The organism is Aminobacter sp. AP02, assembly GCF_003148805.1.
Taxonomy (GTDB): domain Bacteria; phylum Pseudomonadota; class Alphaproteobacteria; order Rhizobiales; family Rhizobiaceae; genus Aminobacter.
The window spans coordinates 1-54,539 of sequence record NZ_QGGX01000018.1 but is presented as its reverse complement, the minus strand read 5'-3'; the positions used below and the strand labels follow the sequence as shown (position 1 = coordinate 54,539).

General features: G+C 62.5%; 57 protein-coding genes, 1 tRNA gene and 1 pseudogene (1 of these 59 running past the window's edge). 22 read left to right on the top strand and 37 right to left on the bottom strand.

From position 1 onward, the window contains the following. Positions 1 to 394 carry the 5' portion of a response regulator transcription factor gene (locus C8K44_RS21055; RefSeq protein ID WP_109577732.1) on the bottom strand. 329 nt of this gene lie to the left of the window's left edge, so 394 of the gene's 723 nt are visible here — the first part of the coding sequence; it begins with the start codon at positions 392 to 394; its stop codon lies off the left edge, out of view. 199 nt (positions 395 to 593) lie between these two features. Here C8K44_RS21055 and C8K44_RS21050 point away from each other — a divergent pair, with 199 nt between their 5' ends. Beyond that, the gene (locus C8K44_RS21050; RefSeq protein ID WP_199227158.1) at positions 594 to 1,373 is read left to right on the top strand and encodes a response regulator transcription factor; all 780 of its coding nucleotides are present in this window, start codon (positions 594 to 596) and stop codon (positions 1,371 to 1,373) included. Positions 1,374 to 1,399: 26 nt separating this feature from the next. Then, the gene (locus C8K44_RS21045) at positions 1,400 to 3,484 is read left to right on the top strand and encodes an ATP-binding protein (protein ID WP_109577730.1); all 2,085 of its coding nucleotides are present in this window, start codon (positions 1,400 to 1,402) and stop codon (positions 3,482 to 3,484) included. Positions 3,485 to 3,489: 5 nt separating this feature from the next. Here the strand turns inward: C8K44_RS21045 and C8K44_RS21040 are convergent, their stop codons facing one another. The 5 genes from C8K44_RS21040 to C8K44_RS21020 form a co-directional block, all read right to left on the bottom strand. Continuing rightward, entirely contained in the window at positions 3,490 to 4,263 is a 774-nt protein-coding gene (locus tag C8K44_RS21040; protein WP_109577729.1) for a glucose 1-dehydrogenase, read from the bottom strand. Positions 4,264 to 4,423: 160 nt separating this feature from the next. Then, positions 4,424 to 4,834, bottom strand: coding sequence for a hypothetical protein (locus C8K44_RS21035; protein ID WP_109577728.1), 411 nt, complete (start codon positions 4,832 to 4,834; stop codon positions 4,424 to 4,426). Between the two features lie 335 nt (positions 4,835 to 5,169). Then, positions 5,170 to 5,469, bottom strand: a complete 300-nt coding sequence (locus tag C8K44_RS21030; protein WP_109577727.1) for a GNAT family N-acetyltransferase — start codon at positions 5,467 to 5,469, stop codon at positions 5,170 to 5,172. After that, positions 5,466 to 6,092 carry an alpha/beta hydrolase gene (locus C8K44_RS21025; RefSeq protein WP_109577726.1) on the bottom strand — a complete coding sequence of 209 codons (627 nt, stop codon included), beginning with the start codon at positions 6,090 to 6,092 and terminating at the stop codon, positions 5,466 to 5,468. The genes C8K44_RS21030 and C8K44_RS21025 overlap by 4 nt, the downstream gene beginning before the upstream one ends. A gap of 10 nt (positions 6,093 to 6,102) precedes the next feature. Next, positions 6,103 to 7,035 (bottom strand): VOC family protein, encoded by a 933-nt coding sequence (locus C8K44_RS21020; protein WP_109577725.1) that lies wholly within the window; start codon positions 7,033 to 7,035, stop codon positions 6,103 to 6,105. A 218-nt stretch (positions 7,036 to 7,253) separates the two neighbouring features. Here C8K44_RS21020 and C8K44_RS21015 point away from each other — a divergent pair, with 218 nt between their 5' ends. Further along, on the top strand, positions 7,254 to 8,810 hold the full coding sequence (locus tag C8K44_RS21015; protein WP_109577724.1) for an alkaline phosphatase family protein: 1,557 nt from the start codon (positions 7,254 to 7,256) through the stop codon (positions 8,808 to 8,810). 53 nt (positions 8,811 to 8,863) lie between these two features. Here the strand turns inward: C8K44_RS21015 and C8K44_RS21010 are convergent, their stop codons facing one another. Together C8K44_RS21010 and C8K44_RS27755 are read right to left on the bottom strand one after the other, a co-directional pair. Beyond that, positions 8,864 to 9,763 (bottom strand): PRC-barrel domain-containing protein, encoded by a 900-nt coding sequence (locus C8K44_RS21010; RefSeq protein WP_109577723.1) that lies wholly within the window; start codon positions 9,761 to 9,763, stop codon positions 8,864 to 8,866. 199 nt (positions 9,764 to 9,962) lie between these two features. Further along, positions 9,963 to 10,133, bottom strand: a complete 171-nt coding sequence (locus C8K44_RS27755; protein ID WP_199227157.1) for a hypothetical protein — start codon at positions 10,131 to 10,133, stop codon at positions 9,963 to 9,965. A 125-nt stretch (positions 10,134 to 10,258) separates the two neighbouring features. On the opposite strand from C8K44_RS27755, the gene C8K44_RS21005 reads away from it, so the two are divergent. After that, on the top strand, positions 10,259 to 11,737 hold the full coding sequence (locus C8K44_RS21005; RefSeq protein ID WP_348626347.1) for an HWE histidine kinase domain-containing protein: 1,479 nt from the start codon (positions 10,259 to 10,261) through the stop codon (positions 11,735 to 11,737). A gap of 10 nt (positions 11,738 to 11,747) precedes the next feature. Here C8K44_RS21005 and C8K44_RS21000 read toward each other — a convergent pair whose 3' ends face one another. Together C8K44_RS21000 and C8K44_RS20995 are read right to left on the bottom strand one after the other, a co-directional pair. Further along, positions 11,748 to 12,200 carry a hypothetical protein gene (locus tag C8K44_RS21000; RefSeq protein WP_109577722.1) on the bottom strand — a complete coding sequence of 151 codons (453 nt, stop codon included), beginning with the start codon at positions 12,198 to 12,200 and terminating at the stop codon, positions 11,748 to 11,750. An 18-nt stretch (positions 12,201 to 12,218) separates the two neighbouring features. Then, positions 12,219 to 12,545 carry a DUF883 family protein gene (locus C8K44_RS20995; RefSeq protein ID WP_109577721.1) on the bottom strand — a complete coding sequence of 109 codons (327 nt, stop codon included), beginning with the start codon at positions 12,543 to 12,545 and terminating at the stop codon, positions 12,219 to 12,221. A 120-nt stretch (positions 12,546 to 12,665) separates the two neighbouring features. Between C8K44_RS20995 and C8K44_RS20990 the strand changes: the two genes are divergently transcribed. Then, a complete protein-coding gene (locus C8K44_RS20990; protein WP_245417577.1) occupies positions 12,666 to 13,799 on the top strand; it encodes an AI-2E family transporter in 1,134 nt (377 codons plus the stop codon). Between the two features lie 4 nt (positions 13,800 to 13,803). Here C8K44_RS20990 and C8K44_RS20985 read toward each other — a convergent pair whose 3' ends face one another. Continuing rightward, the gene (locus C8K44_RS20985; RefSeq protein WP_109577719.1) at positions 13,804 to 14,565 is read right to left on the bottom strand and encodes a Crp/Fnr family transcriptional regulator; all 762 of its coding nucleotides are present in this window, start codon (positions 14,563 to 14,565) and stop codon (positions 13,804 to 13,806) included. Positions 14,566 to 14,713: 148 nt separating this feature from the next. Between C8K44_RS20985 and C8K44_RS20980 the strand changes: the two genes are divergently transcribed. Next, positions 14,714 to 15,106, top strand: a complete 393-nt coding sequence (locus C8K44_RS20980) for a response regulator (RefSeq protein ID WP_348626346.1) — start codon at positions 14,714 to 14,716, stop codon at positions 15,104 to 15,106. Here the strand turns inward: C8K44_RS20980 and C8K44_RS20975 are convergent. Continuing rightward, on the bottom strand, positions 15,095 to 15,640 hold the full coding sequence (locus tag C8K44_RS20975) for a sigma-70 family RNA polymerase sigma factor (RefSeq protein WP_109577717.1): 546 nt from the start codon (positions 15,638 to 15,640) through the stop codon (positions 15,095 to 15,097). The two genes, C8K44_RS20980 and C8K44_RS20975, sit on opposite strands and share 12 nt — an antisense overlap. A gap of 5 nt (positions 15,641 to 15,645) precedes the next feature. Continuing rightward, positions 15,646 to 15,843 carry a NepR family anti-sigma factor gene (locus C8K44_RS20970; protein ID WP_109577774.1) on the bottom strand — a complete coding sequence of 66 codons (198 nt, stop codon included), beginning with the start codon at positions 15,841 to 15,843 and terminating at the stop codon, positions 15,646 to 15,648. Positions 15,844 to 16,045: 202 nt separating this feature from the next. Here C8K44_RS20970 and C8K44_RS20965 point away from each other — a divergent pair, with 202 nt between their 5' ends. The 5 genes from C8K44_RS20965 to C8K44_RS20945 all read left to right on the top strand — a co-directional run bounded on the left by C8K44_RS20965 (position 16,046) and on the right by C8K44_RS20945 (position 19,071). Then, positions 16,046 to 16,840, top strand: a complete 795-nt coding sequence (locus C8K44_RS20965) for a response regulator (RefSeq protein ID WP_109577716.1) — start codon at positions 16,046 to 16,048, stop codon at positions 16,838 to 16,840. A gap of 76 nt (positions 16,841 to 16,916) precedes the next feature. Further along, positions 16,917 to 17,081 carry a DUF1328 domain-containing protein gene (locus C8K44_RS20960; RefSeq protein WP_018429836.1) on the top strand — a complete coding sequence of 55 codons (165 nt, stop codon included), beginning with the start codon at positions 16,917 to 16,919 and terminating at the stop codon, positions 17,079 to 17,081. Between the two features lie 218 nt (positions 17,082 to 17,299). After that, entirely contained in the window at positions 17,300 to 18,268 is a 969-nt protein-coding gene (locus C8K44_RS20955) for a sensor histidine kinase (RefSeq protein WP_348626345.1), read from the top strand. A 119-nt stretch (positions 18,269 to 18,387) separates the two neighbouring features. Next, positions 18,388 to 18,708: a hypothetical protein gene (locus C8K44_RS20950; protein WP_109577714.1), complete on the top strand. Its 321-nt coding sequence runs from the start codon at positions 18,388 to 18,390 to the stop codon at positions 18,706 to 18,708. 117 nt (positions 18,709 to 18,825) lie between these two features. Next, a complete protein-coding gene (locus C8K44_RS20945; RefSeq protein WP_109577713.1) occupies positions 18,826 to 19,071 on the top strand; it encodes a YMGG-like glycine zipper-containing protein in 246 nt (81 codons plus the stop codon). Positions 19,072 to 19,140: 69 nt separating this feature from the next. Here the strand turns inward: C8K44_RS20945 and C8K44_RS20940 are convergent, their stop codons facing one another. From C8K44_RS20940 to xylF, 4 genes are all read right to left on the bottom strand, one after another. Further along, positions 19,141 to 20,748, bottom strand: coding sequence for a CHASE domain-containing protein (locus C8K44_RS20940; protein WP_109577712.1), 1,608 nt, complete (start codon positions 20,746 to 20,748; stop codon positions 19,141 to 19,143). A 116-nt stretch (positions 20,749 to 20,864) separates the two neighbouring features. After that, positions 20,865 to 21,653 (bottom strand): ATP-binding cassette domain-containing protein, encoded by a 789-nt coding sequence (locus tag C8K44_RS20935; protein WP_109577711.1) that lies wholly within the window; start codon positions 21,651 to 21,653, stop codon positions 20,865 to 20,867. Positions 21,654 to 21,673: 20 nt separating this feature from the next. Beyond that, positions 21,674 to 22,990, bottom strand: a complete 1,317-nt coding sequence (locus tag C8K44_RS20930; protein ID WP_109577710.1) for a sugar ABC transporter permease — start codon at positions 22,988 to 22,990, stop codon at positions 21,674 to 21,676. A gap of 139 nt (positions 22,991 to 23,129) precedes the next feature. Further along, positions 23,130 to 24,170, bottom strand: a complete 1,041-nt coding sequence (gene xylF / locus C8K44_RS20925) for a D-xylose ABC transporter substrate-binding protein (protein WP_109577709.1) — start codon at positions 24,168 to 24,170, stop codon at positions 23,130 to 23,132. A gap of 250 nt (positions 24,171 to 24,420) precedes the next feature. On the opposite strand from xylF, the gene C8K44_RS20920 reads away from it, so the two are divergent. Beyond that, complete coding sequence (locus tag C8K44_RS20920) at positions 24,421 to 25,662, top strand: ROK family protein (RefSeq protein WP_109577708.1); 1,242 nt, start codon at positions 24,421 to 24,423, stop codon at positions 25,660 to 25,662. On the opposite strand, the gene phoB is transcribed toward C8K44_RS20920, so the two are convergent. The 8 genes from phoB to C8K44_RS20880 form a co-directional block, all read right to left on the bottom strand. Further along, entirely contained in the window at positions 25,659 to 26,348 is a 690-nt protein-coding gene (gene phoB / locus C8K44_RS20915; protein WP_109577707.1) for a phosphate regulon transcriptional regulator PhoB, read from the bottom strand. The genes C8K44_RS20920 and phoB overlap by 4 nt on opposite strands. Positions 26,349 to 26,446: 98 nt before the next feature. Then, the gene (gene phoU / locus C8K44_RS20910; protein ID WP_109577706.1) at positions 26,447 to 27,151 is read right to left on the bottom strand and encodes a phosphate signaling complex protein PhoU; all 705 of its coding nucleotides are present in this window, start codon (positions 27,149 to 27,151) and stop codon (positions 26,447 to 26,449) included. A 41-nt stretch (positions 27,152 to 27,192) separates the two neighbouring features. Then, positions 27,193 to 28,014, bottom strand: coding sequence for a phosphate ABC transporter ATP-binding protein PstB (gene pstB / locus C8K44_RS20905; protein ID WP_109577705.1), 822 nt, complete (start codon positions 28,012 to 28,014; stop codon positions 27,193 to 27,195). Between the two features lie 24 nt (positions 28,015 to 28,038). Then, positions 28,039 to 29,355 carry a phosphate ABC transporter permease PstA gene (gene pstA / locus C8K44_RS20900; protein WP_109577704.1) on the bottom strand — a complete coding sequence of 439 codons (1,317 nt, stop codon included), beginning with the start codon at positions 29,353 to 29,355 and terminating at the stop codon, positions 28,039 to 28,041. Further along, on the bottom strand, positions 29,352 to 30,818 hold the full coding sequence (pstC, locus tag C8K44_RS20895; RefSeq protein ID WP_109577703.1) for a phosphate ABC transporter permease subunit PstC: 1,467 nt from the start codon (positions 30,816 to 30,818) through the stop codon (positions 29,352 to 29,354). The genes pstA and pstC overlap by 4 nt, the downstream gene beginning before the upstream one ends. Positions 30,819 to 30,917: 99 nt before the next feature. Beyond that, complete coding sequence (locus C8K44_RS20890; RefSeq protein WP_109577702.1) at positions 30,918 to 31,955, bottom strand: substrate-binding domain-containing protein; 1,038 nt, start codon at positions 31,953 to 31,955, stop codon at positions 30,918 to 30,920. A gap of 268 nt (positions 31,956 to 32,223) precedes the next feature. After that, the gene (locus tag C8K44_RS20885; RefSeq protein WP_109577701.1) at positions 32,224 to 35,169 is read right to left on the bottom strand and encodes a response regulator; all 2,946 of its coding nucleotides are present in this window, start codon (positions 35,167 to 35,169) and stop codon (positions 32,224 to 32,226) included. A 107-nt stretch (positions 35,170 to 35,276) separates the two neighbouring features. Beyond that, positions 35,277 to 35,633: a putative quinol monooxygenase gene (locus C8K44_RS20880; RefSeq protein ID WP_109577700.1), complete on the bottom strand. Its 357-nt coding sequence runs from the start codon at positions 35,631 to 35,633 to the stop codon at positions 35,277 to 35,279. Positions 35,634 to 36,352: 719 nt separating this feature from the next. Between C8K44_RS20880 and C8K44_RS20875 the strand changes: the two genes are divergently transcribed. Next, positions 36,353 to 36,580: a hypothetical protein gene (locus C8K44_RS20875; RefSeq protein ID WP_109577699.1), complete on the top strand. Its 228-nt coding sequence runs from the start codon at positions 36,353 to 36,355 to the stop codon at positions 36,578 to 36,580. A 241-nt stretch (positions 36,581 to 36,821) separates the two neighbouring features. Beyond that, positions 36,822 to 37,364, top strand: a complete 543-nt coding sequence (locus tag C8K44_RS20870; protein ID WP_109577698.1) for a hypothetical protein — start codon at positions 36,822 to 36,824, stop codon at positions 37,362 to 37,364. Between the two features lie 13 nt (positions 37,365 to 37,377). On the opposite strand, the gene C8K44_RS20865 is transcribed toward C8K44_RS20870, so the two are convergent. The 3 genes from C8K44_RS20865 to C8K44_RS20855 form a co-directional block, all read right to left on the bottom strand. After that, a complete protein-coding gene (locus tag C8K44_RS20865) occupies positions 37,378 to 37,680 on the bottom strand; it encodes a hypothetical protein (protein WP_109577697.1) in 303 nt (100 codons plus the stop codon). Between the two features lie 143 nt (positions 37,681 to 37,823). Further along, entirely contained in the window at positions 37,824 to 38,702 is an 879-nt protein-coding gene (locus C8K44_RS20860; RefSeq protein WP_109577696.1) for an MBL fold metallo-hydrolase, read from the bottom strand. A 3-nt stretch (positions 38,703 to 38,705) separates the two neighbouring features. Next, entirely contained in the window at positions 38,706 to 40,187 is a 1,482-nt protein-coding gene (locus C8K44_RS20855) for an aminotransferase class V-fold PLP-dependent enzyme (protein WP_109577695.1), read from the bottom strand. A gap of 97 nt (positions 40,188 to 40,284) precedes the next feature. Here C8K44_RS20855 and C8K44_RS20850 point away from each other — a divergent pair, with 97 nt between their 5' ends. Continuing rightward, complete coding sequence (locus tag C8K44_RS20850) at positions 40,285 to 40,767, top strand: Lrp/AsnC family transcriptional regulator (protein ID WP_109577694.1); 483 nt, start codon at positions 40,285 to 40,287, stop codon at positions 40,765 to 40,767. 44 nt (positions 40,768 to 40,811) lie between these two features. On the opposite strand, the gene C8K44_RS28240 is transcribed toward C8K44_RS20850, so the two are convergent. From C8K44_RS28240 to C8K44_RS20830, 5 genes are all read right to left on the bottom strand, one after another. Then, entirely contained in the window at positions 40,812 to 41,120 is a 309-nt protein-coding gene (locus C8K44_RS28240) for a hypothetical protein (RefSeq protein ID WP_348626348.1), read from the bottom strand. Continuing rightward, positions 41,026 to 41,547, bottom strand: a complete 522-nt coding sequence (locus C8K44_RS20845; protein WP_348626344.1) for a DJ-1/PfpI family protein — start codon at positions 41,545 to 41,547, stop codon at positions 41,026 to 41,028. The genes C8K44_RS28240 and C8K44_RS20845 overlap by 95 nt, the downstream gene beginning before the upstream one ends. Before the next feature lie 313 nt (positions 41,548 to 41,860). Continuing rightward, positions 41,861 to 41,935, bottom strand: a tRNA-Glu gene (locus C8K44_RS20840). A 76-nt stretch (positions 41,936 to 42,011) separates the two neighbouring features. Beyond that, positions 42,012 to 42,416 carry a VOC family protein gene (locus C8K44_RS20835; protein ID WP_109577693.1) on the bottom strand — a complete coding sequence of 135 codons (405 nt, stop codon included), beginning with the start codon at positions 42,414 to 42,416 and terminating at the stop codon, positions 42,012 to 42,014. Further along, positions 42,413 to 42,793, bottom strand: a complete 381-nt coding sequence (locus C8K44_RS20830; protein ID WP_109577692.1) for a fimbrial protein — start codon at positions 42,791 to 42,793, stop codon at positions 42,413 to 42,415. The genes C8K44_RS20835 and C8K44_RS20830 overlap by 4 nt, the downstream gene beginning before the upstream one ends. Before the next feature lie 24 nt (positions 42,794 to 42,817). On the opposite strand from C8K44_RS20830, the gene C8K44_RS20825 reads away from it, so the two are divergent. Continuing rightward, on the top strand, positions 42,818 to 43,846 hold the full coding sequence (locus tag C8K44_RS20825) for an RluA family pseudouridine synthase (protein ID WP_109577691.1): 1,029 nt from the start codon (positions 42,818 to 42,820) through the stop codon (positions 43,844 to 43,846). A gap of 186 nt (positions 43,847 to 44,032) precedes the next feature. Next, the gene (gene rpoH / locus C8K44_RS20820; RefSeq protein ID WP_109577690.1) at positions 44,033 to 44,932 is read left to right on the top strand and encodes an RNA polymerase sigma factor RpoH; all 900 of its coding nucleotides are present in this window, start codon (positions 44,033 to 44,035) and stop codon (positions 44,930 to 44,932) included. A 93-nt stretch (positions 44,933 to 45,025) separates the two neighbouring features. Here the strand turns inward: rpoH and C8K44_RS20815 are convergent, their stop codons facing one another. Both C8K44_RS20815 and C8K44_RS20810 read right to left on the bottom strand, forming a co-directional pair. Continuing rightward, a complete protein-coding gene (locus C8K44_RS20815; protein ID WP_109577773.1) occupies positions 45,026 to 45,388 on the bottom strand; it encodes a cell division protein ZapA in 363 nt (120 codons plus the stop codon). A gap of 7 nt (positions 45,389 to 45,395) precedes the next feature. After that, positions 45,396 to 45,668 (bottom strand): DUF4164 domain-containing protein, encoded by a 273-nt coding sequence (locus C8K44_RS20810; protein ID WP_109577689.1) that lies wholly within the window; start codon positions 45,666 to 45,668, stop codon positions 45,396 to 45,398. 282 nt (positions 45,669 to 45,950) lie between these two features. Between C8K44_RS20810 and tkt the strand changes: the two genes are divergently transcribed. The 3 genes from tkt to C8K44_RS20795 all read left to right on the top strand — a co-directional run bounded on the left by tkt (position 45,951) and on the right by C8K44_RS20795 (position 51,008). Further along, positions 45,951 to 47,933, top strand: a complete 1,983-nt coding sequence (tkt, locus tag C8K44_RS20805) for a transketolase (RefSeq protein ID WP_109577688.1) — start codon at positions 45,951 to 45,953, stop codon at positions 47,931 to 47,933. Positions 47,934 to 47,957: 24 nt separating this feature from the next. Continuing rightward, the gene (gap, locus tag C8K44_RS20800) at positions 47,958 to 48,968 is read left to right on the top strand and encodes a type I glyceraldehyde-3-phosphate dehydrogenase (protein ID WP_109577687.1); all 1,011 of its coding nucleotides are present in this window, start codon (positions 47,958 to 47,960) and stop codon (positions 48,966 to 48,968) included. 177 nt (positions 48,969 to 49,145) lie between these two features. Further along, complete coding sequence (locus C8K44_RS20795; RefSeq protein ID WP_109577686.1) at positions 49,146 to 51,008, top strand: potassium/proton antiporter; 1,863 nt, start codon at positions 49,146 to 49,148, stop codon at positions 51,006 to 51,008. Between the two features lie 105 nt (positions 51,009 to 51,113). Here the strand turns inward: C8K44_RS20795 and C8K44_RS27980 are convergent. Continuing rightward, positions 51,114 to 51,191, bottom strand: a pseudogene (locus C8K44_RS27980) (VOC family protein); the annotation flags it as partial. A 275-nt stretch (positions 51,192 to 51,466) separates the two neighbouring features. On the opposite strand from C8K44_RS27980, the gene C8K44_RS20785 reads away from it, so the two are divergent. Continuing rightward, positions 51,467 to 52,663 carry a phosphoglycerate kinase gene (locus C8K44_RS20785; RefSeq protein WP_109577685.1) on the top strand — a complete coding sequence of 399 codons (1,197 nt, stop codon included), beginning with the start codon at positions 51,467 to 51,469 and terminating at the stop codon, positions 52,661 to 52,663. A gap of 104 nt (positions 52,664 to 52,767) precedes the next feature. Here the strand turns inward: C8K44_RS20785 and C8K44_RS20780 are convergent, their stop codons facing one another. Continuing rightward, a complete protein-coding gene (locus C8K44_RS20780; protein ID WP_109577684.1) occupies positions 52,768 to 53,148 on the bottom strand; it encodes a cupin domain-containing protein in 381 nt (126 codons plus the stop codon). 208 nt (positions 53,149 to 53,356) lie between these two features. Between C8K44_RS20780 and C8K44_RS20775 the strand changes: the two genes are divergently transcribed. Then, entirely contained in the window at positions 53,357 to 54,382 is a 1,026-nt protein-coding gene (locus tag C8K44_RS20775; RefSeq protein ID WP_109577683.1) for a class I fructose-bisphosphate aldolase, read from the top strand. Positions 54,383 to 54,539: the final 157 nt, after the last annotated feature.

The following is a 54,539-nucleotide window of genomic DNA, read 5'->3' as shown; positions in this document are numbered from 1 at the left end:
GCACAACCAATTCCTGCGTGCCGCGTCCCCGGCGAGCGAGGAGGCCGCCAATGCGCGCGGCGAGTTCCCGCACGTTGAGAGGGCTCTCCACGACATCGGCGGCGCCCAGTTCCAGCGCCAGCACCTTGTCGACAAGCTCGCCCGAGCGGCAGATCAACACGAAGTCCGGCCCGCTGTCTCCACCGAACCTGCGCAACAGGTCGCGCCCTTCGGCCGGCGTCACCCCGTCACCGACCACCACCACATCTATGCCTTTGGCGGAAAGCAGCGACTCGGCTTCCCACAACCGTTTGGCCGCGCGCACGTAATGGCCGCGCCGGTCGAGATGATCGATGAGGTCGGAGGATATGACCTCCGCTATGGCGACAAGTGCTACGACCGATCTTCCAGCCATGCTTCACCTCGCAGCAACAGTATCATTGCGATCATTGCCTGCCGCAGCGGCCGCATCGGCGCCTACCGGGGCAAGAAGATGCCGCGAGACGCGCTCGGCCGGGGATGGGTCCCCAGTCTAGGCTGCCCGAAGCCTCTTTCGCCCCTAATGAGGCACGACACCCTTAGCAACTGCCCACGCGAAATGATCACTGGACATTATGTTTATACCCAATCTACTTTCCGCCGGTAGCGGAGGCGAGACCAAACTGCGCGCTCGGATTGTCATCGTCGAAGATGAACCCGACCTGAGGGATGCCGTTGCCGAGTATCTCGGTGCGAACGGCTTCGACGTGACCGCCGTCGAGAGCGCCTCGGCATTGCGTACCCGCATCGAAAGCGAACAGTACCAGCTTGCCATTCTCGACATTGCCATGCCCGGCGAAGACGGGCTTTCGCTCGGTCGCTGGCTGCGCTCGCGCATGCCCATCGGCATCATCTACGCCACCGCGGCAGGCACCGCCCTCGACCGCATCGTCGGCCTCGAAATCGGCGCCGACGACTACATGGTCAAGCCTTACGAGTTGCGCGAGCTTCTGGCGCGCGTGCGCAGCGTCATCCGCCGCGTACCCCAGCCCGATAGCTTCCGGCAATCCCTGCTTGCAGCTCAGCCGCCACGCCGCACCATCGCATTCGGTCCCTTCCTGGCCGACCTCGACGGCCGCATCGTCACCGGCGGCGGCGGCACCATCATCGATCTGGCCAAGAGCGAATTCGACATGCTCGAGGTCTTCCTGACACGGCCCAACCGGCTTCTCAGCCGCAGCACCATCTCGGAGGCGATCGGCTTTGCCGAAGACCCCGAATCCTCGCGTGCCGTCGACATCCGCATCATGCGGCTCAGGAAGAAAATCGAGGATGATCCGGCGAATCCGAAATTTCTGCGCACCGTGCGCGGAGAAGGCTATATCTTCTCCTTGCCCGGCAGCGAGGGCTACTGAAGCCTCCGGCCCCGCCAGGAACCGCGATGACCGTGTCGACCGTCTCACGCACCGACAACTCGTCGGGCACGCAGAGCCCCACCGTTGTGGCGGGGCAGATCGTGCGCCGCCTGCGTCAGGCCCAGGATTGGCAGATCGAAATCGACCATATCCTTGAAAGCTTTGCGCAGGGCTTCGGCGGTCATCGCACTATCCTGTTCCGACTGCGCGACCTGCCTGGCCAGGGTTTCGCGCAGTCGGTCGCCGCCTATTGGGTCGATCCCAAGATCGACGCGTTTGCAGCTCCGCCTACGACGATCAACCAGGCAATGGTCGAAGCCGACCCCTTGCTCGAGCGCCTTGCCGAAGAGGGTCGCCAGGGCAAGATCTTTGCTGGGCTGACACGCGACCTGACAGGTTTCCTGCGTACCGATTTCGACCAGCAGCACATCAAGTCGTTCCTGTCGGTGGCGGTTTCGGCGCACGGCCATCTCTGGGGTACGCTCGCCGTCAACGATTGCCTCGTCGAACGCAACTGGACCGAAGACGAGATCGCCGCGCTCGAAATCATCGCCGCCGCCCTTGGCGATGCGATCGAACGCTCGCTGTCGGAGTATCATGTCAGCGAAATCATCCGCCGCACCATGCTGCAGTCCTCGCTCGACGCAATCATGGTGGTCGACGAGACCGGCTCGATCATCGAGTTCAATCCCGCGGCGGAAAAGATGTACGGCTGGACCCGCGACGAGATCCTCGGCAAGGACCTGCTCGACACGGTCATCCCTTTTTACTACCGCAAGGGCTTCAACAACGGCGCCGAATACATGGTTGGCCGCGGCGCGCCGATGGTCGGCCAGCGCATGGAGACGGTAACGCAGAACGCCGCCGGCGAAATCATCCCGATCGAGCTTACGGCCAACGAGATGCGGCTTGCCGACCGCCGTCTCATCTTCGGGTCGATCCGCGACCTGCGTGAAAAGCATCGCGCCGAAGAAGAGATCAACCGCCAGCGCGAAAAGCTCCACCAGAACGAGAAGATGGCGGCAATGGGCTCGCTGCTCGCCGGCGTTTCACACGAGCTCAACAACCCGCTTGCCGTGGTCGTCGCCCAGTCGACGCTGCTGCATGAATTCGCCCCGGACGCCCAGACCAAGGTGCGTGCGGAAAAGGTACGAGCCGCCGCCGAACGCTGCGGCCGTATCGTCAAGAGCTTCCTTGGCATGGTGCGCCTGCATCCGACAGCAAGGGCCGAGACCGACCTGAACCAGGTGATCCGCTCGGCACTCGAAGTCACTGCCTATGGCGCACGATCAAGCGGCATCAGCATCGACGCCAATCTTGCCGAGGGCACACTCAGCGTGATGGCGGACGCCGATCACATGACCCAGGTGGCCGCGAACTTCCTGGTCAACAGCCAGCATGCGCTCGCCGCCGCGAGTGGCGAGCGCATCATTCGGGTCAAGACATTTCGCGGAGCCGATGGCAGCGCCGGCTTTTCGGTTGAAGACACAGGCCCCGGCATTGCCGAGGCGATCCGCGACCGCATCTTCGAATCCTATTTCACCACCAAGCCGGTCGGCGTCGGCACGGGCATAGGCCTATCGATCTCGAAAGCCATTGTCGACCGTCACAACGGCAAGGTCTGGTTCGAGCCGGTGGAGCCGACCGGTGCGCGCTTCGTCGTGGAACTGCCGCCATTGGGCATCGGCCACAGCGCGGTGCTGGAAACCATCCCCAAGTCGAGCGGCTTGCGCCATGCCGTCATTATTGACGACGAGCCCGATGTCGCAGGCTCGCTGTCCGATATTCTCGAGCTCATGGGCGTCAAGTCGCACATCATCTCGACTTGGGTTTCGGTCGCCGAAGCGCTGGCGGAGCAACCCGACATCATCTTTTCCGACCTTCGCATGCCCGAGCGCAGCGGCATCACCATCTTCCGCGAGATCGTCGCCGAGCAGCCCGACATGGCCCGACGCTTCGTACTCGTCACCGGCGACCTGATCGGCGCCAAGGCCGAGCTCGAGCAGCTGCCGCCAAACCTCAAGCCGCACATACTGGAAAAACCCTTCAGCACCTTCGACGTGCGCAGCGCCCTCAGCGCAGTCTCAGACCAGGTAGCGGACGGCGCCTGACCGCCTCATTGCGCCGTGTATCCACCGTCGATGACCAGCTCAGTGCCCGTGACGAAACCAGATTCGTCCGAAGCGAGATAGAGCACGCCATAGGCCACATCGTCGGGCTCGCCGACCCGGCCGAGCGGCGTCAGCTCGAGCGCCTTGTTGCCGGCCCCGCTTTCCGCAAGCTTGTCGAGTGCCGCCGACGACATCGGCGTGCGGATCCAGCCCGGATGCACGGAATTGACGCGGATTCCGTAGCGTTCTTTTGCGCAATGAAGCGCAGCCGACTTGGTGAACAGCCGCACGCCACCCTTGCTCGCCACATAGGCTGCCGTCGAGGGGCTGCCCACGATGCCCATGGTCGAGGAGAAATTGACGATCGAACCGCCCTTGCCGGTCTTGCGCATCGTCTCGATGCCATACTTGGTACCGAGGAACACCCCTTCCATGTTGACGGCCATCACCTTGCGCCAGTCGTCGAGGCTCAGATCCTCTACGTTGCCGAACGGAGCGCCGACACCCGCATTGTTGACCAGGATGTGCAGACCGCCGAATGCCTGGAGTGTCAGCGCCATTGCAGTCTTCCATGCGTCTTCGGAAGTGACGTCATGTTCGACATAGCGGCTGCGCCCGCCGGCCGCCTGGATGGCATCTGCCACCTGCCGGCCCTTGTCCGCCTGCAGATCGCAAACCAAGACCGCAGCTCCCTCGCGTGCCAGAAGCCGCGCCGTCGCCGCGCCCATGCCCGATGCACCGCCGGTAACGATCGCAACTTTTCCCTCGACGCGTCCCATCGCTGATCCCCTGTTGAGGGGGCGATGGTCGCGCGACAACGGTCGCGGTTGCATCGTCCCTAGGGACTAAGGGTGTCGGCAGGACAAAAAAAGCCCCCGCAGCGGAAGCCGCGGGGGAGGTACGCGCTGGAGGATTTGAGAGCGCGGCAGGCCCCTACGCTTAGAAGATGTTGGGTGTGGTCCGAACAGGCTCCGCACTGGCGATCAGCCGCACTTTGCGGGCATCGTGTGCTCCGGATTCCTTGGCAATGGCCTCGACACAGATTTCGTTTTCCGCGCCCCAGGCCTGCCCACGGCAGGCGATGTCGGCCTGCGACGCCGGCAACCGGCCGGTCTTGGCGGTGGTGTGTACACCTTCGATCATCCGCGGCGCTGAGCCCATCGAGGCGAAAGCGGGACCGCTTGTCGGCGCAAGTGCCATCGACGACAGGGATGCAATCACCAGAACTGAAAACATGGCCATCGGGTGCTCATTGGCACGCTGGCGAATGGCGAGACGCGGACGGCGATAAATACGCGAGCGCGGCTGGAATTGACGGTCGAATTCGGAAGCCTGCCTGGAACCGGACATTGGATTACCTTTTCGGTAAATTTCATTCCCCTGTTGATATGAATGTAACCGCACTTTGTATCTCGTCGATGCCGATCAGCGGCATCTAATGAAACATTCGTAACACATCAAAAACGGTCAGCAATATTGCCAAATCGGGCGCAATTTGCCCATAAACCAGTCATTTGGATCAGACCGCCGACGCCACCCAAGAGCGTCGTCGAACTTCGCTTTGTAACAGCATCCCCTGTCATGTCGGAAAAATCGAAAATAACGAAAGGGCCGACGCGGTCGCCCGCATCGGCCCTTCATGTTGGTTTGAATGTTCGGGATCAGCAGGCCACCCGGACGGCGCGTTAGCTTTTGAGGATGTCGGCCCATTCCGGGTGCCGGCGGAACTGGGCTGCCGCGAACGGGCAGAGCGGGATGATTTTCTTTCCCGCAGCTCGCGCGTCGTCCACCGCCCGCGTTACCAGTCTCAACCCCGCACCCTGGCCTCGAAACGAATCCGGCACGCCAGTATGGTCGATGATCAGCAGGTCTTCGCCGACTTTGGTGAAGGTCATCTCGGCTTCGTCGCCACCAGGGGCACGAATGACGTAGCGGCCCTTGGTGCCACGGTCTTCGAGTTCGATCGCCGCCAGTTCTTCAGTCATTGGCCCGCTCCTTTGGTTGCTGTCGTGAAAAGGCTTTTCACCGCTTCGATTTCGTTGGGGCGCACTTCATGACCGCCCTCGTGCCACTCAAGCCTGACGTCCGCCCCTGCCGCTCGCAAATAGGCATCCAGCCGGCTGGTGACATCGGGCGGGCAGATCGGATCGCGCCGGCCAGCGGTGATCAGCACGTGCTGGTTGGCGAGACTGCCTTTCACCTCGGGCTCGAACGGGATCAACGGGTGCATCAACGCCACCGCATCGAACAGGCCGGGTTCGGCAAACAGCACCGAGGCCAGAATGTTCGCGCCATTGGAGTAACCGAGCGCCAAAACCCGCGAGGGCTTGGCCGCTTCGACATGGGCTTTGACGAAGCTCGCCATCTTGCCGGTCGCGCGGGCAAAATCGTCCATGTCGTAGACGCCTTCGCCGGTGCGGCGGAAGAAGCGGGCCGCACCCATTTCGGAAACGTCGCCACGCGGCGAAACGATCGTCGCACCGGGCACCAGCTCCCTGGCAAAGCCCAGCAACTGGTTTTCGTCACCGCCAGTACCATGGAAGGCAAAGACCATCGGGCTGCCCGGCTCCCCGGGCAGAAGTTTGTGGATGTAGCTTTCCTTGCTCATCGTCTCCTCCTCAGTCGCCCAGCGGCTGCAGGTTCTTTTCGAGATAATCGCGCAAATGCGCATGCTGTGTCGGCAGCTTCAGCGCTTCACCGAGATGAGCGGTATCCTCGTCGCGGTCGAAGCCGGGCTCATTTGTCGCCACCTCGAACAACACGCCACCTGGCGTGCGGAAATAGATCGCCCAGAAATAGTCGCGGTCGATCACCGGGGTCACCTGGTAACCCGTATCCATCAGCGCCTTGCGCACCTCGAGCTGCTTGGCCCTGTTCTCCACTGCAAAGGCGATGTGATGCACCGAACCTGCGCCGAGACCGGCAAAGGACGCGCCTGGCAGCGTCTCGATGTCGATGAAATCGGCACCATTGCCATCCTTCACCGCAAGCCGCTTGATGCTGCCGGACGTATCGACGTCCTCGTAGCCCATGAACCTCAACAACTCTTCAGTGGCGCCACCGTCGCGCAGCCTGAGCGTCGCTGAATGGAAACCACGGATCGCCTCGTCTGCGGCAACACCACCCCTGACCCAGGGCGCGCGATTGTCGCCCTTGGCCTCGACAAGCGCAAAACCGTCGCCGTCGGGACCGGCAAAGCCGAGACGCTTTTCGCCGAACTTCTCGTCGCGGACGAGCCCACTCACGCCCTCGTCGGCGAAACGCTTTTCCCAGAAAGATAGCGTGCCCTCGGGAACCGAAAACACCGTGGTTCCAACCTCGCCGACACCCGGCCGGCCCTGGCCGATATTGGGGAACGGAAAATAGGTCATCACAGAACCAGGCGTACCAAGCTCGTCGGCATAATAGAGATGGTAGACATCTGGCGCGTCGAAATTGACTGTCTTCTTGACCCGGCGCAGCCCGAGCTTGTGGGTGAAGAACTGGTTGTTTTCAGCCGCATCCCTGGCCATCGAGGTGACGTGATGCAGGCCCTTGATCTGGTCGAGCATGGTTTTGCTCCCTTTGCGTGCGGCCCCTGCCGCGTTGGCAGGAATATGGGCGCATCGATTGTCAGGGCATAGTGGCTGGTCGCAGAATGCACTGTGCTCAATAAGTGAACAATACAAGCGAATGCGTTCACCTATTGTGGCAGGATTTATCGCGACCGAGGCGCTTGCAAGACATTGTGAATCCGGCTTCCTTGGCGCGGTCAATTTTGGGGGCAAGCGTGGCGAACACCGGCGGACGGAAAAACATCCTACTCATCACCTGCGACCAGTGGCGCGGCGACTCCCTCTCGGCTGTCGGCCATCCCCAGGTGAAAACCCCCAATGCCGATGCGCTGGCCCGCGAAGGTGTCCTTTTCAGGCGTCATTATGCCGGAGCCGCACCTTGCTCGCCGGCGCGCGCGTGCCTCTACACCGGCCTCTACCAGATGAACAATCGTGTCTGCCGCAACGGCACACCGCTCGACGACCGCCACGACAACATCGCCCGTGCCGCGCGACGTGTCGGCTACGATCCGACGTTGTTCGGATACACCGATGTTTCGCCCGACCCACGCAATCGCGCGCCCGGCGATCCGTTCCTGCGCAGCTATGAGGGCGTGCTGCCTGGCTTCACCACGCGCCAGCTCCTGCCCGAGCATCAGAAGGCCTGGCTGTCATGGCTCGCGGCGCGCGGCATCGATTCGAGCCCCGGCTTTCCGGACATCCACCGCCCGGTGGACACATCCGCGCCACAGGTAAGTGCAGCCGTGCCGGTCTATTCCAAGGACGAGACGCCAACAGCCTTCCTGACAGGCGAGTTCCTGCGCTGGCTAGGCGAACAGGACGATGGCCAGCCGTGGTTCGCACATGTCTCCTTCCTAAGCCCGCATCCGCCCTTCATCGTGCCCGAGCCGTTCAACACCATGTACGACCCCGCGGAGGGGCCAGCTTATGCCGGCGCTGAAAACTGGCAGGCAGAAGTGGCAAGCCATCCCTTCCTCGCCTATCACCTGGCCCATCATCAGAAGAAATCGAGCTTTATCCCCGGCGCATCGGGCAATGTCGGCGAATGGAGCGAGGACGCGTTTCGCAAGATCCGCGCGCTTTACTACGGCATGATCTCGGAAGTTGATTCCCAGCTCGGCCGTATCTGGCAAGGCATCAAGGCGGCAGGCAGCTGGGACGACACCATTATTATCCTGACCTCCGACCATGCCGAGATGATGGGCGACCATTTCATGCTCGGAAAAGGCGGCTGGTTCGACGGCAGCTACCACATCCCGCTGATCGTCAAGGCGCCCGGCCACGAGCAGGCGGCAGGTACGACTGTCGACCGCTTCACCGCCGCCGTGGACGTCATGCCGACGCTGCTCGACCTCATCGGCGGGGCAGCGCAACCGCATCTCGACGGCCAGTCGTTGGCACCGTTCCTCAAGGGCAGCGAGCCGGCAGCCTGGCGCGATGCCGCCCATTGGGAATACGACTTCCGCTCGGTCGCGGACGGAAAGACAGAAGCCTATTTCGGCATCGGCTCGCGTTCGCTCAACCTGGCGGTCATCCGCACAGAAACTGTCAAATACGTGCATTTCGGCGGCGGGCTGCCGCCGCTGCTCTACGACCTCGCTACCGATCCCGGCGAAACCCGCAACCTCGCCGAGGACCCGAAGTGGCTGCCGGTACGGCTCGAATTCGCCGAAAGGCTTCTTGCCTGGCGTGCCCGACATCTCGACCAGTCGCTCGCCTTGTCGGAGCTCGCGGAAGTTGGAGCTGTGGGCCACTTCGCAAGCTTGCCATAGACGCAAAAAAGCCCGCGCCGAAGCGCGGGCTTTTCTGCTCAGTTCCGCCGCATCTACTGAACGATGATCAGGCGCTGTTCGTCGCGCTTGGCGGCCCAGCTGCCCGCATCATAGGCCGGCTGCGCTTCGAGCTGCTCCTTGGTGAAGGTAGTGTAGAGGTACTTCTTGCCCTGCGTGTCGACCATGAAGGCAAGGTTGTCGCTGCCAACGGCAACTTTCTTCTCACCCATGCCGAGGAAGCCGCCGACGTCGATCACATAGGCATCGATCTTGCCGTCGGCGGTCATCAGGATGTCGCCGATCTCGCCAATGCTGGCGTCATCGGCCCCGTAAACCGTGGTGCCCATCAGCTCTTCGGCACGCAGATCGGCACTCGGCAGCTCCTTGAGCGTCGACTTGTCGATGGCAGAGGTCGTGGTCTTGTCGGTAGTCGTCACGTCGGGCGCGGTCGGTGCCACCGGGGCTTGCGCCGTCTGGTCAACCGCCGGGCTTGCCGGATCCGTCGCCGCTACGGGTGCGGGAGCCGGATCATAAGCGCGGCGGTCGAAATCGGGCAGTGCCTGCAACTGTTCCTTGGTCGTTGCCATCACCAGCCAGCGGTCGCCATTCTTCTCGGCCCAGTCGAACTTGTCGAAGCCGACGGCGACATTCTTCTCACCGATGCCGAGGAAACCGCCGACGCCGATCACCAGCTGGTCGGCCTTGCCGTCGGCGGTCATCACGATGTCTTTGACGTTGCCGATGTTCTCGGCGTCCTCGGCGGTGCCATTGTAGACTTTTTCGCCGATGACGTTGGCGGCAAGGAAGCCTTCAGCATGCGGGATCACTTCCGGCGTCGCCGGTACGGCCTGGGCCGGTGCAGGCGCCGGAGCCGGCGCGGTGGTGTCCTGGGCGTAAGCGCCCGTCGCGATAAGCGTTGCGAAGGCGGTCGTGGCCAAAAGGTTGCGGATCATGATATTCTCTCCTCGTGCGTGTTTTCATGCATGCCGCGCCTCGACCAGTCTTTTGCGGGAAGGGTCCGGCGCGGCCCCTTTACGGGTTCACAACGTCGTGACCCGATCATGGTTCCGAATTTTCGCCAGGGATGTTTTTGCGTGGACCGATGTTCTGCGTTCCAATGCGCATTCTGAAATCTCCTTTCCGCAAGGGCACTTAGCCCGGTGCGGCGGTGGTCTGGTTGACGTTCTTGTCGATCATCTCGCCATAGAATTCAGCTCCGCCCCAAGCAGCCAAGGCAAGAAACAAGCCGGCCACGAGCATGAGCAAAAGGTGACGGCCAGACGTTCCCTGACGCGCCTTTCGAGCTGGAATGATCTTGGTCATGTGCAATCTCCCGTATGGTTCCAGGAGGCTAACGACGCGTCCTCAGCATGGTTCCAAGTGTCCGCCAAGGCTTTTCAAGCTGCGCTGGCCCGTCTAGTTTCCTCAAAGCCAAGAGGGATGGCCGGGTGCAGGACAAAGAAATCATCGCAACGGAGATGACTGGCGACAGCGTCCACGGCGTTGCAGGAAGTGAGACCGCGGCGCCGTTGAAAGCTGCCGCGGACCCCGATTTCGACCGGCTCGTCGGCATTGCTGGAGCGCTCATGCAGACCCCTGCTGCGTTGCTCACGCTGACCGGCCTGGACGGACGGCAAGTCGTCCAGTCTCACTGCGGCATCGATCCCGCGCAGCTTGACGCGGCTGCCCGCCTGGCTGAACGCGTCCTCACCGCCACCGACGTAGCCGACACCACGCATGATCCGGTATTTCCGGTCCACATTGGCGTGCCGATTGTCGTACTAGGTTCCCCGGTGGGCGCCCTGCTGGTGCTAGACAGGAGCGAGCGCCCCAGACCTGAACCGGCCAGGCTCGAACAGCTTGAGGCGCTGGCGGCGCTCGCCGCAAGCCTGATCGCGTTGCGCGACAGCTCCAAGGCCGGCGCGCGGGCCGAGGCTGCCCTGGTGCATGCCGAGAGCCGTCGCGCGGTCGCCCTTGAAGCTGCGGCGCTCGCAAGCTGGGTGTGGAACCCGCGTAGCGGCGTCGTTGAATGCGACACGCTTCTGCCCGAGCTCTTCAACATGCCACCGGCAGCAAAAATACGGGCGCGCGACATCGTCGTCGCCATCGACCGCCGCGACATCGGCAAGACCCGCAAGATGTTTCAGGAAGCGCTCGAAGGCAGCGACGACTATTCCGGAGAGTATCGGATCAGGGGCTTTGAACCGCCGCGCTGGCTCGCCGCGCGCGGCCGCGTCGTCGAGCGCGATGCCAATGGCAGGCCGACGCTGGTCTTTGGCGTCAACTACGACATCACCGAGCGCCGCAGTGCTGAAGAGCGACAACGCCTTTTGCTGCGCGAGATCAACCACCGGGTCAAGAACACGCTCGCGACCGTACAAGCGCTTGCCACCCAGACCGTGCGGCACGCCCGCGAACCGCGCGAATTCCTGGAGGCATTCAGTCAGCGCCTGCGAGCGCTTGGGCTCGCCCATGGCCTTTTGTCGGAATATGAATGGCGCGGCATCGGCATCCGCGATCTGGCCCAAACCGAGCTCAGTCCTTTTGATGACACACAGGCGCCTCGCATCTCGATCGTCGGTCAGGATGCCTTGCTGACGCCAGACCAGGCTCTCGGCCTCGCCCTCATCCTCCACGAACTCGCCAGCAACGCCCTCAAATATGGCTCGCTGTCGGTTCTGAGCGGCAAGGTAGCCCTCACCTGGACGATCCGGGGCGCAAGGAGCGAAAAGCGGTTGCAGATAGAATGGGTGGAGAGCGGCGGACCCAAGGTCACCCCGCCTACGCGTCATGGCTTCGGCTCGATCCTCATTCGCCGCAGCCTGGCGAAAGTCATCTCGAGCGAAGTCAAGCACGAATATCTGCCCGAAGGTGTTCGAGCTCATATCTCGATGCCGCTCGGCGAGCCAGCCGAGGCCAGGACTTAGGCACGCTGAACTATTCGCCGGCTACCCCGTCGCTATCGTCAACTTTGTGATTCTCGCGGTAGATCGCATAGGCAGCGAGCGCCACCACCGGTCCAAGCAGGGCGCCGATGCCGCCCTTGGAGCGAAGCAATGTCGGCAAAACGGCCATCGCCGCTGTTGTGCCAAGCGCGGCAACGTCGGCACGTCGCCGCCTTTGGTCTTCGCGGGCGCGCGAACCGGCCATCAGGCGGTGAAACAGCAGGATCAGCCCCGCCAGCACCAGGAAGCCAAGGCCAAAGCCGACAGACGCCTCGATGTGGCCAAACCTTTGCGCCGCCCAGACAAAGGCAGCGCCGACGAGAAAGCCGACCCCGCAGAGCCCTGCAATTGCGGCGGCCACATAAGCCACCGCCGCGCGGCGTGTGCGCCTGAGCGCAAGTGTGGTCTCGCCGGTGGCGAAACTCGCAATCAACGATGCCAGCATGTGTCCCCCGGCCAGTTTCTAGCGCCGCGCCAGAAGGGCGATGAGGAAGCCGACGCCGGCAGCGATGGCAAGCGACGTGACCGGCTTTTCGCGCACGGTCGCCATGAATTGTTCCTCGATGTCCTTGGCGTTGGCGCGCAATGCCTCAACCGCGGCATCGCTTTGCGCCTTCAAATGATCAGCACCTTGCGACGCGGCCCTGCGAGCAGCGCCATAGCTGTGTTCGCCGGTTGCGGCCAGTTGCTTGGCGAGCATTTCGATATCGGCCTTCAATTGCTTGATGTCGGCCTCGAGGTCCGGTGTTGTCTTGGTCCCATTGCCGGTCTTGCCTGCGGTTGTCGCCATGTCATTGCTCCTTGCATTCGATGGGGCCGAAACGCCTCATAGGCTTGTCGGTTCCGTCGTCGGAGGAACCATCGCTGACCGCCGGACGTTTTGCCAGCCTCATTCAGCTGGAAATTGTCGATGCCCACTCGCACCTTGAAGATGCCCACCCGCACCATGAACAAGGCGCCAACAGTACGCCTGCCGCCAAAATCCAATTTCGAGCTTCTGCTGGTTCGCGGCTCTCAGGTGGCGATGATTTTTGTCGGCATCATCGCCACCGTCTTTGCCCTGCATGCGGGCGAGTTCATCCTCACGCCGATCGGCCTTGGCATCGTCATCGGCCTGATGCTCGGTCCGATCGCCACCAGGCTCGAGCGTTTCAACGTGCCCTCTGCACTGTCAGCGGCCATCGTCGTTTTGCTCTTCATCTTGTCTGTTTGCCTGTTTGCCATGCTGGTCGCATCGCCGCTCAGCTTCTGGCTTCAACGCTTGCCCCAGATTTGGGCGCAGCTCGCCACTCAGTTGTCGGACCTCAAGGGCCCGCTCGAAACATTCAAGAGCATGCGCGACCAATTGCGCCAGGTGACCGGCGGCGAAGGCCTATCGGTTTCGGTCGACGAGGGCACGGGCGTCGAAACCATGGCGACGCTGGCGCCCGCCGTCATAGCCCGGGTGCTGCTGTTTTTCGCCAGCCTCTATTTCTTCGTAGCTACACGCTACCAGACGCGAACCGCCATCCTGAGAGTCTGCTTCAACCGACGCTTGCGCTGGCGTGTCGCCCATATTTTCCGGGATGTCGAACAGCTGGTTTCGCAATATCTTCTGTCGATCACCGTCATCAATGTTGCCGAAGGGCTGACGGTAGGCATCGGCCTATACCTGCTCGGCGTGCCCTCCGCGCCGCTCTGGGGCGCGCTTGCGATCGTCACGAATTTCGTGCCCTTCGTCGGCCCGCTGGTCATGGTCGCGATCTTGTTTGCGGTCGGATTGACCGAGTTCGACACGCTCGGCATGAGCCTGCTTCCAGTGATCTTGTATCTGGGTGTCAACACGGTCGAAGGTCAGTTCGTCACGCCCTACGTCATCGGCAAGACGATGACGCTCAACCCCTTCGTCGTCTTGCTGGCGCTTGCCTTCTGGATCTGGCTTTGGGGCGCGGTCGGCGGTTTCATCGCCATCCCTGCACTGCTGGTTGGCTATGCCATAATCCGCAATGTGCTGCCGGGCGTAAATTGGGGCGTCGACGAACTCGACCGGCGCTACAGCCGCTAGGCACTCACAGCAGTGGGCGTGTGCTTTCGTCGAGGCCGGTCCAGTCGGCAAGGGCCATCAGCCCGTCAATGTCGAGCACCTTGCAGCCACCATCGCGCCACTGCACCAGCTTTCGATCCAACAGCTTCCTAATCGTCTTGTTGGTATGGACGAGCGAAAGACCAAGCGTGTCGGCCACATGCTGCTGGGTGATGGGGATTTCGACCTTGCCGGAACCGCCCATGCCGACCTTTCGTGCCCGGCTGGCGACGAAGGCGAGCAGATAGGCCGCGCGCTCGAGCGCCGATCGGCGTCCAACGCTCAGCAGGTTCTCGTCGAGCATGCGCTCCTCGCGCGACGCGATCCAGGTGATGTCATAGGCGAGACCGGGATAGCCTCGGTAGAGCTCCATCAGGCGGTCGCGTTCGAACATGCACAACAGCATCGGCGAGAGTGCTTCCACAGAATGCTGCATCTTTCCCATCAGGCTGCCTTGCAATCCGATCATGTCGCCGGGCAGCACATAGTTCAGAATCTGGCGGCGGCCGTCCTCAAGCAGCTTGTAGCGAAAGCCCCATCCTCCAAGGACGGTGAAAAGATGCGCGCTGTTGCTGCCTTCCGACAGCAGCGTCGCGCCTTTGTCGACGGAAAGTTCTCCGCGCTTGAAACTGCTGACGAAAGCCAGCTCCTCGTCGTCGAATGCCCTGAACGTCGGCAACGCCCGCAGCGGGCAGTTCGCGCACGACACCTGCCGCGCCATGTCGGTCGGACTGCTCTGCACGGACATGGAACCCTCCAGCTAAGTGAGTGGCAACGCCTTCACGGCGCGAAAAGTTCCTCGCCAATGAACTCAAGGCTTGCTTCCTTGCGAGGTCATGTCTTTTTTAAATGACAGCGGGCTCGACTACCGCCATGTTCGATCTGGAATTCATGGAGTGCCCCTCGACGTGCCAACCCCGCTTTCAGGACTGCGTATCCTTGTGCTCGAAGACGAGGCGCTGATCGCTCTCGACGTCGAGCAGCTGTGCCGGGACAATGGCGCGGGAGAGGTCGCCATAGCCAGCAACCTGCGCGAGGCTCAGCAAGCTTCACAACCCTATGACGCCGCCATCATCGATGTCATGCTCGATGGCGAGCCGACATTCGATTTCGCGCGTTCCCTGGAAGCGGCAGGCGTGCCGTTCGTCTTTGCCTCCGGCTACGATCAGCTGGACGAAATTTTCAAAGGGTTCCCCGACGTCACCTTGGTAAGCAAACCCTATGCTGGCGACGACCTCGTCGAGGCCGTTGCCCAAAGCATCCGCAAGCTTGCCCGCTCAGCCGGTTGATCCCATGACCTGGGCCGCGATAGCATCCGGCCCATAGTCGGCCTCGCCCGAGATATCGAGTATCTCTTGCAGCCTGTTGCGGGCACGGCTGACGCGGCTCTTGATGGTGCCAACGGCGCAGCCGCAGATTTCCGCAGCCTCCTCGTAGGAAAAGCCGGAAGCGCCGATCAGGATGATCGCCTCGCGCTGGTCTTCGGGCAGTTGCTCGAGCGCCTTGCGGAAATCGTCGAGATCAAGCCGGCCGGGCTGGCTTGGGTGGACAGCCAGGCGTGCCGTCAAAAGACCGTCGCTGTCTTGTACTTCGCGGCCGCGCTTGCGCATTTGGGAGTAAAACTCGTTGCGCAGGATGGTGAACAGCCAAGCCTTCAGATTGGTACCGGGCTGAAAGCTGGCCTGTTTGTCCCACGCCTTGACCAACGTTTCCTGGACCAGGTCGTCGGCCCTGTCAGCGTTTTGCGAAAGTGACATGGCGAAGGCGCGCAGGCCCGGAATTGTCGCGAGCAGGTCGCCCTTGAAACCGAGGGAAGCTGCCATGCGCGTCAGTCCTTCTGCTGCGCGGGTTCAGCTTCTTCCAACTGGCTGAGCAGCTGCGCGAAGCGATCCGGAACTTCGTCGGACACCAGCTCATCGTAATATTGTTTGAGTTTTCGGCCTATTTCGGAGTTTGCCCCTAAAGGTTCTCCATCGCGGCGGCGGTTCACCCCGGCGTTGCCTGCGCCACTGGTCTGCTTGGTCATATGCTCGCTTTGCCCTTTTGCACCGTCAGACGTCCCGCTTCCGAATTGACGGCGCGCAACAACCTCGTCCGGTTTCCCGAATTTTGCACCCAACTCCCCAAATGCAGATAGGTTCCACAAAAGAGGAACTTTTGCACAGACAATGCGTTGTGTGCTCGCTTCAACGCAGATTTGACAACGTCACATGAGGGAGACGTCGACTATGACTTTATCCACGAGAATCGCCCCCCACCTGCCCTATCTCCGCCGTTTCTCGCGCGCGGTCTCAGGTTCCCAGGAGAGCGGCGATGCGCTGGTAGCCGCGATGCTCGAAGCGCTCATCGATGACATCGATGTCTTCCCGTCCGCATCAAGCGACCGCATCGCGCTCTACAAGGTATTTGCCCGCCTGTTCACTTCGGTATCTATTCGCGTGCCGCAGGAATCGTCTCCTCTCGCCTGGGAGAAGCGCGCCGCGGCCAATCTTTCCGCGCTCTCGCCGCGCCCGCGTCAGGCGTTCCTGCTCGTCGCTGTCGAAGGGTTCAACGATGTCGAAGCCGCCGAGGTGCTCGACGCCGACCACGAGGAATTCGCCCAGCTGCTGCAGGAAGCAAGCGGGGAAATATCGCGCCAGGTGGCAACAGACATCCTGATCATCGAGGACGAGCCACTGATTGCCATGGATATCGAGGAAATGGTGGAAAGCCTCGGCCATCGGGTCGTGGGCACCGCACGCACCCATGCGGAAGCCACTGCCATGTTCAAGAAGACGCGGCCCAAGATGATTCTGGCAGACATCCAGCTCGCCGACGGCAGCTCCGGCATCGAAGCCGTCAACGAGATGCTGTCTTCGGCTCCGCTGCCGGTGATCTTCATCACCGCCTTCCCCGAACGCCTTCTCACCGGCGAACGCCCGGAGCCAGCGTTCCTCGTCACCAAGCCCTTCAACCCCGACATGGTCAAGGCGCTGATAAGTCAGGCTTTGTTCTTTGACAGACAGGCGAAAGCTGCGGCATAGCCCTTTTTTGGTGCCGCCACAGGGAACCAACCTTGTGGCGATACGTTTTTCATTTGTCATTTGAAGGAGATAGACCATGCTTTATTGGGCGCTCGTATTTCTCGTCGTCGCGATCATCGCCGGCGCCCTCGGCTTCGGCGGCATCGCCGGAACATCCGCTGGCATCGCGCAGATTCTGTTCTTCATCTTCCTGGCGTTCCTGGTCATTTCGTTGATCGCGGGCCTTTTCAGGCGCGCATGACGGCGTTGGCAAAATGAAGACAAACCCGAGACTGGAAGCCGGCCCCCTCAGTCGGAATCCAGCGCCGCCGGGTAGCGCTGCAATTCTGTGGCGTTGCCCGGCGGTCCCATTTCGGCACCGGCTTGTTCTTTGGCCAGTCCGAACAATACGCTGAGTAGAGCAAAGGCTCTCGTCGCATGGCCAATCCATCCCCCTCCCCAACGGGACAAAGTTCACGGGTGGACGCAGCCCTCCTCCACGCTTCCCGCAATGCCGGCATCGCAGTGCTGTACCAGGACCGCAAGCTGCGCACCGTTTGGTCGCACAACCTGCAGCCGCCTTGGGCGGAAGCGCTTGAGGAAAAGCCCGGCGACGGCAGTCTTCTGCCGCAGCAGCAGGCCGACCGCCTCGCGGCAGCCAAAAAGAACGTTATTGCGACCGGCCATCCGGACGGGCTTGAGATCAGCGTCGCCGACAGCACCTCGGGCATGCGCTGGTTCGAGGTCTGCATCGATGCCGATGTCTCGGATCGCGGCCAAATCCAGGGCGTGGTCGTTACCGTCATCGAAACGACGGAGCAGAAGCGCCGCGAGCAGACGCTGAAGGCGCTATTGCGCGAGGTCAGCCACCGCTCCAAGAACCTGCTTGCCATCATCCAGAGCATCGCCAGCCAGACCGGCCACTATTCCGGCTCCATTGACGGTTTTTTGGAGCGTTTCCGTGGTCGCCTCCAGTCCATCGCCTCGTCGCAGGACCTCGTCACCTCGTCCAACTGGCGAGGCGCGGGCTTCCGCGAGCTGGTCGTAGGACAGGTTGGCCGCTACAGCATCGATACGGACAACAGCGTGCGCTTTTCCGGCGACGACCCCTACCTCAATCCCAACGCCGCCCTCCATATCGGCCTTGCCGTGCATGAATTGGCGGTCAATTCGGTGAGCTACGGCGCGCTTTCCCGTGCCGACGGTTATGTCGAGGTTGCTGCGGCCAGGACGTCGGCTGGGCCGGACGGCGTGGAAAATATGACCGTGCATTGGTCCGAGGGGATTGGCCCGGTGACTGACAGCGCGATGCGCAAGAAGCGTTTCGGCAGCGTGGCGCTGGAACGTGTGGTGCCGACCGCACTCAACGGGTCCGCCCAACTCGATTTTGGCACCGATACGCTGGAATACAGGCTGGTCATGCCCAGGGCCAATTTCGAATTGGAATAAGGCTGCCGGACTGCCGGGCCGGCAGCCTCTATAGCCCAAAAGTTCTAGGCATTTTGAGTCACGAGTATCATGGAACTTTTCGCCGTAGATGGCCGTTTCATGGGCAAGGTGGTTTGGCCATGGAACACATCGCAGCACTTTTGTTGGTCGTTTCCTGCTCGCAGGATTTGTCTGGCTGCCGAGAGGTTCGGCCGCCAACGGCGGTTTTCGAAGCCTTCGAGGACTGCCAAAGCGAGTTACCCAATGCCTTGAGCACCCTTGCGCCCGGGTATCCGCGGCTCTTCGCAAAATGCCTGCAGGTCGACCCGGCACTTGAGGACGACTACGATCAGCTGACCTGGAATGTCCTGCCCAACGGCACGCTCGATGCGTCCCTTTCGGTTTCCAAAGTCGTCGTCGCTTCCGGTACGGCCAGCGCCAAGCCGGCCTATGTTCACTGATGCCCCAAATACGACGATACACCGGTACATGGACGCGCAGCTGAAAATGATTCCGATTCTTGAGCCGATGCGCTAAGTACCGGAAGGGACGATTTTGAAGCGAGAGGACTGAACCATATGAAGAAGATGATTATTGCCCTTGCAGCGCTCGTTGCGATTTCAGGCTGCACGACCACCGAGCGCGACCTCGCCGTTGGCACGGGCGTAGGAGCGGTGGCCGGCGGGCTTATCGGCGGTGGCAAGGGTGCTTTGATTGGCGGCGCCGTTGGCGCGGCGTCGGGCCTTCTCGTCCGCAACCTCCGCAATGGCTACTGCGAATATCGCGATAGCCGCGGCCAGCTCTACACCGCACGCTGCCGCTAAGCGCAAGCATTCCATCGCCCGGCGTCGACCGATGTCGCCGCCGGGTTTTGCTTGTCCGGCAAAAGCCTGTCAGTCGTGAAACGGTATGTCGATCTCGACCCTGAGCCCGTCCTGCGCATAGTGCCGCACAATGCGGCCTTCCAGCTCGCGGGTAATGTTCATGTCGATCAGCTTGGTACCAAAGCCTATCTTTTCTGGCGCTGAGACGCCCTTGCCGTTGCGCTCCGCCCAGTTCAGCACCAGTCGCCGCCCCTTGCCGTGGCCATTGAGGTGCCATTCCACCTTCAGCCCGCCAACGGAGTTGTCGCCATCGCCATACTTCAAGGCGTTGGTCGCCAGTTCGTGGAACGTCAGGCCGAGCGCCTGCGTGGTCGTTTCGTCGAGCTCGACCGAGGGACCCGACGTCATGCCCTCGGGTAGTTCTTTGCCGAACACCTGGCCGAGTTCGATGCGCAGGAGTTCGCTGAGATCGGCTTTCTGCCAACGCGAGCGCGTCAGCATATCCTGCGACGCGGCCATGGCCTGCAGCCGTGCTGAAAACGATCCCGAGAATTCGTCGACATCCTTGGAGCCTGCAGCCGTCTGCCGCGCCATCGCCAGAACGCGTGCGATCAGGTTCTTGATGCGGTGCTTCATCTCCTGGAGCATCAGATCCTTCTCGAGGAGGCTCTTTTCGGTCGTCTCGTGCAGCAGGCTCGCCGCCTCGTAGGCACGCTGCTGGTAGCGGGCAACAAGGGCGATGGACCCTGCCAGCACGAGCCCGAACAGGCCCAGCATCAAGGGTGCCGTCCGAGGCGATGGCGGCACGAAGACGGTGCTCGGTCGAAAATTGATCGTCCACTTGCGGCCGGCGACACTGGTCTCGCGCACCACCGAGAAACTGTCGCCAAAACCGGGGTCGGGCGGCGCCTCCGAACGAAACAGCAGCGTGTCTTCGCCTCTCGTCCCGTCGAACACTTCCACCGACACCGGCAGCAACGGCGCCTTGCCGAGCGCGGCCTGAAACAGCTCGGCAGTGCGGAATGCGACATACAGGAACCCGGCGGGTGCCGACCCTTCGCCATCCGGCCTGTCGACACGCGAGAACACCAAGATACCCGGCTGGCGTGCTGCATCGTCGTTGGCTTGGCCGAGCAGCACGCGCCCGGTTGCTCTGGATTCACCATGGCTGGCCATCGCCGCCTCGATGGCGGCTTTCCGCAACGGGTCGGTCGCCATGTCGAAGCCCATCGCATCGAGGCTTGCCTTGCTCATCGGCTCAAACAGCACGATCGGCGCCCGCCATTGCAGAGTTGTGTCCGGAAAAAGCTGACGGTCGATGCCGTAGCTGTCCTTCAGCTCGCGCGTGACTATGTCTTCCTTGCCGGTTTCGATGAACCTCAGGAAACCTATGCCGCGCAGGCCGGAGAAATTCCTGGCGACATCGAGCGAACCGAAAAAGGAACGGAACTGGTCGCGCGAGATTTCGCCCTTCTGGGCGGCGAACATCGCCTGCGTGGCATGCAGCAGGGCAAGGTCGAACTCCACCTTGCCCTCGATGCGGTTAAGCGCATCGTCCGCCACCGCCTGGAACTTGATGCGGGCTGCCTCGACCGTCGCCAGATAGACAAGCGCTGCCATCGTCAGGCTGACCAGCGTGACTGCAGCAAAGATCAGACTGGGAAAGTATTTTCTCAATTCTGGCTGGCTCGCATTTCCCCTCGTTCATTACAGCATGATCGCGAAAAGTGGGAACAGCTTTTCGCGATATGCTTGGAACCGGGATTGCCAGTTTGATCAATTCGAGGCGGACTTCAGGCCGCGATCTGCATCGCTCCCGGCCCCGGGATGGCCCCGGGCGGGCATTTGCCGAGAATGATCATGCCGAGCACCTCGTCCTTGGTGACGTCCTGGGTGCGCGCCGTGCCGACGACCTGGCCGTTCTTCATCACGCAGACGCGGTCGGCGAGATCGAAGACGTCATGGATGTCGTGGCTGATCAGGAAGATGCCGATGCCGTCGGCCTTGAGCTGCTTGACCAGTTCGCCGACTTGCGCCGTCTCCTGCGGTCCAAGTGCCGCCGTCGGCTCGTCCATGATCAGGATGCGGGCGTTGAACAGGATCGCGCGCGCGATCGCCACCGACTGGCGCTGGCCGCCCGACAGCTTGCTCACCGGCTCCTTGAAACGCTGGAACCGCGGGTTGAGCCGGCCCATCACCTTGCGTGCCTCGGCTTCCATGGCGACGTCGTCCAGCGTGCCGTAGGCGGTCATGATCTCGCGCCCGAGGAAAAGGTTCGCCGCCGCGTCGACATTGTCGGCCAAGGCGAGTGTCTGGTAGATCGTCTCGATGCCGTATTTCTTGGCATCGCGCGGATTGGCGATTTGCGCCTCGCTGCCGTTGACGAAGATCGTGCCACTGTCACGCTTGTAAGCCCCCGACAGGATCTTGATCAGTGTCGACTTGCCAGCGCCATTGTGGCCGAGCAGGGCCACGACTTCGCCGGGAAAGAGGTCGACCGAAGCGTCGTCGACGGCGCGGATGCCGCCGAAGGCGATCGAGATGTTCTTCAGGTCGACGAGCGGGATACGGGTCTGTTCCATGATCTTGGCTCCCGATTTCGTTAGACGCGCTTGCGGTAGAGTGTGTCGAGCCAGACGGCCACGACCAGCACCATGCCGACGACGATGTTTTGCAGCGGGGTGTCGAGGCCGAGCAGCACCATGCCCGACTGCAGCGACTGCATCAAAAGCGCACCGAGCATGGCACCTGCCACCGTTCCGGAGCCGCCCGCCAACGACGTGCCGCCAATGACCGCGGCAGCGATGACCAACAGCTCGTCTAGCGTGCCCATGACGTTGGTCGAGGCGTTCTGGCGCGCCGACGAAATCGCGGCGCTGATCGCCGTCAGGAGCCCCATGATCATGAAGATCTTCATCGTCACCCAGCGGGTGTTGATGCCGGCGAGTTCAGCTGCTTCCGGATTGCCACCGATTGCGAAGACATAGCGGCCGAAGCGCGTGCGCGTCGTGATGAAGGTCATAATCACGCCGATCGCTACCGCGATCAGCACCGGGATGGCGATACCATGGGCGATGAACAGGCCGCCCTCGGGAATGGTGATACCATTGGCCTCGGCATATTTGCGCACGATGCCGATCGGCCAGGGGTAGGAATTAGCAACCTTGACGGCGCCCAGGATCGCACCGCAGGTGACGATGCCGAGGAATACCTCCGCCCAAACCGGGCGCAGCGGGAACTTGAAGCGCTTGCGCTGCCTGCGTCCGTTTATCAGCATCAAAACGACAGCCACGCAGGCGATCACGGCGATGACCCAGCTTGCCGTTGCTCCTATGGAGCCCGCGGGACCGCCACCCATCAGCTGGAACGTCGGGTCGAGCGGGGCAACGGTGCGGCCGCTGGTGACCCACCAGGCGGCACCGCGCCAGACCAGCAGGCCGCCCAGCGTCACGATGAAGGCGGGGATCGCGAGATAGGCGATCAGGAACCCTTGGAAGGCGCCGATGACAAGGCCCATGGCCAGGCCGACGCAAAGGGCTATGACCCATATCCATGGATCACCAAGCGGCAGGCCGATGACGCGCGGCAAGAACTCCGCCTGGGTGACGCCCATCACCATTCCGATGAAGCCCTGCACCGAGCCGACGGACAGGTCGATGTTGCGGGTGACGATCACCAGCACCATGCCGGTCGCCATGATCGCCACGGAAGCGGACTGCACCGACAGGTTCCACAGGTTGCGAGGCGTCAGGAACAACCCGCCCGAGAGGATATGCAGTCCCACCCAGATCAGCAGCAGAGCTCCGATCATGCCAAGCATGCGCGTATCGATCTCGGTGTCGCGAAGAAAGCGTCCGACCAGACTGAGTTCGGTCGTTCGCGCTCGGTCGGCCGGCGCGTTGGAAGTCGTTTCTGTCATTGTTACCTCCCAACCGGGTGGCCGTCTCCGCGGCAGCCGGTGTGCGCATGATAGGGGCAATCCGCCATGTCATGAAGCGGGCGCTTTTGAAAAACGCCGCGGACAAGCCGCGGCGTTCTGCGATCGGATCTATCCGGTCTTAGTTGCAGGCAGCAACCGAACCGGCAGCCACGCCCTGGCAGACCACGTCCTTGCCAACCCAGCCGGCGTCGATGACGACGTTGAGGTTGTCCTTGGTGATCGGAACCGGGGTCAGGAAGACCGAGTTCAGTTCGAGGCCGCCAGGTGTCTTGAACTTGGTGACGTTGGCGATCTCTTCCATCTTCTTGCCGTCGGCGAGCTGCGAGGCGATCTCGGCCGCGTTCTTGCCCAGTTCGCGCGCGTCCTTCCACACCGATACGGTCTGGGTGCCAAGCGCGATGCGGTTGAGCGCGGCATGGTCGCCGTCCTGGCCCGATACCGGCACCGAGCCGGCAAGGCCCTGCGCCTGGAGCGCTGCGATCGCACCGCCAGCGGTGCCGTCGTTGGAAGCCACGACCGCATCGATCTTGTTGTCGTTGGCGGTCAGGAACTGCTCCATGTTCTTCTGGGCGTTGGCCGGCAGCCAGCCGTCGGTGTAGGCCTCGCCGACATTCTTGATCTTGCCGGCGTCGACGGCTTCCTTGAGCACTTCCATCTGGCCCGCAAACAGGAAGTCGGCGTTCGGATCGGCACCGCTGCCCTTGATGAAGACGTAGTTGCCTTCAGGCTTGGCGGCGAACACGCCCTTGGCCTGCATGCGACCGACTTCCTTGTTGTCGAAGGTGAGGTAGAAGGCGTCCTTGTTTTCGATCAGGCGGTCATAGCCGACGACCGGGATGCCCTCGGCGACAGCCTTGTCGACAGCCGGTCCGATGGCCGATGCGTCCTGCGCCAGGATGATCAGGGCGTTGGCGCCCTGCGAGATCAGGCTCTCGACGTCGGTCAACTGCTTAGCCGGCGACGACTGTGCGTCAGCCGAGATGTACTTGTCGCCGGCGGCTTCAATGGCAGCCTTCATCGCGGCTTCGTCGGTCTTCCAGCGTTCTTCCTGGAAGTTCGACCACGACACGCCGATGACCTTGTCCTTCGCCGAAGCCACTGCCGAAAGCGACAGAGTCATGGCGACACCCGCCAGGATGGCGGTGGTAAACTTTTTCATGATTTCCTCCCTGCGCCCAATGGGCGCGCCTACTTCGCGATAGCCCTTGGAGAAGCTCTTTTTTTCGAGCCTCGAAAAAATACTGACTCAACGACCAGCCGCTGTCAACATGCTTTCGCGCGGTCTCTGCTATTTTTTCGGAGCTCGAAATAAATAAAGACATTTGGCTTCGGCTCTGTCACTATTACTTGGCGCGCTAAGGGACTGCCGCATAAGAAGGGCAGCGCTTCGCCGGGAGGAAGACGAGCACATGTCGGTCGGCATACGTCACGACGATCTGAGACGGCGCAACCGCGCCATGGTTATATCCGCCGTTCGTCGCGCCAGCCAGCCCTCGCGCACAGAAATTGCCGCCACAACTGGCCTCAGCCACTCCACCATATCGACCATAGCTTCCGATCTGATCGCCGAGGGCATCCTTGCCGAAGCCAAGGGCAACGAACAGGCGGCAATGAAACGTGGGCGTCCGCAAGTTGCATTGGCGCTCGATCCCAAGGCTGCATCCATCGTTGCGGTCGTGCTTTCGCTCAACAGCCTTTCGGCCGCCGTCATCGACTATGCCGGCAACACGATCGTCGAAGACAGCCGCCGCCTCGTGACGCAGCGTATGGCCGCTCACGCGCTGATCGACGAATGCGTCGCCATGATCCGGGACCTGATCGCGCGCGTCGAAACATCGAACGGGCCGGTTCTTCGCATCGCCCTCGCCGTCCAGGGCATCACCGATTCCGGCTCGCGCAAGCTGCTGTGGTCACCGATCACCTCGCATGACGACATCCCCTTTGCCGACAGCCTCGAGCAGGAGTTCGGCGTGCCGGTGACGGTCGAAAACGACTGCAACATGATCGCCGAGGCCCTGCGCTGGCGCGACCCGGCCCGCTACCGCGACGACTTCATTGCCATCCTGCTTTCGCATGGCATCGGCATGGGGCTGGTGCTGAAGGGCGAACTGTTCACCGGAACGCATTCGTCGGGTGGCGAGTTCGGCCATATGATCCATCGCCCGGACGGAGCGCTCTGTCGCTGCGGTCGGCGCGGCTGTGTCGAGGCCTATGCCGGCAACTATGCGATCTGGCGCAATGCCCGTCTCGGCGACGAGAATGCCGAGCCTCTCGCCGACCTCTCCGACGAGGACATCACGGCTCTTGCCGACGCCGCCCGCGACCATGACGGTCCCGAGCGCGAGGCGTTCCGCAAGGCAGGTGAAGCCATCGGCTTCGGCCTGGGCTCGATGTTCGCGCTGATCGACCCGGCACCGCTTGCCTTTGTCGGCGTAGGCGCTACCGCCTTCGACCTGATGGAGCCGCATGTCCGCGCAGCGATCGCCAGAACTGCGGGCGGACTGCATTCAAAGGCGATCTCCTTCGACACCGAGCCGAACGAGGTTCCTCTCATCCGCCTGGGCTGCCTGATGCGCGCCCTGCTCTATGTCGATCAGGAGATCTTCGCCTCAGGCACGACCCCGCGCCATACCGGGGCCGATGTCGCTTAATCCTCGCGGATGGCGTAACCGGCGCCACGGATGGTGCGGATCACATCGGGCATGCGGCCATTGTTGACCGCCTTGCGCAGACGCCCGACATGAACGTCCACCGTGCGTTCGTCGATATAAATCGTCTCGCCCCAGACATTGTCGAGCAGCTGGCTGCGCGAAAACACCCGGCCGGGATGCCGCATCATGAATTCGAGCAGGCGAAACTCGGTCGGCCCGAGTTTGATCTCGCTCTTCTTGCGGTAGACCCGGTGCGACTCGCGGTCGAGCATGATGTCGCCGACCTTGAGCACCGAAGACAGCACCTCTGGCTTGGCCCGACGCAGCAATGCCTTGACCCGCGCCATGAACTCAGGCGTCGAGAACGGCTTGACCAGATAATCGTCGGCGCCCGTCGACAACCCGCGCACGCGATCGCTCTCTTCGCCGCGCGCGGTCAGCATGATGATCGGCAGGCGCTCGGTGTCTGGGCGCATGCGAAGCCGGCGGCACAGTTCGATGCCGGAAAGTGCCGGCACCATCCAGTCGAGAACCAGAAGGTCCGGTACGTTTTCCTGCAGCCTGATCTCGGCCTCGTCGCCACGCGTGACGACCTCGACCTGGTAGCCTTCGGATTCGAGATTGTAGCGAAGCAGCACGCCCAGCGGCTCTTCGTCTTCGACCAACATGACCTTGGGAGCGATCATCGGCTATACCTTGTCCTGGCGCATGGCCGCTTGCGGACCATACGCTGATTTAACCTATGCAGCGCCCCCGCGCCAAACGCATGCGGTTGCGGAAGTTCTCAGGCCGAAACCGTCGAAGTGGTTTCGTCGACCTTCGGCCGGTTAAGCGGCAGCTGCGTGCCGGTCACCACGAAATAGGCGTTCTCGGCGATGTTGGTGACGTGGTCGCCAATGCGCTCGAGGTTCTTGGCGCAGAACAAGAGATGCGTGCAGGCAGTGATGTTGCGCGGATCTTCCATCATGTAGGTCAGGAGTTCGCGGAAGACCGCATTGTACTGGATGTCGATCTTCTGGTCGTCGACGCGCAGGTTCTTCAGGCCCTCGGCCTGGCGCGCGACATAGAGATCAACGACACCGCGTACCTGGTCGAGCACCAGCTGAGCCATGGTATCGATCGAATGCGAGAGATTGCGGGGCGTCGGCGACTGGCCGACGGCGCCGACGCGCTTGGCGATGTTCTTGGCGAGGTCGCCGATGCGTTCGAGATCGCCCGCCATGCGGATGGCGCCAACCACGGCGCGCAGGTCCTGCGCCATCGGCTGGCGCTTGGCGATCAGCGTGATGGCACTGTTGTCGAGCTCGCGCTGCTTGGCGTCCATGATCGTGTCGTCGGCAACGATGCTCTGCCCGAGCGCCTGGTCGGACGACAACAGTGCGCGGATGGCACCGGCAACCATCGAGCCGGCGAGGTCGCCCATGTCGCGGATGAGCTGGTCGACGTGTTGGAGTTCCTCGTCGAAGGACCGGACTGTATGTTCGCCCATGATTTCTTCCTCGTCTCGTATGCCGCGGCGAAAACGTCCACTCAGCCGAAGCGGCCGGTGATGTAGTCCTGCGTACGCTTGTCGTCGGGGTTGGTGAACATCTTGTCGGTGGCGCCCTCCTCGACGAGATAACCGAGGTGGAACATCGCCGTACGCTGCGACACGCGTGCCGCCTGCTGCATGGAGTGCGTCACGATGACGATAGTGTAGTTCTCGCGCAATTCGTCGATCAGCTCTTCCACCTTGGCGGTGGCGATCGGATCGAGCGCCGAGCAGGGCTCGTCCATAAGGATCACTTCGGGCGCGACGGCAATGGCGCGCGCAATGCACAGGCGCTGCTGCTGGCCGCCCGACAGGCCGGTGCCCGGCTCGTTGAGACGGTCCTTGGCTTCGTTCCACAGGGCCGCCTTCTGCAGGCTTTTTTCGACGATCACGTCGAGCTCGGCCTTGTTCTTGGCAAGGCCATGGATGCGCGGGCCGTAGGCGACGTTTTCGTAGATCGACTTGGGGAACGGGTTCGGTTTCTGGAACACCATGCCGACACGCGCGCGCAGTTCGACGACGTCGATCTTGGGATCGTAGATGTCTTCATTGTCGAGCGTGATCTTGCCGCCGACGCGCGCACTGTCGATGGTGTCGTTCATGCGGTTGAGGCAGCGCAGGAAGGTCGACTTGCCGCAGCCCGAAGGCCCGATCAGCGCTGTCACCTGGTTCTGGCGGACGTCGAGATTGACACCGAACAGCGCCTGTTTGTCGCCATAGTGCACGGTAACCTGGTCGCCGCGCATCTTGATGATTTCATTGGGTCTGTTCATCTCGGCATTCACCGCGTCTTCGAGTTTTTTCTCGGTCATGATGTTCATAGCAGGATACTCCTTGTCCATGCCCTACCAGCGGCGCTCGAAGCGGCGGCGCAGGACGATGGCGACAATGTTCATGGCCATGAGGAAGAGCAAAAGGATGATGATGGCGCCCGACATGCGTTCGACAAAGGCGCGCTCGGCCTCATTCGCCCACATGTAGATCTGTACCGGCAAGGCCGTCGCAGGGTCGAAAGGCGTCTTGGGATAGTCGGCGACGAAGGCGACCATGCCGATCAACAGCAAGGGCGCTGTCTCGCCCAGCGCACGAGCCAGGCCGATGATCGTGCCGGTCAGGATGCCGGGCGCGGCCAGCGGCAGGATGTGCTGAAACACCATCTGCATCTTGGATGCGCCGAGGCCAAGTGCGGCCGAGCGGATCGACGGCGGCACGGCGGCCAAGGCGGCACGCGTCGCGATGATGATCGTCGGCAGCGTCATCAGCGTCAGTACCAGGCCGCCGACAAAGGAAGCCGAGCGCGGCAGGCCGAGGAAGTTGATGAACACGGCGAGACCCAGCAGACCGAAGACGATCGACGGCACGGCGGCGAGGTTGTTGATGTTGACCTCGATCAGGTCGGTGAAGCGGCTCTTCTTGGCGAACTCCTCGAGATAGATCGAGGCAGCGACGCCGATCGGCAATGCCAGAAGCAGCACGATCACCATCATGTAGAACGAGCCGATGAGGGCGACACCGACGCCGGAGGTTTCAGGCCGGCTCGACGCGCCATAGCTGAACAGCCCGGTGTTGAAGTGCTCGGCCATGACGCCTTCGGCCTTGAGCTTGTTCATCCACTCGACCTGCTGGTCCGACACCTTGCGGCGGCTTTCCGGAACGTCGAGGTCGATCTGGCCCTTGAAGGCCGAGTCGAGGTTGGCTGCTGCAAGGATATCGACGTTGCGCGTCGTGCCGATGACGGACGGGTCGGCGGCAACGATCGCCCTGAGCTGGACGCGCGAGCTGTCGGACAGGAAGCCCTTGAGCTTGCGCACCTGCGCCTTGTCGTTGGGATCGATGCCGAGCTTTTCGATCAGCGCGGCTTCGGCGAGCTTGGGATAGTTCGCCGTGATCAGGACATTCGGATCGGTCGCCCGCTTGTTGGACGGGTCGATGATCTTTTCGTCGAAATTGATCGGCAGCGTCACCGTCGTCTGCCAGAAGGCGGTGTAGCCCTTGGAGACGATGGAAGTCAGCATGACGGCCAGGAATGCCAGGCCGATGGCGATCGCCAGCACGCCATACAGGCGGAACCGGCGCTCGGCGGCGTAGCGCTTCTTGAGACCAATATCGCGGCGCGGACGGGCAACCGAGGTGGCAAGCGTGTCGAGCGAAATATCGGTCATTCGTACTGCTCCCGGTACTTCCGGACGATGTAAAGCGCGACGATGTTCATCACCAGGGTCAGCGCAAAGAGCGTGATGCCGAGCGCGAAGGCAACAAGCGTCTGCGGCGTGTTGAACTCGAGGTCGCCGGTCAGCTGGTTGACGATCTTGACGGTGATGGTGGTCATCGCCTCGAAGGGATTGAGAGTCAGGTTGGCCGCGACGCCGGCCGCCAGCACCACGATCATCGTCTCGCCGATGGCGCGGGATGCGGTGAGCAGGATGGCGCCGACGATACCCGGCAAGGCGGCTGGGAGGATGACGCGCTTGATCGTTTCCGAGCGCGTGGCGCCAAGGCCGAGCGATCCGTCGCGCATGGCGCGCGGCACTGCGGTGATGATGTCGTCGGAGAGCGAGGAAACGACCGGGATCAGCATCACGCCCATCACCAGGCCGGCGGTCAGGATCGACTGCGCCTGGATGAACGGCGTACCGCCGGTCAGGGCGGCGCTGATGTCGCGCAGGAAGGGCCCGAGCGTCACGAGCGCGAAGATACCGTAGACGATGGTCGGGATGCCGGCGAGAAGTTCGAGCGCCGGCTTGACCACCGCGCGCACCTTGGGCGCGGCATATTCCGACATGTAGACCGCCGACATCAGGCCGATCGGTACAGCGACCAGCAGCGCAACGAAGGCGATGTAGAGCGTGCCGGCCAGAAGCGGGATCAGGCCGAACTGGCCTTCCGCGCCGCCCGAGCCGGCCGCGGCGAAACGCGGATCCCACACGGTGCCGAAGAAGAAGTTCGTGAGCGGAATCTTTTCGAAGAAGGCGATTGTCTGGAACAGCATCGACAACACGATGCCGATTGTCGTCAGGATGGCGAGCGTCGAGGCGCCGAGCAGGCTCCACAGCATCACCTTCTCGACATTGTTGCGCGCCCTGGCGCGCGGGCTGATGCGGCTGAGCCCAAAACCGACGCCGATCAATGCGAGGCCGATCGAAACGACTGCTGCGATTGTGTCGAGGCGGTCGGAGACGCGGTTGGCGTCCGCCGCGATCGGGATCATGTAGTCCTTGGTGTCGGGCGCCAGCGCCACGCCCTTTGCGGCGAGCATCGGCTGCAGTTCGGCAAAACTCTGCGGCAGCGCGGCAAGCGTCTGGCTATCGAGCCGGCGCATGCCGCTGGCGAGGCTTTTGACAAGGCCCGCCGCGAGGTCTTCATGCGCAACCGTGCCGTCGGCGACGTCGGCGGGCAAGGATGCGTGGATATGGCTGTCGAGATAGGCGCTCGCCCCGGTATCCCAGGCAGCGAGAAACAATACTGCCGGAACCACGCCCGTCAGGAACGCCCACCAGCCGTGATAGTGCGCGCGCGAGTGCGGCTTGACCGTTCCGTCATCTTGCGCACGCGCCCTTTGTCGGCCGACCACGAAGGCGACCAATCCTATGGCGAGTACGATGGCGAAGACGAGCAGGAAAGACATGGGCCGGCCTCGGTGAATTCAGATCATTGTGCCGAACGGAACAGCCGGCGGAATATTCCATGGGGCGGCGATTTTTCCGCCGCCCCATGCGAGTAGATATTACATGGTCTTGCCGGCGCCGAAGGCTTCGCGCTGGGCAGCGCGCTCAGCGTCCGGAGCGGCAACCAGGCCGTAGTCGGCAAGCGGGCTTTCCGGGCCGACCATCTGGTCGTCGAGGAAGAATTCGACATATTCCTTCAGGCCCGGGATAACGCCGAGATGTGCCTTCTTGACGTAGAAGAACAGCGGACGCGACACCGGATACTCGCCTGAAGCAATGGTCTCGACCGAAGGCGTGATGCCGCCCACGGTGGCGACCTTCAGCTTGTCGGCGTTGTTTTCGTAGAACGCCAGGCCAAATACGCCGACGCCGGTCTTGTTGCTGTCGATACGGGCAAGCGTCTCGGAGTAGTCGCCGTCGATGTCGATGGCCTTGCCGTCCTTGCGCACGGCCTTGCACGCTGCTTCGGCAGCCTTGTCGTCGAGGCCCGAAGCCTTGCCGGCTTCAACGCCGCCGAGCTTCTTGCAGCCGGCGATCAGGAGCTTTTCTTCGAAGACTTCACGGGTGCCGTGCTTCTCGCCGGGAATGTAAGCGGCGATGTCCCAGTCTGGCAGGTTCGGGTTGACCTGGTTCCACTTGGTATTCGGGTTGTCGACCAGCTTGCCGTCAACGGCGATCTTGGCGGCCAGCGCCGTGTAGATGTCCTCGGGGGTCAGTGCCCAATCGGGGCCCTTGACGTCGGTCGCGAAGACGATGCCGTCATAGCCGATCTTCACTTCCTGGATTTCCTTGACGCCGGCGTCGACGCAGGACTGGATCTCGTCCATCTTGATCGGACGCGAGGAGTTGGCGATGTCGATGGTGTTTTCGCCTACGCCCTTGCAGAATTCCTTGATGCCGGCGCCGCTGCCGCCGGACTCGACCACTGGGGTCTTGAAGTTGGTGAAGGTTTCACCGAACTGCTCGGCAACGATCTTGGCATAGGGCAGAACGGTCGAGGAACCGGCAACCTGAACCTGGTCGCGGGCCGAGGCATAGCCTACCGAGGCTGCGATCGCGAAGGCAGCGGCCGACGCGGTGAGAAGAGCTTTTTTCATTGGGGCCTGCTCCTGTTGGAGTATCTCGTATGACGCCTTTCTTCGGCGCCCGGTGAGCCAATAGCCCCCCTCTATTACAGTTAGATGACAGTTTCGTGTCACCCCGGTAACGGTCGCTGTGCATAGCGGCCAAGGGGTCGTTTCCTCGATCCTTTGCCGGCGCGAGGCAAACAACAGACAAGCAACGAAAGCAAGCCGCCTACCCAACGGCAAGCCAGCCTTTGCCACCTTCGCCTGTCACATTTCCACAGTCTTCGACGGATAAAGGTCAGATCGCGCCGCGGCGCTCGTCATCCTGCCATGACCAGCGCTCGATCTTTTCGAGCAGGGCGCGCGGACTGATCGGCTTGGGCAGATAGTCGTCCATGCCGGCTTCGAGACAGCGGTCCTTGTCGCCCTTGAGCGCATGCGCGGTGACGCCGATGATGGGCACGCGGATACCTGTGCCACGTTCGAGCTTGCGGATTTCGCCCGTCGCTTCCAGGCCGTTCATCTCGGGCATGGATACGTCCATGAGGATCATGCGCGGGCGGCGCTCGCCATAGGCAGCGACAGCGCGCCTGCCATTGCCGACGATCTCGAAGCTCAGTTCGGTCTCGGCCAGGATCTGGCTGAAAACCATCTGGTTCACCTCGTTGTCTTCGGCAACGAGAATGTCGAGATCGCCCTCCCCTGCCGGCCGCTGGCCGCCACGAAGCCGTGTCACGTTGGTAATCGAGTTGATCGCATTCTTAGCCGGCATCTGCGCCTCGGCCACCTTCACCGGCGTAAGGTTCGGCGTTCGCCGCCGCTGGATCGTCGCCACCAGCGCCTCCAGCAATGCCGACGAGCGCGCTGGCTTGATCAACTGGGCGTCGATGGCAAGGTCGCGGTATCCGGGGCCTGAAAGGGACTGGTCGACCGAGGTCAACATGACAATCGGCGTGTCGGCCAGGGTTGGCGTATGGCGCACAAGCCGTGCCATCTCGGCACCTGTCATGCCGGGCATCTGGTAATCGAGCACGACGCAGTCGACCTTGACACCCAGTGCGTGCGCCGCGCTCAGCACCCGAAATCCTTCCGCGCCGCTTTGGGCGGCACAGGAATCGAACCCCCATGCCGACATCTGTTCGGTCAGGATGGTGCGGTTGACGGCATTGTCATCGACGATCAGCACCCGCGCACCGGTCACGTCGATCAAGGCCGCCGGCCTTGTCTCCAGCCGCGCTGCGTTGGGCAGCGTCAGCGTGAACCAGAAGGTCGAGCCGGCTCCCTCGGCGCTTTCCACACCGATCTCGCCGCCCATCATGTCGACCAGCCGCGAGGTAATCGCCAACCCGAGGCCGGTGCCTTCATGCCGCCGCGTCGACGACGCATCGACCTGGCTGAACTTTTCGAAAACCAGTTTGAGCTTGGCCTCGGGAATGCCGATGCCCGTGTCGGTCACGGCTATATGCAGCTTGGTCTGCTCGCCGTCGTTGCGGCCCGTCACGTCCACCAGGACATGGCCCGCATCGGTGAATTTGACCGCATTGCCAAGCAAGTTGGTGATGATCTGCCTGATGCGCCCGACATCGCCGACATAGACATGCCTGAGATCGGGCTGCATGCGCACGATCAGCTCCAGGTCTTTCTCCTTGGCGCGCGTCGACATCAAGGTGGCGACGTCCTCGATCGCCTCCGACAGGTTGAACGGAATGGGATCGAGCACCAGCTGGCCGGCATCGATCTTCGAGAAGTCGAGGATGTCGTTGATGATCGTCAGCAGCGCGTTGCCTGATTTGACGATGATGTCGGTGAAGGTCTTCTGCTTGGGATCGAGATCGGACTTCGCCAAAAGCTCGGCCATGCCGAGCACGCCATTCATCGGCGTGCGGATTTCGTGGCTCATGTTGGCGAGGAATTCCGACTTGGCGCGGTCGGCCAGCACCGCACGGCGCTGCGCCTCCTCAAGGTCGGCCTCACGCTGCTTCAGTTCGGTGATGTTGGTCGTTGACCCGATCAGGTAGAGCGAGCCGTCGGACGCCACCATCGCGCTCTTGCGGGCAAACTGGTGTCGCACCGTCCCGCCCGGGTCGGTCGCCGTCTCCTCGACCTCCACGGTCGAGCCGTTGCGCATCACTTCCCGGTCGGCTTCCATGAAGGGTTCGCCTTCTGGTCCGAAAATCTCGAGGTCGGTCTTTCCGATCGCTTCCTGCTTGGAATAGCCGGTCAGTTCGCACCACCCCTGGTTGACATACATCAGCCTGAGGTCGTCGTGCTTGGCGTAGATCGAGACCGGTACATTGTCGATGAGGCTGCGGAACACCTCGTTTTCGCGCATGCTTTCCTGCAGCGCCCGTTCGCGCAACTTAAGCTCGGTGATATCGACACGCACGCCGATGAACGTACCGTCGGCCAGCCGCTGGTCGAAGACCTGGTACCAGCGTCCGTCGGGATTGCGCCGCTCCCTGACCGCCTGGCTGGTGTGGTACCGGGCAGTCATGCCCTCGACCCACGCCTCCGGATCGGCGTCGTAGAGGGCATCGAGTTCGGCGTCGCCCGTGTCGCGGTAGTAGCCGGAGCGTTGCGCCACAACCAGGCTGTCGCGCAGCGAGCTTCCTTCGGTCATGACACCGTCGAGTGCAGGCAGCGCGTTCTTGAGCTTGTGGTTGGCAAGCACGAAACGGTCGTCACGATCGTAGATCACGACGCCTGCCGGCAGCGACTCCAGCACCTCGGCCAACCGGTGGCGCGCCTCGACCGCCTCGACTTCGCGCTGCTTCATCGCGCTCACATCGTAGTAGGAGACCAGCCGCTTGCCGCCCGATAGTGCGGTGACCGAATAAATGATGGTGCGGCCGTCGGCGCGGTGGAACTCGCGCGGCGCGACATCGCCGGCCAGTATCTCGGACTCGCGCGAGACGACATAGCCTTCCCACTTGTCGTCGGCGATTTCGTAGACGCCATTGTGACGGTTGACGTCCATCAGCGCCCGGAACGGGCAGCCGGCGGCAACCTGATCGACGGTGACGTTCCAGATGTCGTAGAATGCCCTGTTGATGAACAGGACGCGGAGTCCGGCATCGACCAGCACGACGCCCATGTTCATCGAATCGATGGTGCGTTCGAGATCGGCATAAGGCAGGTTTGCCGCTTCCAGGGCCCGCACATTGCGTTCCTCGATCGTCAGCACCTGGCCATTTGCCGGCTTGCCGGCCGGATCATCGTCGTCCGACCCCAGAATGTTCCGCATCCGTCAGCCCTGCGTGCAAGGGCGATGCTGCTCCCCCGCAACTCGCCGCAGCGAACCTTGCCGCAGAAGCATTAACGACTGACTAACCTTAACAAGGCCCATTCGGCCTAATCGTCGTTGGCGGCATTCAATTCTTCGGGCCGCATGCCGCCATTGGGATCGACAAGGCCGAGCGACCTGGCCAGCACCAGCCGGCGCGACTTGAGCAAGGGCGAAAGGGCCGCCTGCACGTCAGGCATGCGCGGATTGCGCTCATGCGCCGCAACAGCGGCTTCATCGGCATAGAGCTCGTTGACCATCACCTTGTTGGCGACCGGCGTGCCGTCGCGTTCCACCGGCTTGATCACCTCGAAGCGCAGGCAGCCCGGCTCTTCCTGCAATGTCGCGCGCGCATGCTCAGAGATCAGGTCGAGGAATTGCTCCTCCGCCCCATCCAGTGTTTCGAATTCGACGATGATGGTCATTTCAGCCAAAGGTTCATGCCTTTCCTGCGATCCGCGGTCTGGTACCGCCATTCAGCGCCACGGCGCCGACCGTTGCGGCAGGCTAAGTCATGCCGGGGTTGTTGGGAAGGCTGCAGCGGGTCTTGCGACGCACCGGCGGGCAGAAGGGTGTGCAGCCCGCCGGGCGTTGCCGAAGACGCGCACTCGATACATTGCGCAGGCCAATGGTGCGTAGCTGATGGTGAACAATTGATGAAGGCAGCCGATCACTGTGGATTTCGACCTGTAACGGAAGCACGAAAACAGGGAACTTTCCCTTCATTGTGGAGTTCATTCCCAGGTGAAAGCGAGCGTGGTCTTTTCCTTTCAACCACGCTCATAAAGAGCCCGCCGCAGCCCCTTGCGGCGGGTTTTTTCAATTGATTGGGCCGGGCCGTCCTGCAATTCCGATGCAACCCAGGGTGACTCGACATAGCTTGGGTTGTAGAGCAGACTTTCCGCCCTGAAAATGACCTACGCCAGCATGCAACCTTTGCCTCAAGGAGGCATTTTGATGCAATCGCCTGCGGCAGATGTTTCCACACGACGTGACGATGCTCCACACTATCCCCATTCCATGTCGGTAGGCATGGAAGGTGTTTGAGCACCGGGGCGGTCAGTTCCCCTGACCGTGACAGCAGGCAGGCAAAACTCACCAGCAAGCATAAAGACAAAAAACAAGCACCCCATGGGAGAAGACTATGGAGCACGTACTTTTCACCCAGCCTAACTCCCCGATTTATCCCAAAGATCTCGCGCTTCTTCAGCGCGTGTTCGACCAGATTTGCCTCGAACGCGGCGAAGACCCGGGCTCGGTGTGGGCAAGCGAAATTGCGAGGACACTTCTCAAGCTCTATCGAAGCGGCGTGCGTGACAAGGATCTGTTGCTGGCAAGCATACCCCGCTTCAGGACAAGAACCGCTGCCTGAGGCTCAGGCGGCTTGCGGCTGAACTGGACTTCCCGAAAGCGCTCCGGCTTTCGGGTCAGGGAAGCACCTATCGCTAGCCGCATGGTCCCGTTTCGAGGCGCACCTTTGACAGTTTGCGTCGTGCGGCCCACCAGACGAACTCCAGAATTTCCGTAAATCGGCTGTTCGCCTTTCAGCCATTGATCCCGCGCCGCTGAAAAGCGACAATGACGCCCGGCAGGGGGCCATCGAATCCGGGCATATGACGCAACGTCTCGCCACGCTGGTTGCCATCATCGTCGTCAGCCTCGCCGCATCGCCTGCGGCTGGGGTCGAAGCGAGCCGTGGCCGAACCCTGCTCACCGATCCACATCAACACAATCTGGCGACGCTCTACCAACGATGGCCCAACACAGCCGCCGACTACGTCACCGCGATGATGCGCTATCGCGACGCTGCGGAATACGAGGAGCTGCCGCCAAAGGTCTACCCGTTCATCATGTCCTACGGCCGGCCCCTTGGCGGACCTTGGACCTGGACAGCGCCGAACGGTTCTCACGTCCGCCGGCTACGTGACGGCTCCTTGCGCATCAGCATGACCGATCAGCTCGGCAACTGGTTCGTCGACATCCTTTGCACGGATACCGGCTGGCCAGTGTTTTCCTGTAGCGACGGCATTGAACGGGTGGCCGCAGCGCCAATCCCCCAGGTGCTGGTCATCGACGGCGTCGAATTTTCCAGGACCCTGCCACCACCGACGGAACCTTGGCCAACTCCACAGGACGGCGAGGCCGCCGAGCCCTGATCCACTCGCTGCGTCAGGGAACGTCATCGCTCGCCACGGGACCGCCTTCGCCTTCAAGCGTCGACAGGCGCCGGGTCACCGAACGGCTGAACTTGAGGCGCACCCCCGCGCCATTGGCGCCCTCTTCCGGAATGAACACGGCCCCGAGCCGCTCGAGCGCCGATTGCAGCGCAAGGACGGTGTCGTCGGCAGGTATCGTTATCTGCCGCTCGAACGCCTCGATGACCTGCTCCTCCACACTCGACGCCGTCGCCAGCTTCGCGCGCGTGATTTCAACAATCGCACGGGCAGCCTTGCAGATTGGTCCGGTCATCATGAGCACAGTCTCCAGTCGAAGCGGCAATGCGCAAGGCGAAAACCTTGCCTGCACTGCGGGTATGAGTGCGGAGAAGCTACGATGACCGGCATCACCGCCACAAGGGCAGCCGGTCGCCGTGGACGATCTGTCGCCCCGCAAGCCTAGCCCCAGGCTGCCCCATGGAGCGCATTGAGCGGGAACTTCAGATAGCGCTTGCCGTTGGCTTCGGGCTCGGGAAACCTGCCGCCATTTATGTTGATCTGCAGCGCATGCAGGATCAGCTTGGGCATCGGCAAGGTGCTGTCACGCTCGTTGCGGAAAGCCACGAAGTCTTCCTCGCGTTCATAGCGCGTCAGGTGGATGTTCTGGTTTTTCTGGGCGGCAACGGTGCTTTCCCAGCGTGGTTCACGGCCACCTGGCTGATAATCGTGGCCGACAAAAATGCGGGTATCGTCGGGCAGTGCGACGATGTCCTGGATCGTGGCCCACAGCGAGTTGGCGCTGCCGCCGGGGAAATCCGTGCGCGCGGTGCCGCTATCGGGCATGAACACGGTGTCATGCACGAAGGCCGCGTCGCCCACGACATAGGTGACCGACGCCAGCGTATGGCCGGGCGAAAACATCACCCCGGCCTTGATGCCGCCGATCTCGAACGTGTCGCCCTTTGCGAACAGGCGGTCCCACTGCGAGCCGTCGGTACGCAGGCTCGGCCAGTTGTAGATGCCGGCCCACAGCTTTTGCACGTCGACGATGCGCGCCCCGATCGCCGTCGGCGCGCCGGTCTTGGCTTTCAGATAGGACGCCGCCGAGAAATGGTCGGCATGCGGGTGCGTGTCCAGGATCCACTGCACCTCGAGATCCTGCGCACGAACGAACTCGAGCAGCCGGTCGGCATTGGCGGTATCAGTCGCACCCGACTTCTCGTCAAAATCGAGAACCGGATCGATGACGGCGCACTGCCTGGTGCGCGGGTCGGACACGATATACTGCACCGACCATGTCCGCGGATCGAAGAAGGCGGCGATATCGGGTCTTGCCATCTCTCAAGCCTCCGCCATTTCGACATTGCGCGGGTAAAAGATCGCGCGGCTGGCGTCGAAATCATAGCGTGATTGGTACTGCATCGCGTCCCCCGCCAACTGCCTCACCGCATCGAGGATGAACTGCACTTTATCTTCCGGCAACAGCACGCTGAAATTGAGCCTGATGAAGCCTGGCTTGCTGATCTCGTCGCCGGCCAGGATCGCCGCGCGCATACGCTGCGATTCCGCTTCGTCGATCGACAAGAGGCGATGCACATAAGGACCAGCGCAGGCGCAGCCGCCGCGCGCCTGGATGCCGAAGCGATCGCTCAGCATACGGGTCACGAGCTGCTGGTGGACGTACCCGCCCTTGCCGTCTCTGACGCGGAACGAAAAGATCGGCAACCGTTGCGGCGACAGCGCGCCGAGAAGCTCGATGTTTTCAACTTCGCCCCACGCGGACATGCCGCACTTGGTCAATTCGGCGTTGCGGGCCTGCATCGCGTCGGCGCCCAGAGCGTCCTTGACCAGGAAGGCAAGGGCAGCACGGATATCACCCACGACGTTGGGCGTGCCGGCTTCCTCTCGTGCCTCCAAGGAGGTGCTGTAGTCGTGACTGGTGGGCGACACGAACTTGACGGTCCCGCCGCCGGGCCAGGACGGCTTGCACGTCGTCACGGCGTCGCGGCGCACGATCAGCACGCCCGAAGCACCGGGGCCACCGAGAAACTTGTGCGGCGAGATCACCACAGCATCGATGTCGGCACCGCTTTCAGGCGACATTTCGATCGGCATGTAGGGCCCGGCACCGGCATAGTCCCAGACCACTTTCGCTCCCGCCGCCTTCACCATTTTGGTGACGGCAGCGACATCGGTGATGATGCCGGTGACGTTGGACGCGGCCGAGAACGCACAGACCGTGAGGTCGGCAGTATTTTGCAGCGCCTCGCCGAGCGCGGTGCGATCGGGCCCGCCCTTGGCGCATTCTGCGATCTCGACGATCTCCGCTCCGCTTTCGCGCCAGGGCAGGATGTTCGAATGGTGCTCGTAGGGTCCGATGATGACGCGGACCCGCTTGCCGGCGGCGACTGCATCAGCGACGCCGAGAAGCTTGACCAGCCGGTTGATGCCGGCGGTAGCACCCGAACCGGCAAAGATGACCGCATGCTTGTCGCTGGCACCGCAGCAATCGGCGATCGTCGCGCGCGCTTCGCGGCGCAGGCGGGTCATCATGCCGCCGCAATAGGACGCCTCGGTGTGGCTGTTGGCGTAGTAAGGCAGGACCTCCTCGAGCACGAACCGCTCGATCTGCATCAGCGCCCGCCCCGAAGCGACATAGTCGGCATAGACCATGGCCTTTGCGCCGAACGGTCCTTCGATCTTGGCGCCATTGCCGACAAGGCCGTCGCGCAGCTTTGAAACCACATCGCCGGCCGCGATGTCTCGCCTGAACTTGTGAAGCAGGCCAGTGCCGCCAGGCTTGTCGGAGCACATGGTTTCCATCGAATCTCTCCCGGGAAGGTACAGGGTGTGATTCTAGAACGACGCTAGCGTTGAAACTTCATCGTTTTAACGCGACTTTTCGGCCCGATTGGGTCATATGATCGTCAAGATGGAAAAGATCGACGAAATTGACCTCAAGATCCTCTCGTGCCTGCAAAAGGACGGCGCGATTTCGCAACGCGATCTGGCCGAGCGTGTCGGCCTGTCGCAGAACGCCTGCTGGCGCCGCCTGCAGCGCCTCAATGCAAGCGGCCTCATTCGCGGAACGCATGCCGACATCGACTTGTCGGCGCTCGGCTACGACTTGACGGTCTTCGTCATGATCCGAACCCGCCATCACTCCAAGGAATGGGCCGACAGTTTCCGCAAGCATGTCGAACGCATGCCCGAGGTGATCGACTTCTACCGCATCGGCGGCGACTGGGACTATCTGATTAAGGTGGTGACCAAGGGCATGTCCGGCTACGACGCCTTCTACCAGAAGCTCATCACCAATTTCGACCTGGCGACGGTAACCGGCTTCTTCTCGATGGAAGCCATCATCGACGGTCGGGCAGCCGACCTGAACCGCCTGCGCTGAGCCAAGGTTCCGCCGGACTCTGCTTTGGAAAATCCGAGTGCCATTCAGTCCCGCCGCCGGTCCATGCCAGCAACGGCCAGCTTTTCGAGCTCCTGCCGGACCCCCGCGCGAGCGGCCTCGTTGCGGCCAAGCATGAGCGCAATGGCCGTATCGGATGCCTTGTCGGGATGCCCTCCAGCGAAGGGAGGCGACGGGTCGTACTCGATCGCAAGTTGGACGGCTTGCGCGACCTGCGGCCCGGCAAGTTCGGCAACGATACTAAACGCGAAGTCGATTCCGGAAGTGACGCCGCCGGCAGTGAAGACATTGCCGTCGCGAACGATTCTGGCCTTTTCGTAGGTGGCGCCGACCAGCGCCAGCAGATCGACAAAGGCCCAGTGCGTCGTTGCCCCGGCGCCCCTTCAGCAAGCCGACTGCACCAAGAAGAAAGGCGCCGGTGCAGACGGAGGTTATGTACTTTGCGTTTTGTCCTTGGCGACGAATGAAACTTAATGTCTCCACATCGGTGAGTGCTTCCGCAACACCCGCGCCACCGGGCACGCAAATCAGATCCAGTGGAGGGCAGCTTTCGAACGTGCAGGTAGGCAAGATGCCGAGGCCACGGTCGCTCGCAACAGCAAGCATGGTCTTTGCGACGACATGGGTTTTCGATTGACCGAACTGGCTGGGCGTCGAGATTGAGGGTGGCGTTCCAAGGCGGCTCAGGACTTCAAACGGACCGGTGAAGTCAAGCTGGGTGATGCCTGGGAAGATGACGAATCCGACATTGAAATCGGGCATGCCACTTTCTCCGCGATAGGCAACGCCAGAGCAGGCGATCGAACCCGCCGACCCAAGCGGCTACTGGTCTGTGACTGGCGACCCTGAGCGATTCGGCCCTTGATGACGGAGACCTTCCCCTCGCTCATGAGCATACGCTGCGGGCCGGTTGCGGACAATCAGCCACGTGCGAAAACCAAGTCGCACCATTGCGAGGTATCCCCTGCGGCAGTCTTGCGCTGGACGGCAACCAGCCGAGATCAGCTTCGTGAAGCCCTTGCTCGACCGTTATTCGATGGATTTTGCAGCGGCTCGGCTAAGTGCCTGGAAAACCTGGTACGCCCAAGGGGAATCGAACCCCTGTTCCCGCCGTGAGAGGGCGGTGTCCTGACCGCTAGACGATGGGCGCAGCCGAGAACCGCGATATAGGCGGGCGTTTTTGAAAAAGCAACAGCCCAAGCCGCGATATTATCGCTATGTGCCAATTACCTCTTGGGTTCGAGCAAATCCCACAGATTGCCGTAGAGATCGGCGAACACCGCAACCGTGCCATAGGCCTCGCGGCGGGGCGCTTCGCGGAATTCGACGCCCTTTTCAAGCATCAGCGCATGGTCGCGGGCAAAATCGTCGGTCTCGAGGAACAGAAACACCCGCCCCCCGGTCTGGTTGCCGACGCTGGCCGCTTGGACTTCTCCATCGGCCTTGGCGAGCAGCAGCCTGGCGCCTTGCCCGCCGCCCGGCTCGACGGTCACCCAGCGCTTGCCGCCCCCGAGATCGACGTCCTGGGCAAGCGCGAAGCCGAGCTTGTCGACATACCAGGCGATCGCCTGATCGTAGTCGGCGACAACAACCGCAACCGTCGCGACCTTGCGACCCAAGGCGTCGCTCACTGCGCCTTGACCGCGAACTGGCCGATAAGCCTGCGCTGGGTTATGTCGTAGACAAAGATCGTGTGGCTGCCGTCGGCGAGTTCAGCGTCGATCGAGATGCGGTTGCCGGAGAGCGTCTGTGACGCAATCTTTGCACCCGCGGGCAAGATGATATCGCCGGTCAGCTGGCTGCCTGCGGGCACGTCAATCTCGCCGCCCGTAACTGATGCAACGGGAGCCGCCGTCCGCGATTTGTAGACAACGCCGCCAATGACAGCCATAAGGGCGATGAACAACAGCCCTAAATTGATGATGAAGAAGCGGACGAGTTTCCTGCGGACGCGCTCAACCGATGGGTCGAGCGGCTTGTCTTCTTCTTCAATGGCGGGCCGAGACATGTCAAAACTTCCGGAACAATTGTGATGAGCGCATCAGATAGCGAAGCGACAGGCACTTTGATAGTGCTCGAAGCCGACGCCGATGCCGCAGGCCTGCGGCTCGACCAGTGGTTGGCCGCGCGCCTGGCCCCCGATCTGTCGCGCGCCCGCATTCAGGCGCTGATCAAGCAAGGCGCCGTCCACGTCGATGGAAAGGTCGTCGACGAAACCAAGCGCAAGCTGGTTTCGGGCGAAAAGGTCGCCATCGACATGCCCGAGCCCGAACCGGCCACGCCAGAGGGCGAGGCGATGGCGCTCGATATCCTCTATGAAGACGACGAGCTGATCGTCATCAACAAGCCGGCCGGCCTGGTCGTGCATCCCGGCGCCGGCAACTGGACCGGCACGCTGGTCAACGCGCTGATCCATCATTGCGGCGACAGCCTTTCGGGCATCGGCGGGGTCAAGCGGCCGGGCATCGTCCATCGCCTCGACAAGGAAACCTCAGGTGTCATGGTCGTGGCCAAGACCGACCGCGCCCACAAGTCGCTGTCTGAGGCCTTCGCCGACCACGGCCGCACCGGCGACCTCGAACGTGCCTACAATGCGCTGGTCTGGGGCATTCCCCAGCGCCTGACGGGCACCATCGACGCACCGCTCGGCCGCCATGCCGACCGTGTCCGCCGCGCCGTGGTGCCCGAACACCGCGACGATGCCCGCCACGCCATTACCCACTTCGCCGTGTTGGAGCGCTTTGGCGCCGAGCAAGCGGAATTTGCCACAGCAAGCCTGGTCGAGTGCCGGCTGGAAACCGGCCGCACGCACCAGATCCGCGTCCACATGGCCCATATCGGCCATCCTGTCCTCGGCGACCCCGATTACGGCCAGGCCTTCCGCACCAAGTCGAACCGGCTGCCTGAGCCGCTGAAATCAGCCGTCAAGGCGTTTCCGCGCCAGGCATTGCACGCGACACTTCTTGCATTTCGCCACCCCGCTACCCATTTGATCATGCGGTTCGAGGCTCCCTTGCCTCGCGACATGGGGGAGTTGGTCGAAGGCTTTCGGAATCTCTGAACCCTCGATCAGAAAACCTGACTCGCATTGTTCACTTTGGCGTGACACTCTGTTTCGCGTTGAACAAACCGTGTCTTTTCTGGTTTTGTTCCTGTATAAGACCCATGGCGCGATCGTGCATTCGGCAGTCGCGCCACATGCTCGCCAGGATCAGGGAGCATTTCTCGTAGAGAGGGAGGGCGCTTTATGGCCCAGTCACTACCAAGTATCGTCTCCGGCGAAGGCGGCCTCAGCCGCTACCTGGAAGAAATCCGCCGCTTTCCGATGCTCCAGCCGCAGGAAGAGTACATGCTCGCCAAGCGGTACCAGGAGCATGAAGACACCACCGCCGCCCACAAGCTGGTTACCAGCCACCTGCGCCTCGTGGCCAAGATCGCCATGGGCTACCGTGGTTATGGCCTGCCCATCGGCGAGGTGATCTCGGAAGGCAATGTCGGCCTGATGCAGGCCGTCAAGAAATTCGAGCCGGAGCGTGGTTTCCGTCTCGCCACCTATGCCATGTGGTGGATCAAGGCCTCGATCCAGGAGTACATCCTGCGCTCGTGGTCGCTGGTCAAGATGGGCACCACCGCCAACCAGAAGCGTCTGTTCTTCAACCTGCGCAAGGTCAAGGGCAAGATCCAGGCGCTCGATGATGGCGACCTGAAGCCCGAGCACATCACCGAGATCGCAACGCGCCTCAATGTCTCCGAGGCCGAGGTGGTGTCGATGAACCGCCGCCTGTCGGGCGACGCTTCGCTCAATGCGCCGATCCGCGCCAGCGAAGGCGAATCGGGCGAGTGGCAGGACTGGCTTGTCGACGATCATGACAGCCAGGAAACCATGCTCATCGAGCAGGACGAGCTCGACAACCGCCGCAGCATGCTGGCGGGCGCCCTGTCGGTGCTCAACGACCGCGAAAAGCGCATCTTCGAGGCGCGCCGTCTTTCCGACGAGCCACTGACGCTGGAAGAGCTTTCGGCCGAGTTCGACATCTCCCGCGAGCGCGTCCGCCAGATCGAGGTCCGCGCTTTCGAAAAGGTCCAGGACGCGGTCAAGGCCGCCGCCAAGAAGCAAGCCCAGGCACTCCGCACCATCGACGCCTGAGGCTGAAAGCTTCAACAAACAAAAAACGCGCCGGCAACACCGGCGCGTTTTTCGTTTGGTCTTCATCCTCGATCAAGGATGCAAGGCCCGTCCCTAAACTTTCTTTGCCAGGCTGATCGCAAGCTGTTCCATGCGCTCGGCCAGCGAGCCCAGCGCGCCGGTCAGTGCCGCGTCATTCTTGTCGGCCTTGGTGAGCGCATCGTCGCGCGTCTTGCGCAGCGTCAGCACTTCGCTCTCCATGCCCTTGACGCGCTTTTGCAGTTCCGCCAGCTCGTCCATCACCATGATGCCGGCCATCACCGTCAGGCGCTGGTCCCCGATCTCGCCGAATGAGTCCTTGAGATGCAGCACGTAGCGGTCGAAACGGTTGGCAAGGTCGATGAGATGCTCTTCCTGGCCTTCGTCGCAGGCCATGCGGTACTGCTTGCCGTCGATGGTTACAGTGACTTGCGCCATCTCCACCCTACCTGTCCAGCACGGCGCGGATCGTCTCCATGGCGGTCACGAGCCGTCGCGAGACTTCCTTGTTGGCTTCTTCCAGCCGTTCGGCGCGGGCTTCGGAATTGTCGAGCTCCTGCGCGAGGCGGGCGCGGTCTGCGTTCATGCGCTGGACCTCGGCCTCTGCCTCGCCGTAGTCCTGCTCATGCTCCAGCCGCGCGGCGACAGCGCTTTCCAGCGTATCGATCGCCTTGCCTAGCCGGCCAATGACTTCCCTGAGTGTCGTATCCCCGGTCATGGCTCCCGTAGACCCTCGCCCATCACCGAATCGCGCACGTTTCAGAACGCGTTACCTCTGAAACATTAGGCACCGGTTGAACGAGGCGTCAACAAAGCTGTTTCGCCTTTCCCCCGTTAAGCGCATCGGCCCGGATATCGGAAACCGGCTCAGGCGTGACTTGGCGCCGCAAGGAGGCTGTGAAAACGCACCGATTTATTGACTCAAGCCCTGTGCCTGCTATGTGTCGCGCACTTTTCCGGGGTGCCGCCGCCCCGCTTTCCACGGCTTATGGGAGGGACGATGTCCTCGCGCGAAAAACACGACCGGATGGCCAATGCGATCCGCTTTCTGTCCATTGATGCCGTGGAGAAGGCCAATTCCGGCCATCCCGGCCTGCCAATGGGCGCGGCAGACGTCGCGACCGTGCTCTACACCCGCTTCCTCAAGCATGATCCGGCCAATCCCCATTGGCACGACCGCGACCGCTTCGTGCTGTCGGCCGGCCATGGCTCGATGCTGCTGTACTCGCTGCTCTATCTCTCGGGCTACGAAGACATCACCATCGACCAGATCAAGAATTTCCGCCAGCTCGGCTCCAAGACCGCCGGCCACCCCGAATACGGCCACGCCGCCGGCATTGAGACGACGACCGGCCCGCTCGGCCAGGGCCTTGCCAACGCCGTCGGCATGGCGCTCGCCGAACGCATCATGAATGCCCAGTTCGGCGACAAGCTGGTCGACCACTACACCTACGTGCTCGCCGGCGACGGCTGCCTGATGGAAGGCATCTCGCAGGAAGCGCTGTCCTTTGCCGGTCACCTCAAGCTCAACAAGCTGATCGTCTTCTGGGACCACAACAACATTTCCATCGACGGCCCGATCTCGCTCGCCGACTCGACCGACCAGCTCGCCCGTTTCGCCGCTTCGGGCTGGAACACCATCGCCGTCGACGGCCATGACCCCGAGGCGATCGCCGGCGCCATCGAGACCGCCAAGCGTTCCGACCGCCCGACCCTGATCGCCGCCAAGACCACCATCGGTTTTGGTTCGCCCAACAAGGCCGGCACCAACAAGGTCCACGGTTCGGCGCTCGGCGCCGCCGAAGTCGAAGCCACCCGCAAGGCGCTCGGCTGGGACTATCCGGCTTTCGAGATCCCTTCGGACATTCTCGACGCGTGGCGCCTTGCCGGCCTCAACTCGGCCAAGAAGCGCAACGATTGGGAAAAGCGCCTCGCCGAGACCGAGACCGAAGTTCGCGCCGAGTTCGAGCGCCGCATGCGCGGCGACCTGCCGGCCAATTTCGACGCCACCATCGCCGACTACAAGAAGAAGCTCGCCGCCGACAAGCCAAAGGTCGCCACCCGCAAGTCGTCGGAAATGGCGCTTGAAGTCATCAACGGCGTCGTGCCCGAGACCATCGGCGGTTCGGCCGATCTCACCGGCTCCAACAACACCAAGACCAGCCAGACCAAGAACATCGCACCCGGCGACTACGGCCAGCGCTTCGTTCACTACGGCATCCGCGAACACGGCATGGCGGCTGCGATGAACGGCATGGCGCTGCATGGCGGCGTCATCCCCTATTCCGGCACCTTCCTGTGCTTCTCCGACTATGCCCGCCCGGCCATGCGCCTGGCGTCGCTGATGGGCATCCGCGTCGGCTTCGTCATGACCCATGATTCCATCGGTCTCGGCGAAGACGGCCCGACCCACCAGCCGGTCGAGCACCTCGCGGCCCTGCGCGCCATCCCCAACCACATCGTCTTCCGCCCGGCCGACGCCATGGAAGCCGCCGAGTGCTGGCAGCTGACGCTTGAAAACCGCAAGACGCCGTCGACGCTGGCACTCACCCGCCAGAACCTGCCGGCCGTGCGCACCGAATATGTCGAGGAAAACCTCTGCGGCTACGGCGCCTATGAACTGGCGACCGCCGATGGCGATGCCCAGGTCACCATCTTCGCCACCGGCTCCGAGGTCGAGATCGCCCTCGCAGCCCGCAAGCTGCTGCAGGATGCCGGTCACCCGACCCGCGTCGTTTCGGTGCCTGCCTTCGAACTGTTCGAACAGCAGAGCCCGGAATACCGCAAGGCGATGATCGGCAACGCCAAGGTCAAGGTTGCGATCGAAGCCGGCATCCGCATGGGCTGGGACAGCTTCATCGGTACGGACGGCGTCTTCATCGGCATGCACGGCTTCGGCGCCAGCGCCCCGATCGAAGACCTCTACAAGCATTTCGGCATCACCGCCGAGGCAGCCGCAGACGCTGCCAAGGCTCGGCTTTAAGACGTTCCCCCAGGAGGATCAGACATGACCGTTAGAGTTGCCATCAATGGTTTCGGCCGCATCGGCCGCAACATCGTGCGTGCCATCTATGAGTCGGGCCGCAAGGACATCGACGTCGTCGCCGTCAACGATCTCGGCCCGGTCGAGACCAACGCCCATCTGCTGCGCTACGACAGCGTGCACGGCCGCTTCCCCCACGAAGTGAAGGTCGAGGGCGATTCCATCAACATCGGCTCGGACAAGTTCAAGGTCACCGCGATCAAGGATCCTTCGCAGCTGCCGTGGAAGGAACTCGGTGTCGACATCGCGCTCGAATGCACCGGCATCTTCACCTCCAAGGACAAGGCTTCGGCGCATCTCGCCGCCGGCGCCAAGCGCGTCATCGTCTCGGCTCCCGCCGACGGTGCCGACCTGACCGTGGTTTACGGCGTCAACCACGACCAGATCACCAAGGACCACATCGTCATTTCGAATGCCTCCTGCACCACCAACTGCCTGGCACCCGTCGCCATGGTCCTCAACAATGCCTTTGGCATTGAAAAGGGCTTCATGACCACAATCCACGCCTACACCGGCGACCAGCCGACCCTCGACACCATGCACAAGGACCTCTACCGCGCCCGTGCGGCGGCGATGTCGATGATCCCGACCTCGACCGGTGCCGCCAAGGCGGTCGGCCTGGTGCTGCCTGAACTCAAGGGCAAGCTTGACGGCGTTTCAATCCGCGTACCGACCCCGAACGTCTCGTGCATCGACTTCAAGTTCGTGTCGAAGAAGAACGTCACCGTTGACGAGGTCAACGCCGTGCTCGTCGCTGCCGCCAACGGCCCGCTCAAGGGCGTTCTCGCCTTCACCGACGAGCCTCTGGTTTCCATTGACATGAACCACAACCCGGCCTCGTCGACCTTCGCGCTCGACCAGACCAAGGTCATCGACGGCAACCTGGTGCGCGTCATGTCCTGGTACGACAACGAGTGGGGCTTCTCCAACCGCATGGCCGACACCGCAGTCACCATGGGCAAGACCATCGCCTGATTGGGCCTGCTCTATCGACGCTTCGACGCCCGGCTTCGGCCGGGCGTTTTCGTTTTTGCTGCCCGCAAGAAAATCTTTGGCCCAAGCCGGCAAAAATCCATTCTTGCTTGCACCCGGCCTTTTCTTCGCCGCACTCTGACCCGACGCAGCTAACAAGTGCTTCGCGGACGGGTCGGGATGGAACAGGCGGTATACCTAATCACGCTGGTGGGCACCGCCCTGGTGGTGGCCGCGGCGTTTTCGAGCCTGATCGCGTTTCGCTTCGGCGCCCCTCTCTTGCTGCTCTTCCTGGGCATCGGTCTCGCCAGCGGCGTCGACGGCCTCGGTATCGTCTTCGACAACGCCCACCTCGCTTATTTCGTCGGCGCGATTGCACTCGCCGTCATCCTGTTCGATTCAGGCTTCGGCACGCCTGTTGGCGTCCTGCGCCAGGCCGGCCTGCCCGCGCTCACGCTCGCAACGATCGGCGTGGGCATCACCACTGTCATCTTTGGTATCGCCGCCTATTACCTCACCGGCTTCACCTGGCTCGAATCCTTCCTGCTCGGTGCCGCCGTCGCCTCCACCGACGCCGCTGCCGTGTTCTTCCTTCTGCGCGCCGGCAACATCAATCTGCGCGAGCGCGTCCGCTCGACGCTCGAAATCGAGTCCGGCACCAACGACCCCATCGCCATCTTCCTCACCATCACGCTAGTCGAGATCATCGCGCTTGGAGCAAAACCCGACGCCGACCTGCTGCTGGTCGACCTTGTCATCGGCTTTTTCGTCCAGATGACCCTCGGCGCCGCCATCGGCCTGCTCGGCGGCTTTGTCATCGTCAAGCTGGTCGAGCGGCTCAATCTCGACCGCGGGCTGCTGCCCATCTTCGTCTTGACGCTGTCGCTGCTGGTCTTTGCCATGGCGGGCGCGGTCGGCGGCTCTGGCTTCCTCGCCGTCTATCTCGCCGGCCTCGTCGCCGGCAATTCCGACATCCGCGCGGTGTCCACGCTGAAGCGTTTCCAGGAGGGCATGTCCTGGCTCGCCCAGATCATCATGTTCCTGGTGCTCGGCCTATTCGCCACGCCCTCGCAGTTCCCCGCCATCGTGGTTTCGGCCCTCGTGCTCGGCCTGTTCCTGATGTTCGTCGCCCGTCCCATTGCGGTCTGGCTTTGCCTCATCCCGTTCAACATCCCGCGCCAGGAAACCGCCTTCATTTCCTGGGTCGGCCTGCGCGGCGCGGTCTCGATCCTGCTTGCCATCACCCCGCTGCTGGGCGGGCTGGAAAACGGCCGGGCGATCTTCAACATCGCCTTCATCATCGTGCTGACATCGCTGGTGATCCAGGGCTGGACGGTCGGCCCGCTCGCCCGCCGCCTCGGCCTCATCGTGCCGCAGCGCTATGGCCCGCTCGACAAGGTCGAGCTCGAATTGCCGGGTTCCGCCCATCACGAACTGCTCGCCTACAAGGTCGTGCCGGGCTCGCCGGTCGCCAAGGGCCAGCGCATCCCGCGCTGGGCACGACCGTCTCTGGTCGTGCGTGAGGGCCGTTCGATGCGCTTTGCCGACATGGGCCGCCTACAGGCGGGCGACAACGTCTACATCTTCGTGCCCGATCGCTATCCCCGCCTCCTCGACCGGCTGTTTGCCTCCCGCGCCGAGGTCGATGCCGAGGACGAGGATTTCTTCGGCGCCTTCACCGTCGACCAGACCCATCTCGCCGGCGAGCTCGAGGCGATCTACGGCGCAACCATCAAGGAAGAAGAGCGCAAGCTCTCCATCGGCGACCTGATCAAGCAGCGGCTGCGCGGCCACGTCGAATACGCCGATCGCGTTTCCCTCGGCCCGATCGACCTGATCGTGCGCGACGTCGACGACAAGGGCCGCATCGTCGCCGTCGGCCTGTCCATCGAGCCTGCACCTCCGCCGCCGCCGGTGCCCGTATTCTTGAGCGGTAGCGAGATCAGCCAGCGCATCAGGCGCTTCTTTGCCAAGCGCCCCCAGAAGCCGGCCACTACGCAAGAACCCCCGACAACCTCGGAAGGCTTGTCCGAAGACGCCTGAGCGCACCGATTTCTCGCGGGAAAGGTGGGCTGCCGCCACTCCAGACAAGCCACCTGGACAGGGAGCGCGGGAAGCATTCGCCCCGGAAATCCCGCCTCTTCAATCTCAACCGTTGTAGACAACCGAAAGCTTGTTGCCTGCCGGATCACGCACGTAGGCGGAATACCAGTCCGGCCCGTAATGCCTTGCTGCGCCATCGCCCAGTAGGGCTCCTGCTCGTGCTCACAGCCGGGATATGCGGCGATGAAGTCGTCGATGAGGGGCGTCTTGCCGCTGCCGTGCGTGCCGGTGACCGCGATGCGCATGCTTGCCCCCTCGTTTCCCCGGCGATAGCCGCTCGTGGCCGCAACCGGAAGGGCCCTCAGCATCAAAATTTCGCCCACGCCATTGCGCAAACCTTGCATCCGCGCCTGCGCTGGCTATGGTCCGCGCCATCTCTCCAAGCGAAAGGGAACCCCATGGCAGCTTTCAAGACCCTCGACACCATCGGCAACGTCAGCGGCAAGCGGGTCCTGGTCCGCGTCGACCTCAACGTGCCGGTATCAGACGGCAAGGTGACTGACGCCACCCGCATCGAGCGCGTCGCCCCCACCATCACCGAGCTTGCCGGCAAGGGCGCCAAGGTCATCCTGCTTGCCCACTTCGGCCGTCCCAAGGAGGGCCCCGATCCGGCCCTGTCGCTGGCGCCCATCGCCACCGCCACCGCTGAGGTCATCGGCCGTCCGGTCGGCTTTGCCGCCAACTGTATCGGCGAGAAGGCCGCTGCCGCCGTCGGTGCCATGAAGGACGGCGACATTCTTCTTTTGGAAAACACCCGCTTCTACAAGGCCGAAGAGAAAAACGACCCGGCCTTCGTCGAGCAGCTCGCCGCCAATGGCGACATCTTCGTCAACGACGCCTTCTCCGCCGCCCACCGCGCGCATGCATCCACAGAAGGCCTCGCCCACAAGCTGCCCGCTTTTGCCGGCCGCACCATGCAGGCCGAGCTCGAGGCGCTGGAAAAAGGCCTCGGCAACCCCGTCAAGCCGGTCGTCGCCATCGTCGGCGGTGCCAAGGTCTCGTCCAAGATCGACCTCTTGATGAACCTGGTAAAAAAGGTCGATGCACTGGTGATCGGCGGCGGCATGGCCAACACCTTCATCGCGGCGCGCGGCACCGATGTCGGCAAGTCGCTTTGCGAGCATGACCTCGCCCCCACCGCCAAGCAGATCATGATCGAGGCCGCCCAGGCCGGCTGCGCCATCATCCTGCCGTCGGACGGCGTCGTCGCCCGCGAATTCAAGGCGGGTGCCGCCAACGAGGTCGTTGCCATCGACGCCGTGCCGGCGGACGCCATGATCCTCGACGTCGGCCCCAAGACGGTTGCTACCGTCAACGACTGGATCGACCGCGCTGCGACGCTGGTCTGGAACGGCCCGCTCGGTGCCTTCGAAATCGAACCTTTCGATAAGGCGACGGTCGCCACCGCCCAACATGCGGCTGCCCGCACCAAGGCCGGCAAGCTCGTCTCCGTCGCTGGTGGCGGCGATACGGTCGCCGCACTCAACCATGCCGGTGTTGCCGACGACTTCTCGTACGTCTCCACCGCAGGCGGTGCCTTCCTCGAATGGATGGAAGGCAAGGAACTGCCCGGCGTCGAAGTGCTCAAGGCCTGAGGCTTCTAGACTTTCCCGCGAAAGCAGCGTGGATCTAGACCGGACACGACAAGGGGCGTCTTTGCGGCGCCCCTTTTTCGTGATCCGGCTGCTTCAGCAACTGCCTATGCCGGCTTGGCATACTGCTCGGCGCTCATCACTTCGATGCAGACAAAGCGTTCGTTGCCTTCGACCCAGGCGTCGTGGCCCGGCGGAATTGTATAGGACGCGCCCTTCTTCAACGTCTTTTCGGTTCCGTCGTTCAGTCTGACGGTCAAGGCGCCGGAGACGACGTAACCGACATGCGACACCTGGCAGCTATCCGTCTTGACGACAGGTTTCACGCACTCGGACCACCTCCATCCCGGCTCCATGTTGAGCCGGCCCAGCGTGAACCCTGCAAGCCGAACCACTTCGACGCGCGTCTTGTCGGGCGCGCGAACTTCATCGGGGCTGTCGTGAGACTTGAACTCGAATTTCGTGACGTTCATTCCGCCGTCGGCCATGGCATCCTCCCTACATGCGCGAATGCGCGCAGACGGCATATATTTTAGCACCAGCTTATATTTGTGATAAGCGCGCCGGCCTCACGCGGATGGCTACCCGTCCTAAAACGATTGAAATAATTTCAATCGGTTATAGGCTCGCGGGCGGCATTCCGTTCCGGAAAACCATCTGCTATGCGCCCGGAGCATCTGTTCAGGAGGTATTTGTATGAGCGAACGTCTCGAAGACATTGCTGACGCCATGGTGGCCGGCGGCAAGGGCATTCTGGCTGCGGATGAAAGCTCCGGCACCATCAAGAAGCGTTTCGACGTCATCGGCGTCGAGTCGACGGCCGACAGCCGCCGCGACTATCGCGAAATGATGTTCCGCACCAAGGAGGCGATGACCAAGTACATCTCCGGCGTCATCCTCTACGACGAGACCATTCGCCAGAACGCCGCAGACGGCACCCCGCTGGTCGAGCTCATCAAGGCCGCCGGCGCGATCCCCGGCATCAAGGTCGACGCCGGCGCCAAGGCGATCGTCAATTTCCCCGGCGACACCATCACCGAAGGCCTCGACGGCCTGCGCGAGCGCCTGGCCGAGTACTACAAGCTCGGTGCCCGCTTCGCCAAATGGCGCGCCGTGATCGACATCGACACCGGCAAGAACGTTCCGTCGGCCTATTCGATCTCGGCCAACACCCAGGCACTCGCCCGCTACGCGGCACTTTGCCAGGAAGCCGGCATCGTGCCGATCGTCGAGCCGGAAGTGCTGATGGACGGCGCCCACGACATCGACACCTGCTACGACGTCACCAAGGCAACGCTGGTCAAGCTCTATGACGAGCTCTACGCCGCCCGCGTCAATCTCGAAGGCACCATCCTGAAGCCCAACATGGTCATTTCGGGCAAGAAGGCAGCCAAGAAGGCCAGCGCCGAAGAGATCGCCGAAAAGACCATCAAGCTGTTCCGCGAGACGGTTCCGGCTGCGGTCCCGGGCATCGCCTTCCTGTCGGGCGGCCAGTCCGACGAGGAGGCCACCGCCAACCTCAACGCCATCAACGCGATCGGCCCGCATCCGTGGAAGCTGACCTTCTCCTACGGCCGCGCCCTGCAGGCGGCGCCGCAAAAGGCATGGTCGGGCAAGGCCGAGAACCTCGGCGCAGGCCAGGCCGCCTTCACCCACCGCGCCCACATGAACCACCTGGCCGCGCTCGGCCAGTGGAAGTCAGGCTTGGAAAAGGCTGCCTAAACCCCGCCATCAGGCATGAATGCAAAAAGCCCCGGAGCGATCCGGGGCCTTCTCTTTTGGGGCTGTCAAGCACAGCTTTCCGCCCTGTGCTTGCGAGGCACATGCTGATTGTTTTGGTTGCGGTAGTTGTTGTCGATCTCTCGGCGCGTGCTGATCG

Excerpts from the sequence above, each read along its gene's own strand:
- C8K44_RS21035 (WP_109577728.1), bottom strand. The coding sequence starts at position 4,834 with ATGTCCGGTTCCAGGCAGGCTTCCGAATTCGACCGTCAATTCCAGCCG.
- C8K44_RS20935 (WP_109577711.1), bottom strand. The coding sequence starts at position 21,653 with ATGGAACAGACCCGTATCCCGCTCGTCGACCTGAAGAACATCTCGATC.
- C8K44_RS20990 (WP_245417577.1), top strand. The coding sequence starts at position 12,666 with ATGCCCACTCGCACCTTGAAGATGCCCACCCGCACCATGAACAAGGCG.
- C8K44_RS20975 (WP_109577717.1), bottom strand. The coding sequence starts at position 15,640 with ATGGCAGCTTCCCTCGGTTTCAAGGGCGACCTGCTCGCGACAATTCCG.
- C8K44_RS20970 (WP_109577774.1), bottom strand. The coding sequence starts at position 15,843 with ATGACCAAGCAGACCAGTGGCGCAGGCAACGCCGGGGTGAACCGCCGC.
- C8K44_RS21020 (WP_109577725.1), bottom strand. The coding sequence starts at position 7,035 with ATGCTCGACCAGATCAAGGGCCTGCATCACGTCACCTCGATGGCCAGG.
- C8K44_RS20880 (WP_109577700.1), bottom strand. The coding sequence starts at position 35,633 with ATGACCATCATCGTCGAATTCGAAACACTGGATGGGGCGGAGGAGCAA.
- C8K44_RS20785 (WP_109577685.1), top strand. The coding sequence starts at position 51,467 with ATGGCAGCTTTCAAGACCCTCGACACCATCGGCAACGTCAGCGGCAAG.
- xylF (WP_109577709.1), bottom strand. The coding sequence starts at position 24,170 with ATGAAAAAGTTTACCACCGCCATCCTGGCGGGTGTCGCCATGACTCTG.
- C8K44_RS20860 (WP_109577696.1), bottom strand. The coding sequence starts at position 38,702 with ATGGCAAGACCCGATATCGCCGCCTTCTTCGATCCGCGGACATGGTCG.
- C8K44_RS21045 (WP_109577730.1), top strand. The coding sequence starts at position 1,400 with ATGACCGTGTCGACCGTCTCACGCACCGACAACTCGTCGGGCACGCAG.
- pstB (WP_109577705.1), bottom strand. The coding sequence starts at position 28,014 with ATGAACATCATGACCGAGAAAAAACTCGAAGACGCGGTGAATGCCGAG.
- phoU (WP_109577706.1), bottom strand. The coding sequence starts at position 27,151 with ATGGGCGAACATACAGTCCGGTCCTTCGACGAGGAACTCCAACACGTC.
- C8K44_RS20885 (WP_109577701.1), bottom strand. The coding sequence starts at position 35,169 with ATGCGGAACATTCTGGGGTCGGACGACGATGATCCGGCCGGCAAGCCG.
- C8K44_RS21030 (WP_109577727.1), bottom strand. The coding sequence starts at position 5,469 with ATGACTGAAGAACTGGCGGCGATCGAACTCGAAGACCGTGGCACCAAG.
- C8K44_RS20830 (WP_109577692.1), bottom strand. The coding sequence starts at position 42,793 with ATGTCTCGGCCCGCCATTGAAGAAGAAGACAAGCCGCTCGACCCATCG.
- C8K44_RS21050 (WP_199227158.1), top strand. The coding sequence starts at position 594 with ATGTTTATACCCAATCTACTTTCCGCCGGTAGCGGAGGCGAGACCAAA.
- tkt (WP_109577688.1), top strand. The coding sequence starts at position 45,951 with ATGTCCTCGCGCGAAAAACACGACCGGATGGCCAATGCGATCCGCTTT.
- C8K44_RS20875 (WP_109577699.1), top strand. The coding sequence starts at position 36,353 with ATGGAGCACGTACTTTTCACCCAGCCTAACTCCCCGATTTATCCCAAA.
- C8K44_RS20965 (WP_109577716.1), top strand. The coding sequence starts at position 16,046 with ATGACTTTATCCACGAGAATCGCCCCCCACCTGCCCTATCTCCGCCGT.
- C8K44_RS21025 (WP_109577726.1), bottom strand. The coding sequence starts at position 6,092 with ATGAGCAAGGAAAGCTACATCCACAAACTTCTGCCCGGGGAGCCGGGC.
- C8K44_RS20815 (WP_109577773.1), bottom strand. The coding sequence starts at position 45,388 with ATGGCGCAAGTCACTGTAACCATCGACGGCAAGCAGTACCGCATGGCC.
- C8K44_RS20850 (WP_109577694.1), top strand. The coding sequence starts at position 40,285 with ATGATCGTCAAGATGGAAAAGATCGACGAAATTGACCTCAAGATCCTC.
- phoB (WP_109577707.1), bottom strand. The coding sequence starts at position 26,348 with ATGATCGCTCCCAAGGTCATGTTGGTCGAAGACGAAGAGCCGCTGGGC.
- C8K44_RS20945 (WP_109577713.1), top strand. The coding sequence starts at position 18,826 with ATGAAGAAGATGATTATTGCCCTTGCAGCGCTCGTTGCGATTTCAGGC.
- C8K44_RS20960 (WP_018429836.1), top strand. The coding sequence starts at position 16,917 with ATGCTTTATTGGGCGCTCGTATTTCTCGTCGTCGCGATCATCGCCGGC.
- C8K44_RS20995 (WP_109577721.1), bottom strand. The coding sequence starts at position 12,545 with ATGGCGACAACCGCAGGCAAGACCGGCAATGGGACCAAGACAACACCG.
- C8K44_RS20890 (WP_109577702.1), bottom strand. The coding sequence starts at position 31,955 with ATGAAAAAAGCTCTTCTCACCGCGTCGGCCGCTGCCTTCGCGATCGCA.
- C8K44_RS21000 (WP_109577722.1), bottom strand. The coding sequence starts at position 12,200 with ATGCTGGCATCGTTGATTGCGAGTTTCGCCACCGGCGAGACCACACTT.
- C8K44_RS20920 (WP_109577708.1), top strand. The coding sequence starts at position 24,421 with ATGTCGGTCGGCATACGTCACGACGATCTGAGACGGCGCAACCGCGCC.
- pstA (WP_109577704.1), bottom strand. The coding sequence starts at position 29,355 with ATGACCGATATTTCGCTCGACACGCTTGCCACCTCGGTTGCCCGTCCG.
- C8K44_RS20950 (WP_109577714.1), top strand. The coding sequence starts at position 18,388 with ATGGAACACATCGCAGCACTTTTGTTGGTCGTTTCCTGCTCGCAGGAT.
- C8K44_RS20795 (WP_109577686.1), top strand. The coding sequence starts at position 49,146 with ATGGAACAGGCGGTATACCTAATCACGCTGGTGGGCACCGCCCTGGTG.
- C8K44_RS20865 (WP_109577697.1), bottom strand. The coding sequence starts at position 37,680 with ATGATGACCGGACCAATCTGCAAGGCTGCCCGTGCGATTGTTGAAATC.
- C8K44_RS20985 (WP_109577719.1), bottom strand. The coding sequence starts at position 14,565 with ATGTCCGTGCAGAGCAGTCCGACCGACATGGCGCGGCAGGTGTCGTGC.
- C8K44_RS20775 (WP_109577683.1), top strand. The coding sequence starts at position 53,357 with ATGAGCGAACGTCTCGAAGACATTGCTGACGCCATGGTGGCCGGCGGC.
- rpoH (WP_109577690.1), top strand. The coding sequence starts at position 44,033 with ATGGCCCAGTCACTACCAAGTATCGTCTCCGGCGAAGGCGGCCTCAGC.
- C8K44_RS20870 (WP_109577698.1), top strand. The coding sequence starts at position 36,822 with ATGACGCAACGTCTCGCCACGCTGGTTGCCATCATCGTCGTCAGCCTC.
- gap (WP_109577687.1), top strand. The coding sequence starts at position 47,958 with ATGACCGTTAGAGTTGCCATCAATGGTTTCGGCCGCATCGGCCGCAAC.
- C8K44_RS20825 (WP_109577691.1), top strand. The coding sequence starts at position 42,818 with ATGAGCGCATCAGATAGCGAAGCGACAGGCACTTTGATAGTGCTCGAA.
- C8K44_RS20810 (WP_109577689.1), bottom strand. The coding sequence starts at position 45,668 with ATGACCGGGGATACGACACTCAGGGAAGTCATTGGCCGGCTAGGCAAG.
- C8K44_RS27755 (WP_199227157.1), bottom strand. The coding sequence starts at position 10,133 with ATGACCAAGATCATTCCAGCTCGAAAGGCGCGTCAGGGAACGTCTGGC.
- C8K44_RS20855 (WP_109577695.1), bottom strand. The coding sequence starts at position 40,187 with ATGGAAACCATGTGCTCCGACAAGCCTGGCGGCACTGGCCTGCTTCAC.
- C8K44_RS20845 (WP_348626344.1), bottom strand. The coding sequence starts at position 41,547 with ATGCCCGATTTCAATGTCGGATTCGTCATCTTCCCAGGCATCACCCAG.
- pstC (WP_109577703.1), bottom strand. The coding sequence starts at position 30,818 with ATGTCTTTCCTGCTCGTCTTCGCCATCGTACTCGCCATAGGATTGGTC.
- C8K44_RS21040 (WP_109577729.1), bottom strand. The coding sequence starts at position 4,263 with ATGGGACGCGTCGAGGGAAAAGTTGCGATCGTTACCGGCGGTGCATCG.
- C8K44_RS20930 (WP_109577710.1), bottom strand. The coding sequence starts at position 22,990 with ATGACAGAAACGACTTCCAACGCGCCGGCCGACCGAGCGCGAACGACC.
- C8K44_RS20780 (WP_109577684.1), bottom strand. The coding sequence starts at position 53,148 with ATGGCCGACGGCGGAATGAACGTCACGAAATTCGAGTTCAAGTCTCAC.
- C8K44_RS21010 (WP_109577723.1), bottom strand. The coding sequence starts at position 9,763 with ATGATCCGCAACCTTTTGGCCACGACCGCCTTCGCAACGCTTATCGCG.